This is a genomic window from Candidatus Methanoperedens sp. (assembly GCA_027460525.1).
In the GTDB taxonomy this organism is placed as follows: domain Archaea; phylum Halobacteriota; class Methanosarcinia; order Methanosarcinales; family Methanoperedenaceae; genus Methanoperedens.
On record JAPZAS010000024.1, the window covers coordinates 55919 to 112113 of the forward strand.

The window sequence follows — 56195 nt, forward strand, 5'->3', positions numbered from 1 at the left end:
ACGTTCAGTTCGCTTACATTTAACCCTTGTTGTTCCGTCTTCTCGTTTGTTTCTTCTTCCACGATGAGATCAACGACTCTCAACTGGAATTCCTGCAGGGCTTTAACCGCAGGGCTTTCTGTGTTGATTTTATAAAGCCAGGTATTGCCTATGCGTCTTGTTTTCTTTACGATGTCGTAACGTTCAAGGGTGTCCCAGAAGGTGTAGAGGGTGGAACGCCCAACGTCTGCGCATTCGGCAATTTCTTTCTTGGTGTATTCCAGTTCGTCCTGCGTTATCAGCAGGTCTAATACTTTTACCTGCGGGCTGTCCCCGAAGATTTCAGTGAACATGGTCACAACCTATGCGTTGGTTGTATTTATATCTAACTTTGGATGTCCATTATACTGGAAAATCCTGTATCTCATAAGACTCCCCTGAAATAATGCCCTGTGGTATATTCTCCTTCGCAAGGTTTTCCCCTATTCTTATCCATCGCCTCCCTGTACGCCCTCGTAATCTTTCCGGTCTTATCCTTATCATACATCCCCGCCTCAATCCTCAGGCAGCTCACTCCCGCTTCCATTATCTCAGGCACATACTCAAGCATGCACATCTCGCGGGAGTTCATCAAATAAGTTCTTCCCTGCAGGTCTGTTTTCACAGGGAAAGCAAAGCCCTTCTCATCCTTCAGCAGGGCATCCTTGATGCTTCCCAAAAAAAGGCTGTCCACAAGACCGTGCTCCGAGACCATCAGGGGGAAATTGCCGTGCACTATGCATTCAGCGGCGCCGTAAGATGTAATGTTTCTGATTTCATCAAGCGTAAGCTCAGGCGAAAGCGTAACTCTCTGGCTGTAATTTAAAAGATAACCCATCGTCAATCTGTTGAAAACATTGAGGGGATAATCTATGATTATTGGCTTTGCAGTGTCTAAACTACGAAGATGATATAAAACCCCGAGATTGGAAACAAGGAAACCATCTGCGTCCAAATCCGTATTCAACCCACTCATTTCTTTGACTATCCTTGGCGTATTGATAAATACACCAGCGCCCTTTTTGCGCCCGTATTCAAAGGCGCTATGGAAATCCTCCTTGTCAACAAATCTGCGTTCATCGGCGTCATGCCCGCCGTTATGCATAGACACGTATGCCTGCGGGCATACGTGGATGCGCCCTCCCGAGGCGCGACTCGGGGCGTTCATCTGCGGTTCGTTATTTTCGGATATGTCACCACAAATATAAACAACATCGGCGCCGCCATCAACCGCAGCCTCAAAACCTTCGATAGTATTAGTGTTCACAGCCAGCATTGGCTTGACTTCAGCGTTTCTCTTCCCAGAAGGAATTTCAGGCTTTTTACACTTTCGTTTCAATTTTTGCGCTCGCTCTGCCTCCAGCCGAGCAACCGCCTTGCGGCGAAGTTCATTCAGTTCGGAAACCGGAATGAAAATATTCTTATCTATTTCAAATGAAATTTCTTGCGCCTCAAAAACAGTATTTCCAAGCTTTTTCAACTGGGTTGCTATCGAGTTTTTGGACATCGGCTTACTTTCTGCTCTGCTGACGATTCCACCATAAATTATGATTTCATTCTCGTCATCATTTATACAGAGTTCAACAGGCTCGCCGATTCTGGCTTTAACTGATAATTTTACTTGAATCTTCCTGATGCTTTTTGCTTCTAAAGAAGCCATGAGCCTGCTATCGTAAGTCTTGAAAACGGCGCTGCCTCTGTCAATTTCGACATCAAAAGGTATCTTAACCAGACCTGAGCCTGCTGCGCTCACTCTTTGATTGTTGACATACATGCTCCTGACAATAACCCCATCCCCTCCTCCTGTCCCGATGCCGTCTCCCGCTCTCAGCGGCGCTTTCAGGTATAATGAAAGTAATTTTTTCCTGTTATCATAACCAGCAACAGCGCCGATCTCCGTACCGATATTGTAAGGGTATTTTCTACTCATCAATTCGCTTCCCGGATTCCCAAAAAAGTATCCTGTGGTAAATCCGCGGTTGAAAAGCGCCAGCAGCATGTGCTTCTCGTCATCCATAACCCGAAAGTTTTCCGGCGCCTCAAAATATCTCTCGATGAGCTTTCTGTATATGCGAACCACTCCAGCTACGTATTCGTGGCGCTTCATCCTGCCCTCGATTTTGAAAGAGTCAATCCCAGCCTTCACCAAAGCGGGAATGTGCTCGCTCATGTTGAGGTCTTTGGGGCTGAGGAGATACCCTTCAACATCGTTGATGCAATATTTTTTTCGACAAGGCTGGGCACAGTACCCGCGATTCCCGCTCCTGCCCCCGATCATGCTGCTCAATAAGCATTGCCCTGAATATGAAAAACACAGGGCGCCGTGGATAAAAGTCTCGATCTCAATCGATGTTCCAGATTTTATCCACTTTATTTCATCCAGCGATAACTCACGGGCGAGCACCACGCGCTTCACGCCCATTTCCTGCAGGAATCTCACTCCTTCAACGTTATGGACGGTCATCTGGGTGCTGGCATGGACAGGAAGCTCAGGAAGCTGCTCGCGCAATAAGTGAAGGATGCCGAGGTCCTGCACTATGACCGCATCCGCGCCTGCATTGCAGAGGAACCGGAGATAATCGCAGGCTTCTTCAAGCTCGGAATCCTTGACGAGGGTGTTCACGGTTACATAGGCTTTAACGCCTCTGGTATGCGCATAATCGATAGCCCATTCAAGCTTTTCGTTTGTAAAGTTGGAAGCATACTGCCTTGCGCTGAAGAGCTTTCCCCCGAAGTACACGGCATCTGCTCCGTTCTCGATGGCTGCTATCAGGGCTTCTTTGCTGCCAACGGGTGCGAGAAGTTCGGGTTTGTGCATGCTATTTTATGACTTCACTTCTTCCCTTCTCCCCGTTCAACCTGAACAACTCAGCCACCGTGTCCAGGAACCGTTCATCGTCATGCTCCGCCGCATTCCTGAGTATCTTCGTGGGCTCGGCAAGAATCTGATTGGCAAAAGAATGCGTCATGTCATCCAGCACCTGGCGCTCGATGTCGCCGATGGTATGCCTTGCTTTCAGCTTATTTACAGCTTCTTCGCGCTCCATTTCCCGTATTTCCTCAACCTTTGAATAAAGAGCAGAGATAATATTGTCCGCCTGCTGGCGCTTGTACTGCCGCTTCAAGAGCACAAGTTCCTCTTCGATGATAAGCTCAGCCTTCTTGGCTTCCTCCCGCCGTCTCTCAAGGTTTGCTTCGCTTATGCTTCTTAAGCTGTCGATATTATGCAGGCTGACGCCATGAAGATCCTCCACGCTGCTTTCGATGTTCCTCGGATTCCCTATGTCAATAAGCATGAGTTCGTTTTTTTCTCTTTTGTCCATTGCACGGGATATAATCTCATGGGTCAATACATAATGCGGCGCTTTGGTTGCGCTTATCACCACATCCGACATCGGGATGTATTTCTCTAAGGACTCGTACCTCACAGCCCTTCCTCTCAATTCGCAGGCAAGAGCCTCAGCCTTGTCAAAAGTCCTGTTAGCCACGTAAATGACTTTTATGTTCTTATTCGCAAGCGCCCTTGCCACAAGCGTCCCCATCTCGCCAGCGCCTATCACCATCACAGTCTTTCCTTCAAGTCCGCCGAGGTTACTCTCAGCCAGTTCCACCGCAGCAGAACCGATGGAGACAGAGCCTTTGTTGATCCCTGTCTCGCTCCGGATGCGCTTTCCGACCTGTATCGCTTTACCAAAAGCAGTATCAAGCGTCTTTCCTACCGCGCCCGCTTTCTTTGCCATCAGGAACAATTCCTTTACCTGACCGAGAATCTGGTCTTCCCCAACTATCATGGACTCAAGGCCGGAGGTCAGGCGCAGAAGGTGGCGCAGCGACTCCTCATGGTCAAGAAAATCGATGATCCTCGATGAGACCTTCATGTGTTTTGCGAATTCAAAAAGTACCTTGCTCCCTTTTGGCGAGACAACGTAAACCTCGACACGGTTGCAGGTTTTAAGCACCGCGCATTCCTCAACGAGTTCATGCGATTTAAGCCGCAGCAGCAATTGGTCAATACCGCCATGCCATGCGCTTTCCATCTCCTCGATTGTCGCCTTGGTATGCGTGATAAGCATGCTTGATATTTCAGTCATTCTCGTTCTCTATATGTTTTAAAGCTATCATATATGCTTTGTCATAGGATTCTCGGAGTGCCGCCCAGACCTTCTCGTCGTTGAGGATATTCCACAGGATCTCCTTGCGTTTTTTCTGGTCTTCCACACGGATTTTAAGTTTTTCACGGAGCTCGTTTTGAAGCCTGGACATGAGTGCAAACTCAGGAGTTATTACTCCCTCTATCCTTTCACGGATAAATTTTGAAAGCGCAGGGCTTTTCCCGAGTGTTGATATCCCGATTACAATATCTCCCCGCTCTATGACCGATGGCACAATGATATCCCCCAGGTCATCCACGCGGTTTACAAGTTTCCCGCTCTGGCTTGCGATCTCTGCTATCTTTTCATTCAACAAAGCGTCGTTTGTAGCCGGGATTGCAATAAATGCATCTTTCAGATACCGGGATATCTCCTTTTCAGAAATGTCTTTTACTTTGATAAGTTTTATTTTATCTTTCAGGGAGTTTAATAGAGGCGTGAATTCCCGGCTTACGGCAGTTACACTTGCATGCTCGCAAAATAGCTTTGCTTTGCGCTCACCCACCTCTCCCCCGCCGAAAATCACAACTTCTTTTCCCTTAAGGTTGAGCAGCAGTGGTAAAAAATCCCTCATAGCCTCACACCGGTTTTCTTAAATTCCTTCTCACTGAAAAGTATGCTGTAATCCTTGATGCCCGTGGCAAGAGAAATCTCCTTTGCTATTTTTTCACATTCCTTGCGCGAATAGGCATGTATCATGGTATAAAGGTTGTATTTCCAGTCAGGGAAACGGGGGCGTTCGTAGCAGTGTGTGACCTCTGGAAAACCAGCCATGATGGCTCCAACTTCTTCTACTTTTTCTTCCGGTACATTCCATGTGCACATGGCGTTTGCGGTAATCCCGATGACCCTGTGCCCTATCGATGCGCCAAAGCGCCTTATAACTCCCTCTTTTATCAGGTTATCCAGCCTCTTCAATACCTCGTCTTCCGAAAGTGCAAGTTCCTTTGCTATATTTTTGAACGGCTCGGAGACTATCGGTATGCCGTCCTGTATAAATTTCAATAGCTGTATATCAATCTCGTCCATAATTTTCAGAAATATTTATTTAATGGATACGCATAAGTATAAATTAGGATGATAATTTTACAAAACGTTTTAGAAGTCATAAATGAAATAATAGTTTTACCTGTTGCTGTAATAACTTTCTTTTTATTGGTATATATAGTTGCATATCTCTGGCAAAAAGACCCTGATGTAATAAGATCTAAGATTTTTTATAGGGATCGAGTTCAGGAAGTTGGCACAATCGAGGATGCGGCGAGGTATGCTTGTCCATCGCCGTAATATTCTTATCTAAAATGACAACCAAAATGACAACCAAAATGACAACCAAAATGACAACCAAAATGACAACCAAAATGACAACCAGAACGACAACCGCTATTACGTAAAAACATAGTTTGCTCCTCTACCTTTGCCTTCCAATTTGATAACTTCCAGTTTAACAAGCTTGGTTAGTTCTTTAAGAGAAGCCTGTCTTGTGATTTTAAACATCTTTGCCACATCTCCTGCTGTAATCTTCCCGTTTTTTTGAAGAATTTCGATGATCTTCATCTGTCTTTCCGTAAGAGCGACCTGACCCCTCGATTCCTTCTTGTGTTTTTCAAGAGAAAGTCTCAAGACCTTTTCTTTGACTTTTGTTATGGACATAAGAACCCCGTCTGTAAAGTATTCAAGCCATTGTGTAAGGTCAAGGGTTCTCTGGTCAACCGATTTTAAAGCATTGTAATATGCAGTCCTATCGCTGTCGTAATAATCATCCAGAGCAAAAAATTTTTTTATGTCAAAATCCCGCTGATTAAGAATAAGTGTTGCAAGTGCCCGTGCAGTCCTGCCGTTGCCGTCAACAAAAGGATGGATTCTTACAAATTCATAATGAGACAGACCGGCAACAATAACGGGGTCGAGGTTATAAGAATCATTTGAATTTATCCATTCAATAAATTCCCTCATCAACTCCGGCACTTCCTCAGGCGGCGGCGGCATAAAAATGACTTTACCAGTGATTCTATTGCCGACATATACCTGAAGTTCCCTGTATCTTCCTTCATGCTCAGGCTTTTCCAGAGTTTCCTTTGTTACATCCTTATGTAATTTCAAAATAATTTTTTCAGTTATTTTACCCTGTTCCTGATATTTTTCTATATTTTCTAAAACCTTCAGATAGTTCAACACTTCCTGCTTTGCTTTTCTTGCAGCCGTGACTTTTCTTCCCTGAGCGAGCTGGCTGACCTCTTCCAGAGTTAGCGGATTTCCTTCTATTGCCGTGGAGGCGTGTGCTGCCCTTATCAGTGCGTCTATCCTTAGCGATATTTCCCATTTCGGCACGAGATATGAATTAAGAACTGCTTCTCTGGCTGAGGCTATCTCAACGAGGTTATTGACTATTTTGTGGGTGTATTTGAAGTTTGGGTTAAACAAATTTCTTTCCCCATTTATGGTTTTAATCCGTGGTTAGAATCATTATATCCTCTCTATCCCCATCCTCATCTTAACCCCCTCAACATCCCAATCCTTCACAAGCGCGCCCCATACCTCAACGCCAGAGCCCATATCCAGCGATTTCGCCCTTACCTCGCCAGCAATAAAATCCTTTAATTCCAGAACAAGCTCAACCACGCTTGCATCCCTGATTTCCACAACAGCTTTTATTTCCTCCTCAACAGCAAGATCAAGCTCCTTTCTCATATCCTGTATCCTCCGGATAACCTCGCGTGCATACCCTTCTGATTCAATCTCCCGCGTAAGTTCAGTGTCAACATACACGTCCCCTGCTGAAAATTCAGCATGCGCAATTGCTGGCGGGATCAAGTTCCTGAAACTTACCATCTCCTGCGTGATCACACCGGCTTTAAGTTCAAAACTGCCAGTTTCCAGAATTGCTTTCTTTATTTCTCTGGCGTCTCCTTTTTTTAACCCGGCTATTACCTTGCCTGCATCTTTTTTAAACACAGGACCAAGCGCCGCATGATTAGGCATTACCTCCACGCCGAGTTCTTCCCATACTTCGCCGACCTTGAGCAGGACAATCTCCTTGGCATTGGTCTGCTCTTTTAATACGGATTCAAGGCTTTCCACTGCTTTTCTGACTTCATCTTCCTTTGGAGCCACAACAATTCTTTTCACAGGCCACCGCAGCTTCCGCTTCAGTTTCTGCCTTGCGTTGGAGGAAGCCTCAACGATTTCCCTTATAATATCCATATTTTTTTCAAGTTCTACATCCACGAATTCTTCGATAGGCGAAACCCAATCGCACATGTGAACGCTTGCGGGCGCATCAGTATTCACGTTTCGCACAAGGTTCTGGTACATTTCCTCGGAGACATGGGGCACAAAAGGCGCTATGAGCTTTGTCACTGTAACAAGTACCTCGTATAATGCATAATATGCTGCCAGCTTGTCAGGGTCGTTTGCTTCGCGCCATGTTCTCGGTCTTATGAGCTGGACATACCAGCGCGAGAGGTCCTCAAGTATGAACTCTGAAATGGGACGGGTGGCTTTGTGAAGGTTGTACTCAGACATGGCAGTATCCACCTGTTTTATGAGCGACTGCACTTTTGAGAGAATCCACCTGTCTTCAGGGCGCAGGGGCAGCGATGCAAGATTATCTTCAATATCAACCGGATTGAAGTTATCAAGAACCATGTAAGGCAGCGGGAAACGATATACATTCCAGAGGATATTCAGCATCCTGTGCATATTCCCTATCTCATCCCAGCTGAATTTCAGGTCATCCCATGGTGCATTCTGTGAAAGCACATAAAAGCGCAGCGACTCTGCTCCATATTTCGCAACAATTTCCTCAGGCGAGACCACGTTACCAAGACTCTTTGACATCTTCTTGCCTTCGAGGTCAAGGGTAAAACCGTGCATCAGAACACTCCTGTACGGCGCTTTCCCAAAGGACACCATACTGGCGCCAAGCTGCGAATAGAACCATCCTCTTGTCTGGTCATGACCTTCCGTGATAAAATCGGCAGGCCACCATTCTTTAAACGTTTTTTCATCGCGCGGGTAATTCAGCGTCGCCCATGAAGCCACTGCGGAATCAAACCATACGTCAAAGACATCAGGAACCCTGCTCATCCGGCTGCCGCACTTACTGCATTTGATATGGATATTATCGACATGAGGTCTGTGAAGGTCAGAAAGCTTTTTCACTCCCGATCTTGATTTAAGCTCGTCCATCGTGCCCATTACCTCGACCTCGCCGCAGAAATCGCATACCCATACAGGAATGGGGATTCCCCAGTACCTCTGGCGCGATATGCACCAGTCACGTGACCCTGTTACCCAGTCAGCAAAGCGGGCAGAACCTGCCCATTCAGGGTACCATTTTACCTTCTTGATTTCTTCCAGCATTTTTTCCTTGAGATCGGTAACACGCAGGAACCACTGCTCTGTGGCTAAATATATGATCGGGGTCTTGCATCTCCAGCAGTGACCATAGCGGTGCGAAATCTTCCCGCTTGCAAGCAGCAGGTTTTTTTCCGCAAGGTCGCTAAGTATGACTTTATTCGCATCCCTGACATGCATACCTTTGTATTCCCCTGCCTCTTCTGTGTACCTGCCATCGGTACCAACGGGACAGAATATCGGAAGGTTGTGTTTTATCCCCAGTTCAAAGTCGTCAATGCCATGGCCAGGGGCAATATGAACGCATCCTGTGTTCTCAGCCGTGACAAAGTCAGCCATATAAACGTTATGCCTGAATTCCTTCTGTTTGGGTACTTTGTCGCCAAGAGGAGGCTTGTATTCGATATCCAGTTCCTCGCCAAGGATGGTCTCAAGGACTTCGTAATCTTTATACTTCCCCTGTTTCAGGACTTTTTCCTTGAGCTCTAAAGCCATTATGAGTATCTCTTCTTTGCCATCCTTTACTGCCCTGACTTTTGCATACTCAAATGAGGGATGCACAGCAACTGCGATATTGGCAGGAATTGTCCAGGGCGTGGTTGTCCAGATTACGATGTAGGTATTTTCCTCGTTCGCAAGTGGGAACTTGATGTATACCGAGGGGTCGGTCACATCAGCATATTCTACCTCGGAATCCGCTATGGCAGTCTCGCATCTGGGGCACCAGTTCACTACACGCAAGCCCCGCTCAAGGAGCTTCTTTTCATGCGCCTGCTTCAGTGTCCACCAGGCTGCCTCGATATATTCATCGCGCAAGGTCATATACGGGTCTCTCCAGTTAAGCCAGACTCCCAGGTTCTTGAACTGGAGCGTCATTTCATCCCTGTGCGTCAATGCAAACTCCTTGCATTTATCTATGAAATTGCCAACGCCGTATTTCTCGATGTCCTTTTTAGATTTGAACCCAAGCACTCCTTCCACTTTTACCTCGATGGGCAGACCGTGCATATCCCAGCCCGCGCGGTCAAGGATGTGGAAGCCCTTCATGGATTTGTAGCGCAGTATGGAATCCTTGATAATCTTATTCCAGGCAGTGCCGAGATGTATCCTGCCCGTAGTATAAGGGGGACCGTCCACGAAAAAGAACTTCTTTCCGTTTTTCCGCAGTTCCCTTACTTTTGAGTAAGCGTCTATTTCATCCCAGAATGCGCGGATATTCTGTTCTATGGTTGTTGCATCGTACTGCGCTGCCTCTTTTAACATGAAAATAATCTCCAGGGATTGTGGGGTAGTAAGGCGATAATGCAATTAAAACTTATTGTTTAAAAAATCCCTTCCGAGCCTCCAAAAGTATCTATAAATCAATAGACAAATTAGACATGAATTATATGCAGCGCCTCCCACCCAACCAGCGTCAGACTACAAAGTTCCCAGTCCAGCATTTCGGAAAAGTGCCGGAATTCGATAAAAATACATGGGATTTTCGCGTCGAAGGTCTTGTGGAAAATCCTGTAAGGCTGACATACGACGAATTCCTGGCGCTTGAAAAAACAGTCGATGTGAGCGACTTCCACTGTGTGATGGGATGGAGCGGGTTTGACAATAAATGGGAGGGAGTGCGTTTCAGCGATATCGCAAAGCTCGTAAAACCCAAAAGTGGCGCCCGATTTGCAACCATTGAAGCTGACGGCGGATATACCACCAGTTTGCCCATAGCAGAGCTGATGGAGCTCGATGTTCTTTTTGCGTATAACTTCGATGACAAGCCGCTTGAGCCCATACACGGCGGACCTCTTCGGCTCGTGGTTCCCAAAAAATATGCATACAAGAGTGCAAAGTGGGTGAGAATTGTAAAGTTCACCGAGGAGCAGGAATCAGGTTTCTGGGAGCAGCATGGGTACAGCAACAGCGCAGACCCGTGGAAAGAGGAGAGGTATTCGGATTAAATTGTCAGTTTTACTCATCCGAAATGATTTTAACCTAAAAATGAGATAGTACATCTGTAATAATCTAATGGAGGGTTTATGAACAGATTAATAAAAATAACGGCAGTTCTGCTTGTAACCGCATTGCTGGCTCTGCCTGTTCTTGGAGAGACGGACAGCATGATGCGTGGAAAAGCAGGGGACATGATGAAAAGAGGACAGGAGATTCGAGGCGCGGGCGGCATGATGGGAATGGGATTCATGCACAGCGCAGGCAATAGCTACGGCAGATACGTGACCTTTACTGTGGACAACAAAACAGGAGAGATCACGGACTACGGCATTGCCGGCATCACTGTTTTTGATAACATAACGGTTGCCAACTTTGATTTCAAAGAATCGCAGACGCTGGGCGCATTGACAAGAATCACCAACAAGGACGGCTCCGTAGTATTACAACTGCATGATAATCCTGTGGCTGTGATTAACATCAGGACAAAAATAGCAACGAGTATCACTTTTAAACTTGCGGTGGGTGTGAAGGCTTCAAAACAAAATAATGTAATAAAAATTGATGCTGATAACCTGACTGCATTTATCACGGGGACCAACGCAACATCCATAAACATCGCAGGAGATGAGATTAAAATCGAATCCGGCGCGGGGAATGCTATTTTCAGGGCAGTGCCTGTGAATATGCCTTTTAGCGAGGGACATGAAAAGTTCATGGAAGAAGTGATGAAAAAAAGGGCAGGGGCAGAGATTGATGTCGGAGATTATGACAAATCTTCGATTGCAAACTATTCGGACGATATGAACGTGATGATAAGGTCGATGGAAAAAAATCGCATGAGAATGACCGTTAGCTCCACAAACCCGTCCGGGAGATTCTTTATGATGAACATCGACAACAGCTCTCTGAGCTGGACTGGAGGACAGAAGATTAACCTCTACATCGACAACAAACCCATGAGGCAGGTCATGAGCGCGGACGATCTGTATAATGCCACCGAATCATCGTTCTGGCTGACCATGCAGGGTGGAAACCGCATGCAGGCGTTGATGTATATCGCAAACTTCTCTGAGCACACCGTGGACGTGGTGGTGGAAGAAGGAACGCCTGTACCAACAGCAACGCTTACGCCTGCAGCGACACCACCAGGAACGCCAACCCCAAAGATGCCGGGATTCGAGCTGACGGTGGGATTACTGGGCGCAGGACTTGCGTATCTCTGGCGGAAACGATGAAAAGGGCAGGTCGGTGGTTAACCACCCTGCCTATTTTTAGTAAGACAACTATTTCAGCAATTCACTTATCCTCACAAGCGGAATGAGTTCAACATTAGCATCAGCAAGGCTCTTGCTTGCTCCTTCCTCGCGGTCAACCACCACTATGACATAACGGATAACCAGCCCCTCGTCCCTTAATGTTTTTATGGCTTTCAGGACAGAACCGCCTGTCGTGGCAACATCCTCAACCATCAGGACAAGCTTTCCGCGAATAAAATCGCCTATGATTTGCTCCTTGATGCCATAATCTTTTACTTCTTTCCTCAATATTATCAGAGGCAAAACCGTTTCAAGCGAGACGGCAGCAGCAATAGGCACCCCGCCGAGCGCTACGCAGCCGATATAATCCGCATGGATGGAACGGGACTTTAATGTCTCTGCTATGCGCTGCGCTATTAATTTTAATATCTGTGGATTCGTGCTTGCTTTCTTGATATCAACGTAATACCTGCTTTTCTTTCCCGAGGCGAGGGTGAATTCGCCAAACTTAATAGCTCCACATCCCTTAAGGGCATCCGCAAGTGATTTCATTACCAGGGCTCCTTTTTTAATTTAATATGAAAACCGATAATATTGGTTAATCTGTGAAGTATCGGTGTCAGGATGAGAACTATAATAATTATCCAGTACGTAAAGTTTTCAGTAAACCATTGCGGATCAACAATATAGGCAAGAATCCATGCACCTGCCACAAAATCCAGCTGGTCGATCAGCAGCAGTTTTTCCCCGCGCTCGAATCCAAGCCTTCGTTTAAAAAAACTTTTTACTATATCCCCGAGCAGAGCACCAAATGAAAGAGCTATCACAGCAGTTATTGACGGGATTACAAAGATTTCACCTGCTGGCGAGACCTGTCTTTGAATAAGACCAATGATAATCCCGCATGCTCCACCTCCTACCAGCCCGCGGAAGGTCTTGCCCTCACCCAGAATTCTTCGCCCGTCCCGCCATTTCTTCCCAAGGTCAATGGGAGTCCCGCCTCCAAAGATTACAGCCGTGGGGTTCGCGATATACGCGGGCAGCATCAGCCACACCGCTTTTATAATAATTGCAATTATCGGGAGCATATAATTCAGGGGTTCAAACTTATATTCAGTTGTTCAATCTTAACCCCGGCTTTATCAAAAAAATCCAGTGCTTCTGTATCAGGATAGACTACCCCGAAAACTACTTTCTCAATCCTGGCATTGATTAACATCTTTGCACATAATATGCATGGCTGGTGGGTGCAGTAAACAGTGGCGTTCTCGATGCTTACGCCGTGCAGTGCCGCCTGTATGATGGCGTTCTGTTCTGCATGCACAGCGCGGCATAATTCGTGCCGGGTTCCTGACGCGATGTTATTCTGCTGCCTTATGCACCCTATATCGAGGCAGTGCGCAAGATTTCGGGGCGCGCCGTTATATCCGGTGGATAGTATCCTTTTATCCCTCACTATCACCGCACCCACCTGGTTCCGGAGGCAGGTGGAGCGTTTCGCCACGATGCTCGCTATCTCCATGAAGTATTCGTCTATTGTGGGCCGCATCAGCGATGAATACGCATCAAACGATAAATATTTACTGCTTAAAAATAAGTTCGATATATGAAATCCGTCGTTTTACTTTCATCAGGTCTTGACTCCACGGTTGCGTTCAAGGAAGCATATAACAGGTGCGATGAAGTGCTGTGTGTGACCTTCGATTACGGACAGCTAGCATCCGAAAAAGAAATAACATTTGCAAAAAAAATATGTGAGCTTTTCAATGTTTGTCACATCATAATATCCCTTCCATGGTACAGCACCTTTCGCGGCGCGCTCACAGGCGGAGGAGCGCTTCCGAAAATACTGGAAAGCGAACTTGATGACAGGGAGATCACGCGGGAAACCGCAGAAAAGGTATGGGTGCCTGCACGCAATGTGGTTTTTCTTTCAATAGGAGCTGCACTTGCTGAGAACTATAAATATGACCTTATTGTAACCGGGTTCGATGCCGAGGAAGCCGCAACGTTTCCTGATAACACGCCTGAATTCGTAGAGAGCTTCAATGGGATGCTAAAATTCGGCACACTTACGCATCCTTCAGTCTATACCCCGCTGATTTCCATGAGTAAAGTCGAAATCGTAAAGCGGGGGCTTGAGATAGATGCTCCGCTTGAATGGTCGTGGTCGTGTTATGAGGGCTGGGAAAGACCCTGTGGAGTGTGCGAGTCATGTCTTCGGCGAAAGCGTGCTTTTAATTCTTCGGGAGCGACGGATCCCTTGCTGGAACGCCTCGGGATTTGAGACCTTTACTCAAGTTCAAACCTGATGGTGCATTCGCCAACAATGCCGGGCTTTTCCACTCCCTTCGTGATGACGTTTCTCCCGATTTTCCTGACGGCTGCATATTTGGCAGCCTGCACAATAGGGCAAGCCGTCGGAATGCCTTGCTTTCTCAGTATCTCGTTGCCGTGGCAGATGGCACATCCTTTGATGTCGAGCGTATAGTTCTTTTCGTCGCAGTTAATTTCCACTTGCTTTGCAAACTCAAGCTGGTTCTTGAGATAATTCTCAAAGCTCTGTGCAAACTCCGTATTATTATTGAAATTCCCTGCGTTATCCGCCCAGTTATCAGCCATTATCGAACCCACTTTGGCATTTACTTTCTTGGCATCCTCGCCCAGCGCTTTTATCACGGTGCTGTGATATTGTTTAAAGAAATTCAGGCTCATTGTCATAATTACTCCTATTTTTAGTTTTGTCAAAATCATACATAACCGTTATCGGATATAAAGGTTATGGTCATAGTCTGTTAAAAAGAGGATGATATGTTATTGTAACAGGCGGGCAAAATCGAAAGGTTCAACCCTTCTTATCAGGTTGGCTCTTAGTATGGGTTTGTAATTAGGGTCCTTACCCCTGCCTAATGTCTGAAATATTTTTTCTTCCGTAATATCAAGTATGCTCATAGCTTCCCCGTTCTAGAATCCATCCTTTGAATAAAACCGCATCCCGAAGTGTTCGCACAGCCCGCTTTCACAGTCATCATCGTGTCGCTTTCCACAATGCGAAAGCGTCAGAAGCCTTATCGCCATATCATGTTTCTCGCAATACGGTGAGACTATCATTTTATCCTCCCATGTAACAACAAATATATCTTAATTAATCGTTAAAAAACCTATAACCCCCATTGTATATAATATTAACCCGCATATATACAATTATAATTATCATCATAACCATAGATTATGTGATCAACACAGACCGCCTACCAAGTTGCCCCGAACCTTTCACGGAAAACAAGCTCATTAAGGTTTTTCCTTTCAGAAGCCCTTTCTTTTTTAACAGGATGCCCGAGAGCAACTACTGCCATCAATTCATAAGAATCCGGCGCTTCAAGGACTTTATTCACCATCTCTTTATTCTTCAGTATCTCGCCAAGCCACACCCCGCCAAGTCCCATGGAGTGAATGACAAGCAGCATGTTCTGAATGCACGCGCCTATGGATTGCACATCTTTTGTATAATGATACATATGTTCTTTGTCAAGAAAAACCACTATCAGCACAGGGGCATTATTTATAGTCGGACCGTAGTTTGTAAGTTTAGAAAGGTTCACTTTCGTTTCCTTATTTCGCACCACTATAAACCGCCATGCCTGGTTATTTAAACCTGAGGGCGCCCACCTTCCCGCATCGAGGATTTGCACTATCACCTCATCACTCACGCTTTCATACGTAAATCCCCGGACGCTTCGTCGTGATTTTATCGCCTCTATCGTTTCCATAATATCACCCGTACATCTGAGGGTCAGGCGGCTTGGACTGTAAAATCGGGATAAGATTTTCCATGGATAAAGGAAAAACGGCGGCCATTTCTTCCCCGCAGGCAGGACATTTCTTTGATAACTCAAGCGGGGTTGCGTTGATGGTTTCATCGTAAATGGCTTCGGATATAAAAGGACTGAGAATAGGAGTGGGCTGACCAATGTTGAACTCACCGCGTGCTAAAAAATCATAATACGTGAGCTTTTCAGAATAACCGCATTTGCATCGAAGTTCAATTTTATTTTTTAAGAACTTATTGTTCCTGTTTTTCTGCGATAATGCGATGATTGTATCTTTCATCGCTCCAAGATTGGTTTCCCTGTACTAAATTCCTTCGGCATTTAATTTGAGAAAACAGCTTTTCTCACAGCTTCTATCGTGGCATCAATTTCTATGGGCTTGGGACATACCGCAAGCACATGCTCGGAATCCTTAAGCAAATGTCCCGTAGTGACGCACACAACATTTTCATCAATATCTATTACCCCTAAACCCACGAGCTTCCGTAATCCTGCAATCGAAGACGCACTGGCTGGTTCAACCCCTATCCCTTCAAGACTTGCAAGTTCATGCTGTGCTCTGATTATCTCTTCATCTGATACAGTCTCAGCAGTTCCTCCGGATTCCCTTATTGCAGTCAATGCCTTTACTGCATTTACAGGGTTGCCGATGCGGATCGCGGTAGCTACGGTTTCTGGCTTGGCTTCAGGTGTTATTGTAGATTTATTATTCTTGATGGCCGCAACTATGGGACATGCTCCTTCTGCCTGTATGCCTGTCATTTTCGGGACGCTATCTGTGAGTCCAAGATGCTTTAGCTCCTTGAAACCCTTGTAAATAGCCGTGATGTTCCCCGCATTTCCAACAGGCAGGATAATTCGATCCGGAGCCTGCCATCCCAGCTGGTCTGCAATCTCAAAAGCGATGGTCTTTTGTCCTTCAAGGCGATAAGGGTTTACCGAATTTAAGAGATAGAACCCTTCCCTGTCGCAGAGGTCACGCACCAGTTTTAACGCATCATCAAAATTTCCACGGATGCTCAAAACCTTTGCTCCGTGCATGAGAGCCTGCGCCAATTTCCCCAGTGCTACCTTTCCCGAAGGCAGGAGAACAACAGCAGGAACCCCTGCCCTTGCCCCGTACACTGCCAGCGAAGCTGATGTGTTCCCGGTGGAGGCGCAGGCGACAGTTTTCATGTTAAGTTCAAGGGCTTTTGTAACTCCGACTGTCATCCCTCTGTCCTTGAATGAACCTGTTGGGTTCATGCCTTCGTGCTTGACATAAACCTCTTTCATTCCAACATCTTTTGAGAGCCTTCCGACGCGATAGAGCGGTGTCCCGCCTTCCTTCAGGGACACAGGCTCCCTGCCCACAGGCAGGAGTGCGCGGTATTTCCAGACCGACAGCGGTCCTTTCAAGTCCTTTTTTGTAATCTTGATATCCGAGTAATCATAGACAACATCAAGGAGACCACCGCATGGACAGGTGTAGATAACCTCGGTTTCTGGATACTTCCTGTGACATTCAATGCACTCAAGGTGGTACATAAGATACTCAATAGAATTTTAAAGCTTATAGATTGCTCTGGTATTTCGATTGTAATACTATCGTGTTATACTTTCATCTATACGAAGAGACAATCAAAACTTGAAATAAAAAATGACCGAATTTATTGATATTATTTTTGCAAAACCGATTGAATGTTATGTTGAAATAGATTATAAGAAGAAATTACGCTCGATCAGATTTTTAAAAAGTAAAGAAAATTTAAAAGAGAGAAAAACACTCGACATCAGTTTTGAACTGGAACGCTATTTTAATGGTGAAGAAATTGATTTTTCGTGCGAGTTAGACATATCGCACCTTTCTCCTTTTGCGCAAAAAGTGCTTGAGGAAACAACAAAAATCGGATACGGTGAAACAATTACATACTCGGAACTTGCACGAAACATAGGCAGCAAAGGAGCGCGAGCAGCAGGAAGGGCGCTTGCAATCAATCCTCTTCCGATTGTTATCCCCTGTCACAGGGTGGTTGCAAAGAACGGTATCGGCGGGTACTCAGCAGGTGTGGATATAAAAACCAGATTGCTTGAGCTTGAAAAAATCCAATAACCTTTAATAGGTAAAAATGAATGTTTGCTCGTGCCCCGATGGGGTAGTCCGGATATCCTTTGAGATTGCGGATCTTAAGACCTGGGTTCAAATCCCAGTCGGGGCGCTCAAATTTTTGTTAAACGCCTTACTTGGAGATTGTCGGATTGACTCCATAATTTCATCAATCCTCACCAAATTATGGGATTTTTTCTTAACACATTGTGCAGGGAGTTGAACAAAAAAAAGGACGTCCGGACCGGGATTTGAACCCGGGTCGGAGACTCGACAGGCCTCCATGATAGGCCGCTACACTATCCGGACTTTGAGGGATTCGCATAAACGGTTTTGTTGCATTTAAGTCTTTTGTTAACGGATTCTTTTTAATCACAATCCAGTATCACTTATAAATAGTTGCGTCTTCAATTAGCATGTTCGATGAAGCTGGTTATCCGCAAATCCGACATTAAAGGAACCATCAGCGCCCCTCCCTCAAAAAGCTACACACACAGGGCTATTGCAATTGCTGCCCTCTCGAAGAAAGCCACAGTTTACAACCCGCTCATATCGGAGGACACGAAAGCTACAATAAGAGCCGTGGAAGCTTTTGGTGCTGAGGTAGAATCAAAGAAAGACTCACTCATAATCAAAGGATTCGATGGGGAATTAAAAACCCCAGATAATGTTATCGATGTTGCAAATTCAGGCACAACACTTCGCATAATGACAGCAGTGGCTTCGCTTGCAAACGGCGGCACCGTCCTTACAGGCGATGCCAGTATCAGGACAAGACCGAATACCCCTTTGCTCAATGCACTGAATGACCTCGGGGCTGAGGCATTCTCTACGCGCAATAACGGAATGGCACCGCTCGTGGTAAGGGGAAAAATGCGGGGAGGGCGCGTGCATATAGACGGCTCGATAAGCTCCCAGTTCGTATCAGCGCTGCTTATCGCCTGTCCCTTTGCACAGAACACGACCACCGTATTAATTAAAGGAGAGTTGAAATCACGACCCTACGTGGATATCACCATCGCCATGCTAAAAGATGCAGGCGTGAAAATAACATGCGATGCCCCTAATTCTTTTGCCATCCCGCCGAACCAGGAGTATAACATGAAGTCGTACAGCGTTCCTGGGGATTTTTCTTCCGCTTCATATATGATGGCTGCAGCAGCATTGTGTGGAGAAATTACTATCAAGAACCTTTTCCCTTCGGAGCAGGGCGATTCGGTTTTGATCGAGATGCTTGAAAAAATGGGGGCGCAAATCTCATGGGACAAGAAAAAAGGGGAGATTAAGGTAAGCAAAGGCAGTCTAAAAGGCATAATTGTGGATGTGGGCAAGACCCCTGACCTTGTTCCAACTCTGGCGGTGCTCGGAGCGGCAGCAGAAGGGACTATGGTCATCGAGAATGCGGAGCATGTAAGATACAAGGAAACCGACCGGCTTCATGCGATGACAGTTGAACTTAAAAAAATGGGCGTGGACATCGTGGAAGAAAAGGACAGGCTGGTTATCAAAGGCGGGACGATACGCGGGGCAGAGGTACACGGCTGGGATGACCACAGGATTGTTATGGCTCTGGCTGTGGCAGGGATGGTAGCCGGCGATACGACAATCGATACGATAGAGTCGGTCAGCATCTCGTATCCTGGTTTCTTTGATGATTTGAAAAAGATCGGTGCTGTTGTTGATAATTTGAACTGATAGAACAAACAACAGACTAACGCAAACCGATTCCATCATCAGAAATACGATATATTTTAATACCGCTTTGCATGTATGGAAGGGTTGTGCCCAGGTGGCCTAGTTGGTTAGGGCGCCAGACTCATAGGGTAATACACAAGGCGCTTAAGCTTCCTGAGAAATCTGGAGGTCACGGGTTCGGATCCCGTCCTGGGCATCTAACGGTTCCGTCCAATTCCCGTCCTGAAAACAGACAAAGATTGGTGAGAGAGATTGCTCTTCGGTCAAAGAGCATATTAAGAGAACAGCAACCTGTGAGAGAATAAAGAACTGCTTGCTCGACTTCGCGAGGACTGCCTGGTGGGTTTCAATGTACCGAGGATAAGTAAAACACATATTACCACTTTATTGAGGCGCGAATTTTGAGATCGTCCACTTGGAGGGGAGGTTTATTATTCTCCTTCTATCGGCGAACCTGATTTTTTACTTTTTTTGGATTTAAGTTCTTCCCATTGCAATAGCCATTTCCATAAGGGTATAAACATAATCTGATTTCCATTCACTCTCACTTCCTCTTCGTCGTCTTTTGTGACAACATAACCCCGGTCAAGAGAGAACTCTTTAAGGAACTTTAATAGACCCTTCAGATCCTTTCTCTGTATGTTGTTCTTATATTTGGACTCAAGCGGAATAATTGCTCCATCTTCGGTCAGGACACAATCCACCTCAGCAGTCCCCTTTCTCCAGAAAAACTGCGCTTTTGAAGAGTTTACTACAAGATTTTCAACGACCCTGCCCGGCTCAGGAGCTTCACATAGATGGAATAACAGCGTGGTGCTGGAAAGATAAAGCCTTTTCATCTTCTTTTCGCTTGTTAACCGGTTCCTTGAGAAGTTGTAGCATTTCTGTAGAATGAAACCTCTCTCCAGATAGAAGATATATTTGGAGAGCGTCTTTCTGCTGATGCCCAAGTCCGTCGCCAACGCAGAATAATCGGTCATAATTCCCGGGTTTGAGGCTACGACTTTGAGTATCTGCTTGAGCGCGTCTTCATATTCTATGGGGAATATCCGCGGCAGGTCTTCATAGATGAGCTTGTTGATTATTGATTCAACGTACATATTAACAAAAGGTTCGTCAGCTGTAACAAGCTCCGGGAACTGCCTTTTAGCATAAAGGAGCGTCTCTTTTATTAGTGCCTCTTTGAACATTTCTGGTCTGTTAATCAGTTCATCCTCACCTTTAAAGTGGAGGAATTCAATAAAACTCAATACAGGAAGATGAAAAAGGAATATCCTGCCAGCAAGGGATTCTTCTGCCTTCTTTCTTAAGAAAAGCGAGGACGAACCTGAAACAAAAAACTTGAGATTGGGGTAGGTATCATAGTAGTATTTTATCTGGTTCTGCCAGCCTTCAAGCTTCTGGATTTCATCGAGAAACAGATAAAGCCTGCCTGCGCTCTGGATGTCCATGCCTATCCTTGACTGAAAATCGCCTACGACATCGTCAAGGGATACCGCTTCCTCGTCAAAGGAAAAGTAGAGTATCCTGTCCCTTTTTGTACCCTGTTTTATGAGATGGTCTATGAACTGCTTTAAGAGCACCGTCTTACCCGTACGGCGCAGACCGATTATCCCAAGAACCTGCCTTGAGTCCAGATGCCTGGCAAGCTCATCGAAAAGCTCCCTTTTCTTCTCATATCCATAGTTGAAACCTTCTCTCCAGTGGAGGTTGTATTTCAGGAGGTTTACCATATTTTTCACTTATATGGGTATCTTGATTCCCATATTATTTAATTTTATGGGTAATATGATTCTCATGTTGCCATTTCAATAGTACCCATGCAGCAACCCGCCCGAAGGGCGGTGCCGTCCAAGAATAGAATCAACAACGAACTAATACTAACTCGTACGAACTCTGTCTACTCCTGACAGGATAACAGGATTGACAGGATTAAAAGTAAGAGCCTGATATAACGCCTACCACCACTTCATGCTCTCCCTGAACCTCGCCGTCTTCTCCCCCGACTCCGGCTTCCTGAACACGTACAGGTGCTCATGCCCTATCAGGTAAAAATCGTACTTCTTCCCGAACCACTTCTCCCTTGTGCTCTTCATCTTCCACTGCAGCTTGATGATATCCTCCCTCAGAATGAACCCTGCCTCAAGGAAGCTCATCAGCACCCGCGGCGTGATGGGCACGAAATGCTTGCTGCGCCTTGTATCACCTATCAGGACGGTGCAGTGCTTTCCGGGCTTGAGCACGCGCATGCACTCACTAGCCACACGCCGCATCTCCTGCTCGAACTCGGCGATGTTGTGCACGCTCGACAGGTCGCCCTCGCGGTTGTGCGAGTACGGGATGATGCTGGCATAGGGAGGATGGGTAGCGATAAGGTCAATGGATTCGCTCTCAATCAGGTCAAGCGACCGCGCATCCCCGACATACGTCTTAATCTCCGGCGCTCGATAATCAGCATCCAGAGGCGCATAAGCGAAATCCAGCCTGTTGCGCGCCACCATGACAGCGTCGGGATTGATGTCCACACCCGCGGCGCGCCTGCCCAGAAGCTTGCATTCCACAAGCGTTGTGCCTGAGCCCACCATCCCGAGTCGCGCCTCGGGAGGGCGCAGACACGTATGCCCCGCAGGCATACGTGGATTCCCGCTCCCGAAGGGTAATCGGGCTGGTCAAGCACAAGTTCTCCCGGCGCCGTATAACGGAGAATGAGGTTGCGCGGGATGTAGGGCGACCAGTTGCCCCTGTAGTTTCCGATGTGCGTAGCCCAGTCGCCGCGGTCGGGGAAGCTCCAGTTTGATGAACCCCTCTAAAATTTTTGAATATCTTTGGGTTCATCAAAGACCGTGGTGGTTTCCGGGGTGAAGGTGGAGGGGGCGAAGCGAACGGTATTCTACCTTAACAAGGTTATTATGCCTCTACCTTTAAAGCTTTAGAAACGAACTCCGATACCCTTATATCATGTTTTGGAAGTAAGATCTCAATGCCTATTGCTTCTCCCTTTTTATCAACATCGACAATAACATTGTCTGCTAAAGGCTCAGATCTATCTACTTTTCCTTTTTTTAAATGGATATACATCGCATTAACTTCTGAATCAAATTCTACTGAAACCATGTGTCTATTCGATCATAGCTTTAAGCCTCTATAAGCGGTCTTTCTCGGCAGAATATCGTATATAATAATTAGTTTGTTCTTTTTATCAACATTATAGATGATTCGCCAATCTCCAAGGCGTATTCTGTAAGTACCCGTATGACCTTTGAGTTTTATAACGTCCATTCTGATGGGTGCAAAAGAATATTGAAGTTCGCCAAAGACACCTCCACATCTGCTTTGAACATCCTCAGGAAGTGCAGTAAGGCTTTTCTCGGCTCTTTTTGTTAAAACTATTCTATACATTGGAGCTTTTTCTCGCTTTTAATGCTTTCCAATCTACATATTTACCCGCTTTGTATTCTTTTTCGCCTTCCCTGATAGCTTCAAGCTCATCTTCTTCCGGCTCAACTTCGGGAACCAGCAGGCTCTTCAAATCTCTTATTTCGGTTCTTAAAAGCTTGAGTTCTCTGTAAATGCTTTCATTTGTTGCTGCCATTTTCTTTAACCTCTGAATATCATGCGTTTGGAATATTTAAACCTGACTTAGTTACCACCACCTCATACTCTCCCTGAACCTCGCCGTCTTCTCCCCCGCATCCGGCTTCCTGAACACATACAGGTGCTCATGCCCGATGAGATAGAAGTCATACTTTTTCCCGAACCACTTTTCCCTTGTGCTCTTCATCTTCCACTGCAGCTTGATGATATCCTCGCGCAGGATGAACCCGGCTTCGAGGAAGCTCATCAGCACCCGCGGCGTGATGGGCACGAAATGCTTGCTGCGCCGTGTATCGCCAATGAGGACGGCGCAGTGCTTTCCGGGCCTGAGGACGCGCATGCACTCACTGGCCACACCGCCGCATCTCCTGCTCGAACTCGGCGATGCTGTGCACGCTTGAGAGGTCGCCCTGGCGGTCGTGGGAATAAGGGATGATGCTGGCGTAGGGCGGATGGGTAGCGATGAGGTCAATGGATTCATTCTCTATCAGGTCAAGTGAGCGCGCATCTCCCGCGTATGTCCTGATTTCCGGTACTTTATACTCGGCATCCAGCGGTGTATAGGCGAAATCCAGCCTGTTGCGCGCCACCATGACAGCATCGGGATTGATGTCCACGCCCACGGCGCGCCGTCCCAGGAGCTTGCATTCCACAAGCGTGGTGCCAGACCCCGCCATCTGGTCGAGCACAAGTTCTCCCGGCGCCGTGTAGCGAAGAATGAGGTTGCGCGGGATGTATGGCGACCAATTGCCCCTGTAATTCCCTACGTGCGTTGCCCAGTCGCCGCGGTCGGGGAAGCTCCAGACCGTGGTGGTTTCTGGGGTGAAGGTGGAGGGGGCGAATTTTGAGAGCTTCCACTTCTGCTGGAGTTTTATTGTTGTTTCTCCGATTTCGACTTCCGAATGGGATTGGAGGAATTGTTTGTAGTCGGTCCTTGTGATTTCGCGCAAGGATCGAGATTGATCTTATGAGTAATATATAAATATAGATGTAATTAAATTGTAATCAAGTTGTAACTATGTTGTAATAGACTATGATTCGCAGAATTATTTACATCCGAATAAGAAAAACTTATTACAAACATAGTAACTGAAGTCGATGAATTCATAAGGAAACACAATAGTTGAACTTAGAGATTACGGGTGTTATGCAAAAAGGAGTATCAGTAGAAGATTAGTTGAACTAAAAGGGAGAAGAAATGATGATACACTTTTATTTTAAAATATTCAATAATATAAAAAGTGAACATGAATCTAAGGATTTTGCTAAATTAGAGATTATTGGATTGTTTGGGGAAGTAACAGAGATTAATAATTTTTCGGATAAACTTTTAGAGGAGCCGCTAAAGACTTTCACTTCCGAACCGGTAAGAATCCAAGACATTATAACTGCTGAATTACCTTATGGAAAAATACAGGGATATTATGGAAAAAAATCAAAAGGTACAGATGTTACACATTTAGTTAAACGGCTAGCTTATACACGAGAATTCTTTTTAATAATAGAAAGTAAAGAAGAACCAGAAAAAATATTAGAACTAATTTTCCCTGAAGGAACTATAAACAAAAATGTTCAATTTTTTGAAAAAGATGGAAAAAAACTCTTTAGATTTATTACGAATCAATATTTTTTAGAGAAATCAGAGTATATTTCAAAGTTAAGCAGGAATGAAAGTGAAATTGATAGAAATGTAGAGATTTTATTTTCTCATTTAATAAAAAATATTTATAGAATTCCTGCGTCTTCAACACTGGCTATAGGGAAAAGATTAGAAGATTATTTTGCGATCCGAGAGGAGACTTCTTTGTACTTAAATCACTATATGCACCCTTACAAAGGAAAATTTCATCCTAAGATGGTTAGGGTTTTATTGAATTATATTTGTCCTAAAAATGAGGGTATTGTTTTAGATAATTTTGCAGGAAGTGGCACATTATTGGTTGAGGCAGGTTATTTAGGTCTCGATAGTCTTGGAGTAGAAATTAACCCACTCTCTGTATTAATGAGTAACGTAAAATGCCATTCTATAACTATACCGTTAGAAAAATTAAGGAGAGCAGCAGATGACTATTTGAAGATGGTAGATACTGAAATAAATCACTTTATCAGGGTGAACAATAGACAAAAGCTTCTTATTGAAAATAGGTTAACGTCAGAGAAAATTAAGGAAGAAGCACAAATTGCTATAAAAGAAATTGAAAGAATGGATGGGTTTAGGAATAAAGAACTTGTTGTTCAAAAAATAATAATTGCTAGAGAATTATTAAAATTCTGTGAAGATGATAAAATTAGAGAATTTTTGCTTTTATCCTTAAGTGGGTCAATAAGTGATATAGCAAGAAGAACACAAAATGAATTTGTGGAAGTTTTAAGAGAGAGAATGAATGACTTGTATTTGAGGATTTATTTATTTCACAAATTAAATGAAGTGCTTAAAATTAAAGTTGGTAAAGCTCATGCCTATGTGGCAGATACAAGGGACATGAAAGTTATTAAAGATAATTCTGCTGATGGGATTGTGAATTCGCCACCATATTCCACCGCTTTAGATTATATTAAGAATGATTATCCACAGTTAGTTTTGTTGAAACTTGTCGAATCAATGGAACAATTAGGAAAAAACATGATGGGAAATCCAAGAATCAACTATGATAAAAAAGAATTATTAAAACTCGTGGAAGATAAAGAAAAAGACCCATTAAGCATGTCTGTTCTTGCTCATAAGTATGTTTCTATGTTGTTAGATAATGGAAGGCAAGATGCCGGGTTAAGAGTATATAAATTTTTTATAGATATGTTGTTCACTTTACGGGAAATGTACAGAGTGATGAGAATAGGATCAAAGTGTGCAATAATAATTGGTAACAATCATTTCATGATCCATAATGAATATGTAGAGATACCTAACGGTGAGGTTATTTTAGAACTTGGTAAAAAAATAGGATTTAAAGAAGACATGATCATAAAAAGAGAATTACAAAAAACAAGTGTAGGGAATATTAGAGAAGAGATGGTTATTATTCTTAAGAAGTAATCTTTCTTTTCGACTTAATTATGGATATATGGTGTTAACCAGTCCATCAATTGTTCATTAGTCGGTGTACATGTCCCTCTAGATTTCGCAAATTGTTGCATAATCTCATAACCCAATCGAAAATTTATTTCATTCGGATTATTGGTGTTATCTATTATGTTCTTAATAAAAATGGACATCTGAAAAGGTACCCGTATGCAGGTGAGCAATGTGTTAATTCTACCAGTCTTGAATTCATGTTTCCCTGAGAATGTGGGTAGATTATTCTCCGTATGATATTTTACATCTTCATTCCAACCTAATATGTCTAAAAAATTCAGAAGTCCCAACAGTCCTCCATCTGGCAATGCGTTATTAATCTCTTCTTGGATTTGTTCAATACAAACCATTACATTCTCGTTGGGTCTGTACCTTATTTTACCTAATTCCTCTTTATGATCTATGTGATGAGCATTTCGATAAATCAAAACCATGACCATCTTGAACAAATCAAAATCTATAGCTGATATTTTCGAAAGATACACCCATATATCATCAAATCTTGCATTTTCATAAAAATGGCTAACCTTTGGAGTCATATCGTGTATGTTAGGTATGTCTCTAAACGCTTCTTTCCCTGGCTTAAGAAAATAAACCTCTATATCATTGGATAATACGTTAACAACATATCTTCTGGGTTCCTCTAAAGATTGACCAGTTTCCCATCGTATGGCTTCTCTGATACGCATCTCCCTAGTTTCCTTTAGTCGCTGCCGAGCCTGCCGATCTCTATTAAAAAGTCTTGTAGACAGGATATCTTTCATATCATCGCGTGAAATAGGCACAGCCTGACATCATCAGGAGATCTAAATTGCTTTATTACCAGAAAGATGTCGTAATAATGTAATTTGATTACCAAATGGTAACAATAAATATCCTTCAGAAAATTATATCATGTGCTCAATGTGGGAACTTCTCTCTTTCATCCAAGGACGAACAAGATGCCTTTGTCTGAAAGAACTTGCGACAGGACCAAAGACTCCAGGAATGATAGCGAAGTCATCCCAAGTACACTTATCTCACATAAGCCGAGCTTTGCGAGAGCTATCCGAGAAAGGAATAGCAGAATGTGTCACACCGGACACAACAAAAAATCGCTTCTATAGAATCACAGATCTGGGAAAAAAATTGCTACAAGAGCTCGATAAAATTGATAAATGTAGCTAACATCAAAATGGTTGTGTTAATAAATTGGATTGAGAAGTAGTAGTCTTATAAACAGTATATGTAGTTATCTATTTTAAGAATATATTTTAATTTAATTTTTTTATTCTTCATTAAGTGTAAGTTGTGTGGGTTGTGTATGAAAGTTTTTGATTTCATCTCCATTTAGTTTTAACCTGTATCTTTCTTCTATTCTGCCTTTACTCAACCTGTCCAGAATCATCTCGTAATACTTTTCATCAATCTCAGCCGAGATATATTGTCTATTAAGTGCCTTACAGACTTCTATCTCAGAACCGCTCCCACCAAAAAGAATTAAAACAATATCGCTTGGAGGCATTGTGCATGATTTAATTAACATTTCAGAAAGTTTCTGAGGAATTTGGCAAGCATGAAATGTTTTTTCTTTGCTGACGTTCTTAACTAAATCAAAATAAAACCAATCATATGGCATCCTCCCTTTTGAACCATTCGCTAAATTACTTAAAATTCTCCTGTCGTTAGGATTCTTATAGGGTACGGCTACACTATCCTTGAAAAACTTATTATCTTTCGTTTTTCTACAGTGCAAAATACTTCTATGAGCTGTGGTAAACCGATTAGGACTATGACCAACATTAGTATTGTATACCCAAACATAATCGGAGACTTCATAGCATATCGTATCTAGATATTTTACTCGCAAGTGGGCATTTTGTTTAGGGTAATTTATCAAAAACATGTTGCCATCATCTTTTAAAACCCTTAAAGATTCCCTCGCTAATTCGATATACCACTCAATATATTCGTCAAAAGATTTCGTATATGATTTATCTCCGTACTCTATACCTACATTATAATCAGGGTCACCATAAACCATATCAACACACTTATCCGGGAGTTCTTTCAAAATATCCATGATATCTTTTAAGAACACTTTATTTAGGTAAGTTTCAATATTATTCTTAGTCATATCTATGCCTCCCTTATAGCATTGTATAACATTGCTCGTCCTTTGTAATTCCAATAAACGATATCTTCCATAATGAACATCCATTTTACTACTTTTAAAAGAACGTCTACTTTCGCACCTGTTTGAAATATCATTTGTAAATCAGGATATTTTTCTAGCAATCGGTCAACATCATTCTCTGAACAATTGTAGAGGGTAGTGAGAGCTTCTAATAAATCGTTAAATTTTTGTGGATTTTCTTGTTTCTTATTCTTAAAGTCTGATTTGATTTCATCATGCGTTCCTCTCCCTAATCCAAATTCTTCCAAGACTTCTACTTTAAAATCAAAGTTCCATTTGTTTAAACCTGCTGGTCTGAAAATAAAAAGTTTCTTGCCAATTGATAAATTCTCCACAGGGTAACGAAATTTTACACCGTGTCCTCTCTGATGACTTTCAGAGTCAATAAATATGTTTACAACTTTTTTCACAATTTCATGCCGAGCCACAGAACCTTTAATTTCGATGGCTTTTTCTTCAATTGTGGTTGTTTCTTTCTTTTTCATGTTTTCATCTCCTCTTAAAGCGACCAATTGCGTATAACGTTTGCGTATATCTGATGTTTTGCGGAGTGTAGTGGAGCAAAATATGGGTCAGGCGACAGCAGGAGCGGCGCTGTACACCTCGAAGGGCGCAAAGACCGCAAAGCTGAGGCAGCAGAAGGCATTAGGAGAGCATCTGCGTTTATCTGCGTTCATCTGCGGTTTGCGATTTTCAGAACAAACCAAAAATGGTGCAACCGAGCGGTATCTGGTATATCGACCCCCCCTATCATCCGCTTTCCCCAACTTCCAGCTTCACAAGCTATACAAGCAATTCCTTTGCCGAAAAAGACCAGATACGATTGGCAGAAGTTTATCGTGAGCTTGACAAAAAAGGATGCATAGTCATGCTGAGTAATAGCTATTCTAAATTTATTTTAGAGATGTACAGCGGTTACAGGATTGAGCAGGTGAGCGCAAAAAGGATGATCAACTGCAATGGGAAGAAGAGAGGAGCGATACCCGAGGCTGTGGTTTTGAATTATTAGAGTTCATACCGAGTTCGTATTAGTTCGCTGTTTATACTGCACGGTTTTTAATGCTGGGAGGTCGCATCGGCAACATATCGGCGCCGAGGATTAAATTTTTAAAAAGTGATAAATGTGCGGCGCTTTACACCGCGAAGGGCGCAAAGAACGCAAATCAAAGGCATCAAAAGGCATTAGGAAAAAATCTGCGTTTATCTGCGTTCATCTGCGGTTTTTAATTTTCAAAAAGCAGAGCCTTCAAAGTGCAACCATCTGATTTCTTGAATTTCGACCCTCCCTATCATCCGCTTTCCCCAACTTCCAGCTTTACAAGCTATACAAGCGCCTCATTCTCAGAAAAAGACCAGCGCCGATTGGCAGAAGTTTATCGCCGACTCGATAAAAAAGGATGCCTCCTCATGCTGAGCAACAGCTATTCCGACTTTATTTTAGAGCTGTATGGCGGTTACAGGATTGAGCAGGTGAGCGCCAAGAGGATGATTAACTGCAATGGGAAGAAAAGAGGGGCAATACCGGAAGCGGTTGTGATGAATTATTAGAGTTCGTACGAGTTCGGTGTTAATTTTGTGCCGTTTTTAATCTGAAATGGTTGCCTCGGGAACATATCGGCGCCGGAGGTTTAATATTTACACGGTCGTAAATACCATGTTTTGCATAGCATTTATAAAAACCGTCATCAATCAAAAACTCAAATATTTACATTACCTCAGGTTTTTGAGGTTATCTTTATAAATAAATAAATCAACTACATAACTATGAGAACCATGAAACAGGATGAGGAGATTTCAAATCTTCATGAGATTGCAGCGGTACAATTAAAGAATAAGGATTTGATAAAACTCTCAGCGAAAGCAAAAGAAAAAAGCATGCTACTATTAGAAGAGCAGGGCATATCTGCAATAGCGCTTGCTTTATCCAGGACTTTAGTTGATTTTGTCCAGCACCCGGAGAAAATAAAGGCGTGATTAAGTGCGTGCGTATCTGGATACTTCGGCACTTGTAGTTTACTGTTTTGGCAGGAAGTTAGAGCCAGAGAGATACAAATCTGTAAAGGCTTTATTTGATAAAATAAATTCGCAGGAGATTACAGGAGTAGTATCTTTTTATTCACTTCACGAACTGTTCATTTTTGCAATAGAAAATTTTTCACAAGATATCTCAAGAAGTATCGGTAAAAAAGCGCTTGAAGAGATATTGAAAAATCGGGTTGAGATTATACCTCTTCTTAATAGGGAGCAAAGGATTCGATATTCCAGTAGTATAAAGCTAAATGATGCTTCGGATATACCGCATGCGATATTAGCCCTTATGGAAAAATGTGACTGCATTGTGACTTATGATGCGCATTTTGACGATATAAATACTGTAATTAAAATAAATCAGCCTGAAGAGTTGATTTGAAACTATCTTCCTTTCCATCCTTTCTCCGGCTTCAAGCAGGATGCCCCTGATAATCGCTGAATTGCTGGAGCGTCTGCCTTACTGTAGCCCGCGATGAGTAATAAATATGCGGCGCTTTACACCGCGAAGGGCGCAAAAGAACGCAAAGCGAAGGCAGCAGAAGGCATTTGGAAAACATCTGCGTTTATCTGCGTTAAGCCGTCTTGACACGTATGGCGGAGCCATACGTGAATGCGCCCTCCAGAGGCGCGACTCTGGGCGCCTTCATCTGCGGTTTGTGATTTTCAGAGCAGACCACAAACGGTGCATCCGACGGTATCTGGTATTTCGACCCTCCCTATCATCTGCTTTCCCCAACTTCCAGCTTCACAGGCTACATGAAATATTATCCACGTATGGCGCAGCCATACGTGTGTGCGACGCCAACTGGCGCAACGGTTGACAAGCGCCTCATTCTCAGAAAAAGACCAGCGCCGATTGGCAGAAGTTTATCGCCGACTCGATAAAAAAGGATGCCTCCTCATGCTGAGCAACAGCTATTCCGACTTTATTTTAGAGCTTTATGATGGTTACAGGATTGAGCAGGTGAGAGCCAAGAGGATGATTAACTGCAAGGTCAGAAAAGAGGAGCAATACCTGAGGCTGTAGTTTTGAATTATTAGAGTTCATCCCGAGTTCGTATTGAGTTCGCTGTTTATGCTGCACGGTTTTCAGTGCGAAGTGGCCGCATCGGTAACATATCGGCGCGTGGTTTAATATTTGGAGAGTGATAAATATGCGGCGCTATACACCGCAGAGGGCGCGAAGAACGCAAAGGTAAGTCATCATTTCTTGCGTCAGCGCCTCATTTATCATAAAATGATCAACGCCTCCTTACTGCGGGTGAGTCAAAGAAAGATTATCAACCACCGAGGACACAGAGGGCACAGAGAGTTGTTGTTTTTCTCTGTGTACTCTGTGATCTCTGTGGTTTTATCGTGCGCGGCTTTTGATTTGATGCGGGGAGGTTGCATCGGGAACACATCGGCGCCGGGATTTAATATTTCAAGAGTTATAAATCTGCGACGCCTGCTACCGAAAAACAGCTATGGACTTTGTGATAGACCACGGAGCGCGCGGATGACGCGGATACGCACGGATTAAGCATCCGTGAAGCTCCGTCTAATCCGTGTCATCAGTGTTCGATGTCGGGCGCCGTACACTGCAAAAAGCTCCAGCGCCTCATTTTCAGAGAAAGACCAGCCGCCGGCTCGCCGAGGGTGAGTCAAAGAAAAGATGAACCACAGAGCACACAGAGATCACAGAGGGTTGTTGTTTTTCTCTGTGTCCTCTGTGCTCTCTGTGGTTTTTTATTTTTCGCGGTTTTTGATTTGATGCTGTTGCCGCGGGTATATCGGCATCGTACACCGCGAAGGACGCAAAAAGGCTCTTGCACTTATTGATGCGCCGGAAGCTCGAAAACTAACGAACCGATACCTACATACTAATCGTCTTTATCAACTCTTTTGTTGTATGTACCTCAACTTTATTTTGTTGTTTAAAGTGCCCATCATTGCTCCATATCGGGCAATTCAAATCCAATGCCAGAGCCAAAAAAGGCGAATCTGTTACATCAATACCCTTTAAAATATCCTCAGCCAGAGCCATCTTCTCATTGTATTTTTCTTTCGGCACTAACCGGATATGCTTCTGTAAAAGCAAAAGAAGAGCATCAAGTCCTTCCTCATTCATTTTGGATTTCCTCAACAGGAGTTCCTTATGCTTCGTTATCTCGCTAAAAATATATTCAGGCGCATGCAGTTCAAATACATCGCTGAGAATTATGTTTCTTGTAGTTGACTTTTTAATCAGAGCCGAAAAAATGATGTTCGAATCCAGTACTAATTTCATTCCTCAGCCTTTATTCTTTTGTATAGAGCACGCTTTATGACATGATCGAGTTCATCGATATCTTTTTCTTTTAACTTGCTCTTTTCTGCAAGCAGGTTTCCAATTTTTATCTCAGTAAGCCTGTTTATGATAGCAGACTCTACCCATTTCAAACCTTCTTTATTCTTCGCTATCCAATTGAAATCGTTGGGGAGTTTTAAAACAACCTCTGCCATTTTTCACCTTGCAAACTTTTATTTTAATAATCATATTCGCTCAGAAGTTTTTAAGCCTTTTCTTTTTCCTTTGTAACTAATTTTACTGTCAACTAGTTTCAAATGTTACTCGCCAAAGAATTCAGTTTTTAATAAATCATGCTCCAGCGCCTGATTGTAGAGCATTATGAGAGGCTCGTACGTTCTTACTTTACAGATTTCTCGGATGTCGCTAAACAAACTGCGCCCGATTTCCCTGTCGAACTTGCTCTTTTTCTCATTCGGTAACACATCAAATAATCTCGTCCGCAGACCCGACTTATAAAGGTCATGAAGCCTTCCAAGTCCTTTTGTAACATCCGTGGTATGCTCAACCTCAAAAGCAAATTCACGGACAAGCGCATCAGTATCGCCTCCAAACCAGAGTACATCGATCAGACCTGCCATATTTACAATCTTCGGATATGAAAAATTGCCAGGATATTCTTTCAGGGTAGCAACTTCTTCAAGAGGTCGGTATGCGAAGTGGCTGCATCGGTGACATATCGGCGCCGAGGGTTTAATATCTGGAGAGTGATAAATCTGTGGCGCTTTACACCGCTAAGGACGCAAAGAACGCAAAGCTGAGGGCTTTCTATGCTCATCGGTATGGATTTTCATACAAAACTATAATAACCTTAATGCCAACTACTATATTGATGGAAGAAAGAATAGTTGTAAACCCAAAAATAATGGTTGGGAAACCTATTATTAAAGGCACAAGAATTCCCGTGGATGCCATACTAAGAAGGTTGGCTGACGGGATGAGCATAAGCGAAATCCTCGAAGAATATCCGAATATCACGGAAGAGGATATCAGGGCAGCACTCAGGTATGTTTCAGAGGTTGTAGCCGGAGAAGAAATAATCCCGATGGTGGAAACTGCTTGAAACTCAAATTTCTAATAGATGAGTGCACAGGTAAAAGACTCTCGCTCCTTTTGAAGAATGCGGGATACGATGTTATTTTTGTTGGAGACTGGAAACCTTCGGCATCCGATGAAAAAGTTCTCCAAAAAGCAAATGACGATGCGAGAATTTTAATAACAGACGATAAAGATTTTGGCGAACTTGTTTTCAGACTGGAAAAACCATCCAGCGGCGTCATACTGATACGAACTTCAACTACCAATCCTTATACAAGGTTTCATCTGCTTGAGAACCTTTTAAAATCAACCGATGTTAATGAAAAATTTGTTGTTCTGAAAGATACTGTCATAAAAATAAGGGATACTTACAGAAATACATAGGCTGAATCTTTTCCATTTGTAGATAGTTTAGCTATAGTGCCAGCCGTTTTACTTATGCTCCAGCGCCAGAGCGTAGAGCATTATGAGAGGCACGTACGTTCTTACTTTACAGATTTCCCTTATGTCGCTAAATAGACTGCGCCCAATTTCCATTCGATAGTAATTGCTTCGGTAGCATATCGGCGCCGAGGTTTAATATTTAAAGAGTGATAAATATGTGGCGCTATACACCGCGAAGGGCGCAAAGGACGCAAAGCGAAGGCAGGAGAAGGCATTTGGAAAAAATCTGCGTTCATCGTTCGGTTTCTTACTTCCTGACCGCTACTCTCTTCTTAATACCATCGAAGCAGACGATATACTTCCCAAGTATCTCCATGCCTATTAGAATCTCCAGGTCATCCGACATAACAGCTGGAACTTCATGCATGTCACCAAATATTTCAATCTTAACAGTATCAATAAACGACCACGAAAGTCCTGTAACACTCTGAATTCTAACGGGGTATTGCTGCGATAATCTGAGCTTCTCCCATAGTTCTCTTGGAATCGCTATGCCATCAGAACCAGTATCAAGAAAAGAAAGGTATTTTTTTGAAACGTTAGAAGCTACGATTTTTATCGGAACAACTGGATCAGAGTCCACATAATCATAAGAGATTTCAGGGCTCAAGTGTCACCTGAAACGGTACACAGCTTCCTTGGAGCCTATTTTTCTAAAAGCGACAGTATTTTTACCATTTTTGAGTTTTTTAAGCCATTCAGGAATATTTTCCTGTTTTAAAATTCCAACAACTGTCTCTTTTGTAAAGTCAATGGCAACAATGTCCCCCGTATGTTCTTTCTCCAACTCTGTAGCATGCCTCATATAGATTTCATTAACCTTTGAGTCTATGTTGTTCAAATACTCCATATTGTTCTTATTTTATTCTAACTATTATTAAACCCTTTCTTGTGTTTTTTGTAGTTCCTTTGCGTAACACCACTCTCCCGACCTCCTCCTTCGCAGGTTTCGTGAAATATCCACGTATAGCGCCAGCTATACGTCATGGGTTGCGCCCCTTGAGAACGCGTCCACGTATGCCAGCGGCATACGTGTGCACGGCGTCAACTGACGTGACGGTTGTGCGACGCCAACTGGCGCAACGGTTGACATGCGCCTCATTTTCAGAAAAAGACCAGCGCCGATTGTCAGAATTTTATCGCCGACTCGATAAAAAAGGATGCCTCCTCATGCTGAGCAACAGCTATTCCGACTTTATTTTAGAGCTTTATGATGGTTACAGGATTGAGCAGGTGAGAGCCAAGAGGATGATTAACTGCAAGGTCAGAAAAGAGGAGCAATACCGGAAGCGGTTGTGATGAATTATTAGAGTTCGAACCGAGTTCGCTGTTAAATTTGTGCCGTTTTTAATGCGAAGTGGTTGCTTCGGTAACATATCGGCGCCAAGATATAATATTTAAACAGTGATAAATATAAGGAGCGTTTGCAATGTTCCTGTAAAAAGTTATATTAATGGTAAGCATGATTATAAATAAGACACGGCATGATACTCGAATACATAAATGCGGCGCTAGAAAAAGCGAAATATGAAATAATCGAAGACGAAGAACCTTATTACGGGGAAGTCCCGGGACTGAAGGGAATCTGGGCAACCGGCAAAACCCTTGAAGAGTGCAGAAGAAATCTTGCTGAGACAATCGAAGGATGGATAATCCTGAGATTGAAAAAAGGGCTTCTTATACCCTCTATTGGACATAAGAAATTTAAAGAACCAAAGGTGATTGGCACTCTTGGCGAAATTAATGCCGCTCTCATGGAAACAGCTTGTTAAAAAACTCAGGAACTTCGTATTCGAAGGACCTTTCTCAGGCGGGGAGGCATCCTTATATGATAAAGGGCGACCTTGTTTTAACGATACCCAATCCGCACAGAAATGAAATCAGTATCGATTTGCTTTCCCGTATACTAAAGCAAGCCGATATAAAAAGGGAGGAATGGCTGAAAAAAGGATGAAGCCGTTTTAACAGCAAAGTAGCTGTATCGGTAACACATCGGGGCCGAGAATTTAATATTTAAAAATGATGAATCTGCGCTTTACATTGCGATAGGCATGAAGTTATTCCATGAAAATCCGCCTTTCGAGATGGAATATTTGAGTAATAAAAAAAACACTTATACAAATATGGCAAAAGCAAAGGTACTCACTGTGTATTGCATAAAGAAGACGATATGTATGTAGCAGAGTGCCCCGAAGTGGGACATTCAGTCAGGGGACTACGATAGGAGAAGCTGTAGATAATCTCAAAGAAGCCACCAAATTGTATTTAGAAGAGTTTCCACTGGAGACGAAGATAAAGCCCATCATAACCACTTTTGAGGCGCCTCCAGTTGCCGAAGCTTAGGGAAGTATCAGGTAAAAGTGCTGTTAAGATTCTCTGCAACAAGTTTGGATTCCAAATAAGCGGGCACTCTGGAAGCCATGTTAGACTTTCAAAAATGACGCCTACTCGTACCCGTTTTTCAAAATAGAAAGACTGTCTACATATCATCCTTTTCTCTTTTCCGTCTGCCTCTCTATCGCCCCCGGAATAGAGGCTATATGAAAGCGCTAATTCGCCAGCCGATTCACCAACCGCAAATTCAACACATGAAAAATCAAGCCTGAGATTTTAAAGAAAAATGAGGCAAGTATATATTACATCATAAAAACAATTGCTCTCACCTAAGGTCACACTATGAATCTCGCATGGGGCATCACAGGCGCAGGACACTTCCTGCATGAAAGCTTTGAGGTCATAAAAGAGCTAAAGCAAAAAAACCAGGAGCACAAAGTCACCACTTTCTTATCGCGCGCAGCCGAAGAGGTGGTCAGGATGTACGGGCTGGCAGGCGAGCTTTCAAATATCTCAGGCGGTGGCTACCTTGAGGAGTGCTTTTACGAACGCGAGCAGGGAACAAGCTTCCCCAAAGCAGGCAGGTTCCTGCTGCAAAGATACGATGCCCTGGTAGTAACCCCAGCCACTTCCAACACCACAGCCAAGCTTGTTTACGGCATAGCGGATACCCTTGTGACGAATGCTGTGGCGCAGGCGGTGAAAGGAGGCGTGCCGGTCTTTATCGTGCCCGTGGATATCGCCGGGAAGATTGAATCACAAATGCCGTATTTTATAGACAGGGAGATCTGCATGAGATGCGAACTCTGCCCTCCTGCGTTGCAATGCGAAAGACATGCGATTACAGACCAGATTGACCTGCTTTTGTGCGATGGGTGCGGTTTATGTGTCAGGCTGTGCAGCTACGGGGCGATAAGGGGTGGAATGGCAAAGCTCAAAGTCCGCGATGTGGATTCAAAGAATGTCAGAAAATTGCAGAAGCTCAAAGGAATCACGGTACTCAATCATCCCCGCAAAATTCTAAACGTTATAGGGCGGAATAATAATTACCAGTGATAGATAAACATCAATAACACAACCCTTAATATCCTTAAAGGATAACATTCAAAAAGAGGAAATTATGGCTTACACCAAAATACAGATTTCGGCAGATTCGGGCGCAGAAGAAATTGCCCCGTTCGCCATGGCAGTGCATGAACTCCTGGGGCTTCCCGTGACCATGAGGAGCCTGAATAAAAAAGGCGTCAGGATAGAAAAAGGGAAAATCCTTGATAATAATTACACCGGTCCTGTTCTAGAGCAGGTTTTAAAGGAGAATAAGACCATACGTCTCATACCCACAAGCGGTAAGTATACCGGTATTCCTGTGATTGTGGTGCCTATTAGGAACGGGGAAGGATACGGCATCGCTGCCATAGGCGTTGTTGATGTGGTAGGCACCGTGGATCTGGGGCTTGTCTTTGGCGATTTTCCAGACGTGGTAAAGCAGGTGCATGAGTGCGTAAAGGCGCGCGTGACGGCTCCTTGAAAAACTTTAAGAAAGTTTTATCAAAACGAAGGGGACGAACTTTAAGAAAGTTTTATCAAAACAAGAAGGACTGAACTTTAAGAAAGTTTTATCAAAACAAGAAGAACTGAACTTTAAGAAAGTTTTATCAAAACAAGAAGAACTGAACTTTAAGAAAGTTTTATCAAAACAAGAAGGACTGAACTTTAAGAAAGTTTTATCAAAACAAGAAGGACTGAACTTTAAGAAAGTTTTATCAAAACAAGAAGGACTGAACTTTAAGAGAGTTTTATCAAAACGAGGGGGACTGAACTTTAAGAAAGTTTTATCAAAAAGAGGGGAACCGCAGATCTGCCTTGCAAAGAAGGAGGATTTTGACGAGATTTGGAGTCTTGAGGAGATATGTTTTAAAGAGGAAACATTCAACAAAAAGCAGTTAAGATATCTTTTCTTTAAAGCCAAGTCCACTGTTCTTGTTGCTTTGATGGAAGGCAAGCTCATCGGGTCAGTCATTATTTTATTGAGAAATCATATCGCCAATGCCAGGATATATTCATTGAACGTGCATCCTGCGTACAGGCGCGCTGGTGTTGGAAGCTTGCTTATGGATACAGCCCTGAAAATTTTAGAAGAAAAGGGGTTTAAGAAGATAACCCTTGAGGTGGGGATTAATAACAACGCAGCTCAGAACCTGTACAGGTCGAAAGGCTTTATCATGGATAAAATTCTCTATAATTATTATAAAAGCGGCGATGATGCGTTCCATCTTGTCAGAAAATTATGACACCAATGCATTGATTATTTTCTCGTAAATGTCCTTATCCACCGCATCCTCATAGCCCTCGTAAATGCTGGGGTTATCGTTTATCTCGATAACTTTATACCCACCCTCGGTTTCTTTTACATCCAGACCATACAGCCCGTCGCCAACGCATTTGGATAGTTTTATGCAAATCTCTTTTAATTCAGGAGAAATCGAATCCCTGGATATTGCAATAGTATCTCCCCATACGTTTTTCCCATTTATCTTTGATTTTACTTTCCATCCTCCTTTCGGGATGCAATACTTGCATGAATAAAGTACTTCGTTCCGGAGAATTCCCACACGCCAGTCGAAACTGGAGCGGATGTATTCCTGGAGCACAAGAACCCTGGTTTTCCGCAGCAGACGCTTAGAAATCTTGATAAACTCTTCTTTATTGTCTGCCTTCTCAACATGGGATGAGAAGCGCGTATAGGGTGTTTTAATTACCACAGGTAATCCCAGGGTCTTCTTTATATCATCAAAAGTTTCATCTGAATAATCACCTGTAAATAGGAAGGACTTTGGAGCAGGCATATTATTTTTCAGGAACATATCATGAAGGATTGCCTTGTTTGAGCATGTCCTAATGGAATGGGGGTCGTCAATCACCTTAAGTCCGTATTGTTCTGCAAGTCTTGAAACTATGTAGGCAGAATTGCTGGGGTCTGTTATAGCTCTTATGAACAGGGCATCGTAATTCGGGATTTTTGAAATATCATCTTTAAAGATAAATTCAAATGTATGCCCCATCAATTCCGCAGTTGATTTAAATTTTGAAAGAGCACTAATCTCGGATTTATCCTTAAAATTATAGGCTTCGACAAAACAGGCTATTTTCATAACTGCATGCTTTGTTTTATCTGATGCATTTTATCATGAACAATATCCCAGTCCACTTCTTTTTTCACCGCAGGTTCACAATGATTCAGGATAATACCATAATCATCCATCTGAACCACCAATTTACATATCGGGATGTTAAATATTTCAAAGAATCCCTTTGTGAACTCTGATGTCTCTTCGTTTGTGGATTCCCCGAACATCTGTGTTATTTCCAGCACTTCACCAGTGAGAGGATGCAATGAGACTGGAAACCGAGCATCGTAGCTCATTTTCTTTATCATTCCCGGAAGTTTTTCACTTGAATCAACCACTTTCATTGAGTTGTTGGTGAAAGGATTTACCGCAAATAACATGACCGGCGCGCGCAGACCTCCTTGCGGTGATGTCACCAGCCTGTAATCCCCGGTAAGCATGCCGTTTCTTTTTGCCTTCTCCATTAAAAGCGGGTTCCTGTATGCATCCATTATTTCTGTACAACTTGGTGTGACTTCTACTCCAAAGGTTTCAGCATGCGCAGATACATAATATCCCATCCTTAAATACCTGTAGTCGTGATTGATATTAAGTACGCTGTCATGCACTGGTTGCCTTAAAAAAAGGAACGGATTAGAGTCGCTATCGTCTTCGTCTTCACTGACTATAATCATTTTAGATATCAGTCCGTTGCTTATTCATTATAAGCTGAGTATAAATAAGTAACGAGTGCAAAGGTAGGTTTCCTGTGAACCATTTCAGCGTTCAGGGAAGCCAATAAGCTCTAGCGGAGGGCTACAATATCAAATTTTTTGCGCTATAACTGCTGCGTGGTCAGAATGGAAGGGTTCTAAATTTATTAACTCCTTGACTTTGAAAGTATTCTCTAACTTACTTACCTCGCTGTTTATTACTTCGCTTGTTTTTTTTGTGGAGTCTATACTTCTGGGTTTTATTATCAATACTAAAATACCATCCTTTTTGAGGAACAGCTCTGCATTCCTTATGGCTATCCTTGCCTGTTCACGCTGGGCTATATCCTGATACAGGAAATCCACCTCTCCTACCATGTTCTTGTATGAGTTAGGATGCAATGCATCCGCAAGTATGGGGATGAGGTTCAATCGTGGGATGCTGACGCGGATAAGGTCGTGCATAGCGCGGGGAGAGAATTCCACTGCAAAAACCTCGCCGAGAGAAACAATATCAGAAACATGGCTTGCAGTGGTTCCATTGGCAGCGCCGAGATAAAGAACGCTATAATCCTTTTTTAACGATACTGAAGAACATTTCATTATCATGGCGGCAAGCTTGCTGCGATACGGGTCCCAGAGGCGATACTCAACATTCGCCACACATGTGAGCTTTTCACCGTAAACCTGTATTCCCGGGGTGAGGTTTTTTGTGACAAGCCATTTTGAACCTTCTTCGATTAAAATAAAGGCATTGTCCAACCCTGTTTCGATTATCTTGATATCTTCCATTCTATTGACTTTATTGCCAGCAACCTTTTAGAGTTTTTGTCCTTGAATCAAGTTATTTTAAACACCGGAAAGTCGCTATGAACGAAGTTCATGGATAACAATGAAAAACAACAAAATGAACATTAACAGCGAACTAATACGAACTCGTACGAACTCCGAGGGCGTGAGTTCGTAAAGCGACACCTCGCTTTATGAGATATAGGGTATGCAAAGCATACCCCGCGTTTGATGGAACTTTTCCAAAGTTCCTTGATAAACCTTTTTCAAAGGTTTTTGATAAAACTTTCCTAAAGTTTTCAGTTCGTACGAGTTAGTTGTTGATTTTTTCATACCAGACGCAAAGAACACAAAGTGAAGCATCAACAATCTTTGCGACCTCTGCGCCTCTGCGGTGAGATTAACTCATTTTGATTAATCGTGCAATGTCATCCCCGACCTCGGAGGTGGTATTTCCGCCGCCCATGTCGTAGGTTTTCACTTCTCCATTGACGATATTCTGCTCAATAGCTTTGACGATTGCATCCGCAGCCTCTTTTTCGCCTATCTGGGAAAGCAAAAGCGCCCCGGCCCATATCGTTGCAACAGGGTTCACCTTGTTCTGACCCTTGTACTTGGGCGCGCTTCCGTGTATGGGTTCAAACATGCTCGTTCCTTGCGGGTTTATGTTTCCCCCAGGAGCAAGACCAAGCCCTCCCTGGATCATCGCCCCGAGGTCTGTAATGATGTCGCCGAACATATTCGGCGTAACCACCACGTCAAACCATTCGGGATTCTTGACAAACCACATTGTTATGGCATCCACAAAATTAAAATCCGTTTTAATTTGCGGGTACTCAGAAGCAATTGAACTGAACTCCTCCCGCCAGAACCCATAGATATCAGACAACACATTTGCCTTATCAACAGATGAGAGATGTTTTTTCCTTTCCTCTGCAAGCTCGAAGGCATAGCGGATAACCCTGCGTGTGCCCTCTTTGCTTATAAGACCGAGCTGGTAGCCGATTTCATCGCTGTCTGTTTCGATGTCGAGTCCGAATTTTACGTTATACAGATTCCGTACCACTTCAAGCGTATTTTTGCTCTTGCCCTTTTTCGCCCGACCTCCTATGCCTATATAGAAGTCCTCGGTATTCTCCCGCACAACCACAAAATCTATGTCCTGAGCTGTTTTATCCTTGAGAGGAGTCCAGACTCCTTCAAGCAATTTTACCGGTCGAAGGTTGACATATTCATCGAAATAAAACCGGATAGCCAGGAGAATGCCCTTTTCAAGTATCCCTGGTTTAATCCTTTCATCGCCTATAGCTCCGAAATAAATCGCCCTGTATCCGGAAAGCTCTTTTAGCGTATCTTCTGATATCAATTCCCCGGTTTTGAGATAATGGTCTGCGCCATGCGGGTATTCAAGCCATTCGATATCAAAACCGAATCTTTCTCCTGCGGCGTCGAGCGCCTTTCGTCCTTCCCTGATTATCTCAGGACCGATTCCATCGCCCGGGATAACCGGTATCGTGTATTGCGTCATTATTTTCCTCGCTGTAACAGCCCCAGAATTCCCTTTGAGGTTATTAAATTAACGAAATCCCTTCACTTGTGCGTAAAATACGCCACAACCTCATCTTCGCCAACACTGTCAATCCTCACGAACCCGAACCTCTCAAACTGCACAACCTTATCCAGTTCCTTCTCAATCCCGCTCTCTCCTATGCCAGTATATTCACCCTGAGGCGAAAGCACCCTCACCTTTTGCCCATCAGGCGGAACCCAGTGGATAATGCGCGCCTTTTCCTTCTTGACAAGTTCCATATCCGTGCCTATGAACTTTGCTTTTAGCGGCGAGATACTTTTTATCTCGATATTGTAAAGATCCTTTAAACGTAATCTCTCCCCCACCCTGAGGGTATCCACATCGTCCCTGCAAACCAATACCTTCGTGCCCACAGGTATCTCCCGCATTTCCTTTTTTGCCGGATGAAGCGGAGCCTTTGCAGTTCTGGGTTCGCCGCCTTCGATTTCCATTTCCACAGGATTCCACACAAAAAAATACCTGTTAGCAACGGGGTCGATGAGCTTGCGATTCTCCGCATACAATGTATCCAGACTAAGGCTGATGTCAGTTTCACCAAGACCAAGGTCTAACATGAATTTTCGCAGAGCTTCTGGCATAATGCCTCACTCTCAAAATCAAGTAATGGCCAGACGATATACCTGTCCCCTACGCGGGGATGTGGCGTCCTGATGACCCGAAAGGCTACCCAGTCCCTGATTGCTGGGTCCTTGTGCTGTATGTCTGTCTTGATGCGCAGCACAGCCTCCTGTTCCTTATACTCGCCTGAAATCATCCTGTGCCAATATTCAAGGTTTTTTTCAACTCCCTGCTCCCTGTGAGGGCATGCTCTCTTTACATCCTTTAGCGCCTTGAAAACCTCCTGCTCGCAGAAGCAGACGTAGGCGCCGTCCTTCTGGATAAGCTCTTCTGCAACCTCGTAATATCTGGGGATTCTGTCGGATGCTATTATTACTTCATCGGGCTTCGCCCCCAACCATTCGCAGTCCTCAAGGTACCACGTATATGCCTCGAGCATGGGGCGCTTCGTTGCCGGGTCTGTGTCATCGAAGCGGATAATCAGCTTGCCGTGATATCTTTTGGTGTACTCCGAGTTCACCACGATTCCACGGGCGCTTCCAATCGTGGGAGGACCGTTGGGATTTGGCGCAAACCTCATCACAAGAGCACCGTTTATTTCAAGCGGGGGCAATCCTTTCTCAGGCTCCTTTTTTTCTTTCAGTTCTGCAATGAGTTCAGGTGCAAGTTTCTTCAATTCTTCTTCCCATGAACCGGGAGACATCTGGTTTATTTCGCCAAGCGCTTCTTCCATAAGCGTTGTTATTTCTTTAGCCTGTGAGCGAAGCTCAGGATTTGCCATGACCTTGCCCATCACTGCGCCTGCCTGAGGCATTTTGTTATATTTAACCGCGTTTTGCAGGGCATATTTCTTGATAAGGAGCTTTATCTCTTCGGTTTGCATTGGAGCCTAAATCATCATTTGATGATATTAAACTTCGCAAAACCAATCAATAAAGTATATATTAACATCATTCATATTCAGGTAAGGTGATACCATGCAGGCTGAGGTTTCAACATTATTTGGTTTAAACATTTACACCGACAGAGGAGTTTATATCGGAAAAGTAGATGACGTGATGCTCGAAGTGAACGAGAAAAAAGTACATGGTCTTGCGGTTAAAAAATTAAATCCCGACATGTTTGATACATCTGGCAAGGGAACGATAATTCCTTACAGATTGGTCACAGCAGTAGCGGATATTGTTCTTATCAGGCATGTCAAAGACACTTTCAAGAAACCTGAAGAAATCCCGGAGGATTATAATATATCCGATGAGGATGAACAGTAGATTGTGAGTGATTTTTCAGATAAGGAGATGAAGGAGAGAGAGATCTATTCAGACCTCAAGATATTCCCTCCTTTTGCTGTCAGGATAGACGGGCGCAGCTTTCGGCGTGCGCTGAAGTTATTAGAGCTAAAAAAACCTTATGATGAAAGATTTGCGCATGCTATGGCGGATTCTGTGGAGTTGTTCTTTAAGGAAAGCGGTTTAAACCCTTTGTTTGCCTTCACATTTTCAGATGAGATTAACCTCTTTTTCTACGAAATCCCTTATAACAATCGAATTGAGAAAATCAACTCCATCGTACCGAGTTTTTTTTCTTCGGCACTTACAATCCAGCTAAACCTGAAAAAACCAGTATCCTTTGACTCAAGGATAGTGCTTCTGGGAAAAGAGGACATCTATAGATATCTATTATGGAGGCAGGCTGAAACCTGGAGGAACCATGTCAGCTCCTATGGATATTATACCCTCTTGGGGACTGGACTGACCGAAAACGAAGCCGCACAGCGCCTGAAGAACATGAGAGCCAGCGCAATCCACGAGCTTGTATTCCAGCACGGCATCAACCTTGCAGAAACCCCAGCATGGCAGAGATGCGGTATATTGATCTACAGGGAATCGCATGAAAAAACAGGATACGACCCCCTTAAAAAAATCGAAGTCGAAACGCAGAGGAAAAAAATAGTACAGCTATGGGACACGCCGATATTTAAAACTGAGGAAGGGCGGAAGCTTGTAACAAGGCTCATTTCATGATTTTGTGTCAATTTTTGCCTGTATCATTACGTTATATTATCTATAATACTTAGTCAGTCAAATTCGGGATATTGATATGATTATCACATTAACACTAATCGCGGCGCTTGCAGTGGCTCTCTTTATGGGACTGAACATCGGCGGCAATAATGCGGCTGCTGCAATGGGTGCGGCTTATGGTGCTAAAGTGCGTACCAAGTACCAGGCAGTTCTGTTAATCGGCGTTTTCGCTGTCATCGGTGCCGTGGTCAGCGGCGGCGAAGTGATAAAAACGCTTGGAAGCGGAATCCTCCCCTCCGGGACAATATTGATCAAAGGAGCCATTATCGCTGTCGGAGCATCTGCTGTTACTATTTTTCTGGCAAATATTCTGCGCGTACCGATATCCACCAGCCAGGTTGCGGTCGGGTCTGTGGTGGGAATCGGATTTTTCTACGGTGCATCCAAATTAAATACGCTGCTTCTTGGCGAGATTGTAATCTGGTGGGTGGTTACCCCTGTTATTGCATGGCTGCTTGCATATCTTATGGGGAAATACATCTACACACGAGTTCTCATCTGGCTTGCCGACCACCACGACTCTGAAGCCTCGATACGGAAATCCTTGAATGTACTTCTGACTTTATCGGGTTGTTATGTGGCATTTTCTGCCGGAGCCAACCATGCAGGCATCATAGTGGGACCGTTTGTGGGAGCAGGCGTATTTCCATCATCCTACGGCGCTGTTTTTGCAGGTGTTGCGATCAGCATCGGCGCTCTTCTTATGGGCGGGAGGATTCTTGATACCGTAGGAAATGAGATATGTGAACTCTGTGTAATCCGGGCGGTGTTCGTGGAGTTCACTGCCGCCATAATTGTGCATATAGCTTCGATTCTTGGGATTCCGGTATCGCTTGGCGAGATTGTGGCTTCCGGGATCATCGGTATAGGATGCGCCAACAGCGGAATGCATATCGTGAGAAGCAATACCGTGAAGAAAATAGCGATAGCGTGGGTCGTCTCGCCTCTGCTTGCAGGAACAGTGGCATTTGTTTTAATAAATATTTTCTAGATCGGGCTCATTCGATGCTCTGATTTTGGGATATCGACAACGAAAATTGTTCGCCTTCCGGATTTATCTTCAATCCATATCCTGCCATTATACAGTCCCACAATTTTTTTGGCAATTGCAAGACCCAGACCCGAATCTTTGGCGCCCCTCCCATCCTGCGGAATCTCTCAAAAATCCGCCCTTATCTTCATCACTCTTCTCGCCGTATTCTATGTTTATGTTGTGGATACTGCCACCGACTGTGCTCCGAGTACCTTCCCGCTGCCATCTTTCAATTGAAGCGTAATCCTGTTATTTGCAGGGTCGTTGGCGATTGCCACGGTTGGTGTTAGGAACACTGCAAAGGTTGGCTGGTCGCCATGGTTAATGGTCAAACCTGTTGCTTGACCGATGATGGCTCCGGTTGCTGGATTGGTCAGGTTCACCTGAACTGCCAGTCCTGTTATGTGATCCGGTACGCTCACATTAAGGCTTACACCGGTTGCGTTGGCGCCAACATTCGATGTAGCTACTGCGAAGGCTGTTGGTGTGTTAACCGCCGTATTTACATTAAGGGTTGTGGATATCATAATGACATCCGCCAAGGCTGCACTTGGTGTTGTTGCTGCCATGGTCAGCGTGTCATCACCAAACGAAGCTGATGCTATATTTGTGCCTGACACGTTGAATGTCAGCGATGAAGTACTATACGCTGATGTTGCATTGATGGTAAGTACAAAGTTAGCCGTACCGCCTGCAGGTATGTCTACTGGTGTGTTTGGCGAACCTGTGAACGCTGTCCCATTCCATGGAGTATAGCTTACCGTTACGGGCAGGCTGGATGCCTGTGCTATACTCACATTGGTTGTTGTAAACGGCGCGGTGTTCATCACTGACATGAATATCGTCACCGGTGTACCTACCACTGCATTCCTGTAGGTCGGCGTTATTGAAAAAACTAGTATCTCAGGAGGCGTTGGGTAAGTTGGAGTTGGTATGGCGGTTTCCGCGACGCATAGAGCGACTACCCCACCCATCAGCATCAACGCCGTTATTGCAAAAGCAATCCCGAGGGCACGCCCTCTGCACGTTTTATTCCCGAACATTCAGTATCACCACAACTATGGAATGCCCCCACCGTTTCTGGACAATTCCCGTTAAACCGTTAGAAGAATATCACGGAGGTGATTAAATCTTTCCATGACGACAATTCAAATTAGTTGGAATTGTCTGGCTGATATATCATTCCCTATCCGTGCTTCTGGCGGTGGGAATAGAGACACAGCTTGAAGCATTGAAAAATGTACCTCGAGGATATCCACGCCAAATCCGTTAGAGATGATACGAACAAATACATCGAGGAATTGAAGCCTCGGACAAAGTCCGAGAAGTGGTCACGTGTGCCTCGAAACATAGGAGAGAAAGAATAACAACAAGGACAAAAAAAATATGTAACGGCACTTGTCCGCAGGCTTAAATCCCGCCATGCGGAGCTGCCCCTGCATGAAGAGGGAAGTGCGGTACTGGGCAGACCGAATGTACTGTTGAACACACCTAAGTCACTTTCAACGTTCGGATCATCAACGGCATCAATAATTGCAATTGTCCCGCTGTCTCCTGATGGAGGAAGCCTTATAAAGTCAAAACTTTCAGGACTATACATTGGAGAAAAGCTTAGGAAAAAATTAAATACAAAGAATCTTCATCTTTAAATGAGGAAGTTAAATGGACTCGTTAAACCACATTTAAAAAATCCGAGATGCATCAGGATTTGCCTGAAAAGGTAGCGTGGTGAGTGCATCAATTGAGCGCTAGGGAGGGCGCAGTGATACAAGGCAGCCATAGGTGAGCCTTGCGAAGTAAATATTCAGAAAAAGGAGGTAAAATATGAATAAAATAAATAAAATACCTATATTTCTAATATTGATATTAGGAATAGGAATAGTTGGATTAGTTATTCCATCTAAAGCTGCAATCCAGACACAAAACGATCCTATTGGCACTATAAATATGGGGAGTGTAGGATCAAAGCTCACGCCAAAAGAAGTACTTGGAAAACAATTGTTTTTTGATAAAGACCTTTCAACGCCACCTGGTCAATCGTGTGCCTTCTGTCATTCGTCTGAGGTAGGATGGACCGGTCCAGATGAAAAGATTAATGCCCACGGAGCGGTATATCCTGGTGCTGTACATAATCTCTTCGGAAACCGTAAGCCACCTTCTGCCGCATATGGCGGCGACAGCCCTGTTTTGTACTTTGACATTAATAATCAAACGTGGGTTGGTGGCATGTTCTGGGATAGCAGGGCAACTGGTAAGATTCTGGGGGATCCTCTCGCTGAACAGGCGCAGGGACCTTTCCTAAACCCTCTGGAACAGAACAATGCGAACGCCACGGATGTTTGCATCAAGGTAAGCGAATCTGAATACGCCGGACTCTTTGAAAAGGTTTGGGGAAAGGGTTCTCTGAATTGCGTAAACAATGTGAGCGGGACATACGAGAGAATTGCCAGATCCATCGCAGCATACGAGAGATCAATCGAAGTGAGCCAGTTTGGTTCCACATACGATGAATACCTGAAAACATGCGTTGATAAGCTGGGAATGAGTAAAAAAGATGCCTGCTTAATAGGAACTGGTGATAAAAAAACTTTAGATCCAGAAAATAAATTTACACATAAGGAATGGAAGGGGCTTCAACTTTTTATGGCGCCAACCAGTAATAATGGCATTAAAGAGCCAGGCGAAGGAGGTAATTGCGTTGCATGTCATCCACCACCGTTATTCACAGACTTCACACACGATAACCTGGGAGTGCCAAAGAACCCGCAGAACCCATTCTATAACATGCCAAGTAAATATAATCCTGATGGCAAGAACTTCATAGACTACGGATTGGGAGGATTCCTCAAGACTTACGACCCGACAATGTTTGGACCTGAGTTGGGCAGGCAGAAAGTTCCCACCCTGCGCAATGTGGACAAAAGACCCTATCCGGCTTTCGTGAAGGCTTACTCGCACAATGGCTACTTCAAGTCTCTTGAAGAAATTGTACATTTCTATAATGCAAGAGATGTACCGGGGGCTGGCTGGAAAGGAGTACCATGGCCTGCACCTGAAGTACCCGCTACTGTCAATAAACACGAGCTTGGAAATCTTGGACTAACCTCTAAAGATGAGGCGGCCATTGTTGCCTTCATGAAGACGCTCACGGACAGAACCAAACACGGAAGTGATGAGGACACATAACCGACGATATCTCGAGAAGAATTAAATCAAGAAAGAGTGTGAGCGGTTTTTCCGCATACACTTTTTTAACTTTTTTATTTTTAAGCTTCTGTTTAGACAAAAATAGAAACTTCAATTTAGGATACAACCTAACCCAATTGCACCTCATATAAAGTCAAAACTTTCAGGACTCTACAAACCCAGAAAAAAACCGATACCTATATCTTCGAATAGGTGGTTGAAACCGATGGAGGTTAGAATGGTACAATTTAAATCTATCATTCTCATAACGGTCATCGGGCTGGCAATTTTATTTTCGGGATGTGTAGGGAAACAGGTAGGTACACCGACATCCACACCAACAATAACACCAACAGCCACATATACGGAAACAGCCACCCCAACAACAACAGCCACACCAATTGTAATGGTAACAACACCTCAACCAATAGCGACGACCCCAAGCGTACCGTTATACGGCTATCTCTCTGTGGATGTACGAATGAGGATTTCGAATTTGCTAAATGGCACATCTGAGCTTAGTGTAGTACAAGCCACAATAACAGATTTAACAAACAGTCCTATCTCACTAAAAGCACAAATCGTGAGTGAGGGGCAAATTCTTGAAGAACAATCGTTCACAGTCCAGAGTGGAAGTAGTTATAACTATGTAAATAAAGGAAAATATCCAATCAAAAGTACCAATGTAAGTTTGTGGCTATTTGCGGAAGGTTACCAGCCAACTGAATATAAAATCAATACAATATTTGATTAATTGCTTGTCGGTCGAGATACTTTTTAGCCATAAAAATTACCGCTTCCCATTAAAGCGTATGATGGAAGTTAATAATAAGATTTTCATTTCTGATTGTGTATTTTAACAGCCTCAAGGCTATCTAATGATTATTACGTTGTGGATACTGCCACCGACTGGGCTCCGAGTACTTTGCCGCTGCCATCCACTAATTGAAGTGTGATCCTGTTCTTTACAAGATCCAGCGATATGGGATGCGTTGGTGTCACGAACACTACAAAGGTGGGCTGAGCGCCCGAGTTGATGGTCAATCCAGTAGCTGGACCTATGATGGCTCCTGTTGCTGGATTGGTCTGGTTTACCTGAACTACCAGCCCACTTATCGAAGACGGTACGATCACATTGAAGCTTACACCAGTTGCATTGGCTCCGCCGACATTCGTAGTTGCTACTGCAAATACAGTAGGTGTATTAACTGCTGTACTTACATCCAGCGAGGTTGACATCATGATAATATCAGCAGAGGGCACTGTGCTTGCTGATATGGTCAATGTGTTTACTCCACTTATCGGAGCAGTTGCTCCATTGGTGCTGGACACATTAAACGTCAATGGCGAGGTATCAAACGCTGATGTTGCATTGATGCCAACCACAAAGTTGGCTGTGCCGCCTGCTGATATGTTCACCGGTGCATTTAGTGCCTCTATGAACGCAGTGCCGTTCCATTGCCGAAATTGTGTGTTTACAGGCAAGCTGGATGCCTGTGTTATACTCACGCCAGTCGCAGTTCCTGTTCCGCCGTTGATCACTGACATGAATATCGTCACTGGCGTGCCTACCTGTGCATTCCTGCTGTTCGGGGTTATGGAAGATACCAGTAATGGCGTCGGTGTTGGTGTTGGAGTCGGTGCCGGAGTGGGTGTGATAGCTGCTTTGTATGCAAGCGGAAAGTAGTCAGTATTGTTCGCATCAAGGACATAAGGAGAGTCGCATATTCCATCGCCATTGTTATCTGCGCAGGTCTGGCTGAAGCCTGTGCCGCCTGGGTTTGCCCAGACGTTGCCGCCAAGGTATGCCCCTCCTATGATGTTGGTGCCTATTATTTTGGTGGCGTTCCAGTAGTTAGGAGAATCTGGAAATGCGTTGCCATAAAAGTATGCGCTGATATAACTGTTATTGGTATTGTAAAAAAAGTTGTTATAAATACTATTGTTGGTGGAACCGCTGAGGTATATTCCATAGTTGCTGTTCCAGTTTGCGGTGTTGCTAATTAGGGTGTTGTTATTACTGGTAAATGGAGTGCCGATAGCGAAAGCTAAGTCAATGCGGATTCCAACGCCGTTCGAGTTTGCGGTGTTATTAGTTAGGGTATTGCTGCTGGAACCGCCGATAGAGATTCCACCGCTATTCGAGTTTGCAGTGTTGCTAGTTAGGACGTTGTTGCTGCTAAGATAGAGGTCTATTCCACCGTTATTCGAATTTGCGGTGTTGTTAGTTAAGGTATTGTTGCTGGAGGCGAGGAGGTATATTCCAGAGTTGCTATTCGAATTTATGGTGTTGTTAGTTAAGGTGTTGTTGCTGGAACTGCGGATGTATATTCCATAGTAGTCCGAGTTTGTGGTGTTGTTAATTATACTTCCATTTAGTGCGTTAGTGTAAAATATGCCAGTATCCCATTCAGTTACTATCAAATTTTTAACAGTTACATTTGTGAGGTTATAAACAAAGACGCCGGCGGTGTCTGCAGCATCCACTCCATCAATAGTATAGCCAGCGCCGTCAAAAATAACGTTACTTGAAGTGATATTAATGCAAGTATTGGTCGTGCTGTTTACTATGTCCTGGGTGAGCACATAAGTACCCTGCGAGGAAATCGTAGTGCATGCGTCTATTGGCGTTGCCGCCCCCGCTCCACCCGCCAGCAATAATACCAGCGCCGTTATCCCAACCGCAATCCTGGGGGCACGCCCTCCGTGTATGCTATTCAATACCATTTTCCACCTACGTCGTTGATACCGCCACCGATTGTGCTCCGATTATCTTCCCGCTGCCATCTTTCAATTGAAGCGTAATCCTGTTGTTTGCAGGGTCGTTGGCTATCGGCTGCATTGGCGTTACGAACACTGCAAAGGTCGGAGTAGCGCCCACGTTAATGGTCAAACCTGCTGCTGGACCCTTGATCGTTCCGTTTGCTGGATAGGTTTCATTTACATGATAAGATAATCCGCTTATCGAAGTCGGCACGCTCAAGACCAAGCTTACACCAGTTGCATTGGCTCCGCCGACATTCGTAGTTGCTACTGCAAATACAGTAGGTGTATTAACTGCTGTACTTACATCCAGCGAGGTTGACATCATGATAATATCAGCAGAGGGCACCGTACTTGCTGAGAGGGTCAGCGTATTTACTCCACTTATCGGAGCAGTTGCCTCGTTGGTGCTGGACACGTTGAATGTCAGTGAAGAACTATTAAACGCTGATGTTGCATTGATGCCAACCACAAAGTTGGCTGTGCCGCCTGCTGATATGTTCACCGGTGCATTTAGTGCCTCTATGAACGCAGTGCCGTTCCATTGCCGAACTTGTGTTTTTACAGGCAAGCTGGATGCCTGTGTTATGCTCACGTTAGTAGCTGTTGCCGATCCGCCGTTAATCACTGACATGAATATCGTCACTGGTGTGCCTACCTGTGCATTCCTGCAGTTTGGCGTTATGGAAGTTACCAGTAATGGCATAGGTGTGATATTTGAAGGGTATGCAAGCGGCAGGTAGTCGATGTTATTTGCGTCAAGCGTGTATGTTGAATCGCAAATCCCATCGCTATTGCTATCAGCGCATGTCTGACTGAAGCCTGTACCGTTCGGATAAGCCCAGATGTTGCCGCCTATGTAGGAGCCACCGATGATGTTTATGCCTGGAGTTTTGGTCGTGTTCCAGTTGTTGCTGCCGCCGCCGACACCAAAATTGTTGGTATTGTTGAAAAAGTTGTTATAAATGATGTTGTTGTTGCTGGAATCGTCCAGCAAGATACCGTGGCCGTTGTTCGAGGCACTGTTCCCAATAAATGTGTTGCTGTTGGAATTTAACAACCAGAAGCCACTACCAACATAAAAGAAGAATCGCCAGAGGAAGTTTGAGTTAGCAATGTTTCCGTTTAGCGTGTTATTAATGGAATCATAGAGAGCGATACCGTTGACGTTGTTCGAGGCATCGTTATCACTCAGCCTGTTGTTAGTGGAAGAGGAAAGAGAGATTCCATCACCATTCGAACTTGCAGTGTTATTGGTTAAAGTGTTGTTGCTGGAAGTAGAAAGATAGATTCCATAGCTGTTCGGACTTGCAGTGTTATTGGTTAAAGTGTTGTTGCTGGAATATTTGAGATGGATTCCATAGTAGTTCGAGCTTGCAGTGTTGTTTATAACATTGTTGTTTTCAGAATATCCCAGCAATAAACCATCCCTATTGTTATTTAAGGTCACATTTTGTATATTTGAGTTGCTGGTATTCCAGAAAAGAACTCCTGGATAATTATTCATAAATGTGCTGTCTTTCAGAGTGATGTCATTACAGTTAATGCAGCCAAACCAGCCTGCATTTGTGCTCAGGTCATATGTTACCCCAGAAGCCCCTATTATATAGTAAACAGGTTTTCCATTCACAGTATTCGAAGTATCAATGCTCTGAATGAAATGAGAATCTGTTGATCCATCTATATTGAAATTCAATGGGTTTCCCTTCATGTTGTTTCCTGAAAGGCTGCTATTGCTGGAAGAGTCAAGCTTGATGCCGTAGTTTCCGTTGTTTGAGGCATTGTTTCCAATCAGTGTGTTATTGCTGGAAGATGAAAGAATGATACCGGTACCATCATTATCGATGTTGCCTCCTTGGTTTCCGTTGTTCGAGGCATTGTTTCCAATCAGTGTGTTATTGCTGGAAGATGAAAGAGTAATGCCAGTACCATCATCAGGATGGAATTGGTGGAGGTTGTTCGAGGCAATGTTGCCGTTTAGCATGTTATTATTGGAATTGTAGAGACCGATGCCGAAGGGGTTGTTTGAGACATTGTTTCCAATCAATGTGTTGTTGCTGGAAGAGTTAAGATAGATGCCATAAGAGAGATAGATATAATAGCTATTGCTCGAAGCAGTGTTGTTGCTCAGCATGTTGCTGCTGGAAAAGTCCAGATAGATGCCATAGCTATTGTTTGAAGCAGTGTTGTTGCTCAGCGTGTTGTTGCTGGAAGAATACAGCCAGAAGCCGATCAGGTTGTTAGATGCAATGTTGCTTTTGATTATATTATTGTTCGATATTAATTTAATTCCATTATATAAATGGCTGCCTGTTTTTGCATTAAATCCATCAATTATAACTCCATTAGCAGTTACAGTTATTGCATCCCCAAGTCCTGCAGTATTAATCACAGGCAATCCGCCTCCGCTATCCTGCCCCTTCAACTCCAATTGTTTGTTTACAGTCACCGTTTCATAATACGTTCCGCTGTAAACAAGAATGGTATCCCCGGCACTCGCCGCATTTATTGCCTTTTGTATGCTCGTATAATTTGCACCACCGCTGGCATTGACTGTCAGCGTCGCAGCACCAGCGCCACCCGGCAGGAGTAAGACCAGCGCCGTTATTCCCACCGCAATCCCGAGAGCACGCCCTCCGTGTATGCTATTCAATACCATTTTTCCACCTATGTCGTTGATACCGCCACTGACTGCGCTCCGATTATCTTCCCGCTGCCATCCATGAGTTCTAGTATTATCCTGTTGTTTGCTGGATCGAAGGCTATCGGGTGCGTTGGTGTCAGGAACACGGCAAAAGTCGGCTGATCGCCAGCGTTGATGGTCAACTCAATTGCCGGACCGATGATTGCTCCGGTTGTTGGATTGGTTTGGTTCACCTGAATTGCCAATCCTGTCATCGAATCCGGTACGACCACATTAAAGCTTACATTGGTTGCATTTACTGCCCCCACATTTGTAGTAGCCACTGCAAAGGCTGTAGGTGTCTTAACTGGTGTACTCACGTTCAGTGATGTGGATTCCATCACGACATCGGCATAAGGTGTGACAGTTCCTGAGATTGTCAATGCGTTAACTCCGTTTATAGGCGCAGTTGCCCCGTTGGTGCTGGAAACGTTGAATGTCATTGGCGAACTTGGAAACAATGCCGTTACATCGATAGTTAATACAAAGTGAACTGTTTCTCCTCCAATTATATTCACTGGCGTGTCAGGCACACCTGTGAATGTTTTGCTTCCATCCCATGGCTGGTAGTGTATTATTGCAGGCAGATTGGAGGCTTGTGAGATACTCACGTTGGTTGCAGTTGCTGTTCCGCCATTGATAATTGACAGGTATAAAGTAATAGGCACGCCTATCTGCGCAATTCTACTATTTGGGCTTGTGGCGAAGACTAAGTCCAGGGCAGGTGCTAGCGGCAGGTAATCAATATTGCTACTATAGAGCGTATATGGCAAATCGCATATCCCATCTCCATCCGCATCGGTGCAGGTCTGGCTAAAGCCTGTGCCGCTTGGGTTCGCCCAGAAATTGCCGCCGAGGTAGGGGCCACCGACGATGTTTGTACCTGATGTTTTAGTTGTGTTCCATTTGTTTGGAGCGTCGGTATAAGCATTATTGTAGTTGTTGAAGATGTTGTTTGAAATGGCATTGTTGGAACCACCCAGATAGATGCCAGCGCGGAAGTTCTGGTTTGCAGTGTTATTGGTTAGGATGTTGTTGCTGGAATACGCCAGATCAATGCCGTATACGTTCCCGTTAGCAGTGTTGCCGCTCAGAGTGTTGTTGCTGGAATACTCTATACCAATGCCATCGCCCCACCACCTCGAGGACTCTACAACGCCGTTTGAGTTTGCAGTGTTATTAATTAGGATATTGTTGCTGGAAGAACTTAGATAGATGCCGGTGCTGCCGCTCAGGGTATTGTTATTAAAGTAGAAGCTGATGCCATACCTGTTCGAGTTAGCAGTGTTGCCGCTCAGAGTGTTGTTGCTGGAAGAACCCAGATAGATGCCGTAAT

General features: G+C 44.0%; 65 protein-coding genes, 3 tRNA genes and 1 pseudogene (2 of these 69 running past the window's edge). 29 read left to right on the plus strand and 40 right to left on the minus strand.

Features of this window, described 5'->3' with window-relative positions; translation table 11 throughout:
* From O8C68_08645 to ahbB, 5 genes are all read right to left on the minus strand, one after another.
* Positions 1–332: the 5' portion of a hypothetical protein gene (locus O8C68_08645; GenBank protein MCZ7395871.1), read on the minus strand. The gene continues 25 nt to the left of window position 1, outside the view; 332 of the gene's 357 nt are visible here — the first part of the coding sequence; its start codon is at positions 330–332; its stop codon lies off the left edge, out of view.
* A gap of 71 nt (positions 333–403) precedes the next feature.
* Positions 404–2836 carry a U32 family peptidase gene (locus tag O8C68_08650; protein ID MCZ7395872.1) on the minus strand — a complete coding sequence of 811 codons (2433 nt, stop codon included), beginning with the start codon at positions 2834–2836 and terminating at the stop codon, positions 404–406.
* Position 2837: 1 nt separating this feature from the next.
* Positions 2838–4109, minus strand: coding sequence for a glutamyl-tRNA reductase (gene hemA, locus O8C68_08655; GenBank protein ID MCZ7395873.1), 1272 nt, complete (start codon positions 4107–4109; stop codon positions 2838–2840).
* Entirely contained in the window at positions 4102–4743 is a 642-nt protein-coding gene (locus O8C68_08660; protein ID MCZ7395874.1) for a bifunctional precorrin-2 dehydrogenase/sirohydrochlorin ferrochelatase, read from the minus strand. The genes hemA and O8C68_08660 overlap by 8 nt, the downstream gene beginning before the upstream one ends.
* Entirely contained in the window at positions 4740–5198 is a 459-nt protein-coding gene (gene ahbB, locus O8C68_08665; protein MCZ7395875.1) for a siroheme decarboxylase subunit beta, read from the minus strand. Before ahbB ends, O8C68_08660 begins: the two co-directional genes overlap by 4 nt.
* A 48-nt stretch (positions 5199–5246) precedes the next feature.
* On the opposite strand from ahbB, the gene O8C68_08670 reads away from it, so the two are divergent.
* The gene (locus O8C68_08670) at positions 5247–5456 is read left to right on the plus strand and encodes a hypothetical protein (GenBank protein ID MCZ7395876.1); all 210 of its coding nucleotides are present in this window, start codon (positions 5247–5249) and stop codon (positions 5454–5456) included.
* A 99-nt stretch (positions 5457–5555) separates the two neighbouring features.
* Here O8C68_08670 and O8C68_08675 read toward each other — a convergent pair whose 3' ends face one another.
* Both O8C68_08675 and ileS read right to left on the minus strand, forming a co-directional pair.
* On the minus strand, positions 5556–6593 hold the full coding sequence (locus O8C68_08675) for a Fic family protein (protein MCZ7395877.1): 1038 nt from the start codon (positions 6591–6593) through the stop codon (positions 5556–5558).
* Positions 6594–6635: 42 nt separating this feature from the next.
* Positions 6636–9791, minus strand: a complete 3156-nt coding sequence (gene ileS, locus O8C68_08680; protein ID MCZ7395878.1) for an isoleucine--tRNA ligase — start codon at positions 9789–9791, stop codon at positions 6636–6638.
* Positions 9792–9916: 125 nt separating this feature from the next.
* Here ileS and O8C68_08685 point away from each other — a divergent pair, with 125 nt between their 5' ends.
* Positions 9917–10474, plus strand: coding sequence for a sulfite oxidase-like oxidoreductase (locus O8C68_08685; protein ID MCZ7395879.1), 558 nt, complete (start codon positions 9917–9919; stop codon positions 10472–10474).
* A 78-nt stretch (positions 10475–10552) separates the two neighbouring features.
* Entirely contained in the window at positions 10553–11701 is a 1149-nt protein-coding gene (locus O8C68_08690) for a hypothetical protein (protein ID MCZ7395880.1), read from the plus strand.
* Between the two features lie 48 nt (positions 11702–11749).
* Here O8C68_08690 and pyrE read toward each other — a convergent pair whose 3' ends face one another.
* The 3 genes from pyrE to O8C68_08705 are packed head-to-tail and all read right to left on the minus strand — an operon-like array spanning position 11750 to position 13271.
* Positions 11750–12274 (minus strand): orotate phosphoribosyltransferase, encoded by a 525-nt coding sequence (gene pyrE, locus O8C68_08695; GenBank protein MCZ7395881.1) that lies wholly within the window; start codon positions 12272–12274, stop codon positions 11750–11752.
* Complete coding sequence (locus O8C68_08700) at positions 12274–12810, minus strand: CDP-2,3-bis-(O-geranylgeranyl)-sn-glycerol synthase (protein ID MCZ7395882.1); 537 nt, start codon at positions 12808–12810, stop codon at positions 12274–12276. Before O8C68_08700 ends, pyrE begins: the two co-directional genes overlap by 1 nt.
* A gap of 5 nt (positions 12811–12815) precedes the next feature.
* Entirely contained in the window at positions 12816–13271 is a 456-nt protein-coding gene (locus tag O8C68_08705) for a cytidine/deoxycytidylate deaminase family protein (protein ID MCZ7395883.1), read from the minus strand.
* Positions 13272–13328: 57 nt separating this feature from the next.
* Between O8C68_08705 and queC the strand changes: the two genes are divergently transcribed.
* The gene (gene queC, locus O8C68_08710) at positions 13329–14009 is read left to right on the plus strand and encodes a 7-cyano-7-deazaguanine synthase QueC (GenBank protein ID MCZ7395884.1); all 681 of its coding nucleotides are present in this window, start codon (positions 13329–13331) and stop codon (positions 14007–14009) included.
* 5 nt (positions 14010–14014) lie between these two features.
* On the opposite strand, the gene O8C68_08715 is transcribed toward queC, so the two are convergent.
* The 5 genes from O8C68_08715 to thrC form a co-directional block, all read right to left on the minus strand.
* Positions 14015–14470 carry a hypothetical protein gene (locus O8C68_08715; protein ID MCZ7395885.1) on the minus strand — a complete coding sequence of 152 codons (456 nt, stop codon included), beginning with the start codon at positions 14468–14470 and terminating at the stop codon, positions 14015–14017.
* A 216-nt stretch (positions 14471–14686) separates the two neighbouring features.
* A complete protein-coding gene (locus O8C68_08720) occupies positions 14687–14833 on the minus strand; it encodes a hypothetical protein (protein MCZ7395886.1) in 147 nt (48 codons plus the stop codon).
* A 140-nt stretch (positions 14834–14973) separates the two neighbouring features.
* Complete coding sequence (locus tag O8C68_08725) at positions 14974–15492, minus strand: nitroreductase (GenBank protein MCZ7395887.1); 519 nt, start codon at positions 15490–15492, stop codon at positions 14974–14976.
* 4 nt (positions 15493–15496) lie between these two features.
* Entirely contained in the window at positions 15497–15832 is a 336-nt protein-coding gene (locus O8C68_08730; GenBank protein MCZ7395888.1) for a hypothetical protein, read from the minus strand.
* A gap of 41 nt (positions 15833–15873) precedes the next feature.
* Positions 15874–17079 (minus strand): threonine synthase, encoded by a 1206-nt coding sequence (thrC, locus tag O8C68_08735; protein MCZ7395889.1) that lies wholly within the window; start codon positions 17077–17079, stop codon positions 15874–15876.
* Between the two features lie 112 nt (positions 17080–17191).
* Here thrC and O8C68_08740 point away from each other — a divergent pair, with 112 nt between their 5' ends.
* Entirely contained in the window at positions 17192–17644 is a 453-nt protein-coding gene (locus O8C68_08740; GenBank protein ID MCZ7395890.1) for a methylated-DNA--[protein]-cysteine S-methyltransferase, read from the plus strand.
* A gap of 32 nt (positions 17645–17676) precedes the next feature.
* Positions 17677–17750, plus strand: a tRNA-Arg gene (locus O8C68_08745).
* Positions 17751–17874: 124 nt separating this feature from the next.
* On the opposite strand, the gene O8C68_08750 is transcribed toward O8C68_08745, so the two are convergent.
* Positions 17875–17947 (minus strand) — tRNA-Asp (locus O8C68_08750).
* A gap of 114 nt (positions 17948–18061) precedes the next feature.
* Between O8C68_08750 and aroA the strand changes: the two genes are divergently transcribed.
* Both aroA and O8C68_08760 read left to right on the plus strand, forming a co-directional pair.
* Positions 18062–19333, plus strand: coding sequence for a 3-phosphoshikimate 1-carboxyvinyltransferase (gene aroA / locus O8C68_08755; GenBank protein MCZ7395891.1), 1272 nt, complete (start codon positions 18062–18064; stop codon positions 19331–19333).
* Between the two features lie 88 nt (positions 19334–19421).
* Positions 19422–19529 (plus strand) — tRNA-Met (locus O8C68_08760).
* A gap of 235 nt (positions 19530–19764) precedes the next feature.
* On the opposite strand, the gene O8C68_08765 is transcribed toward O8C68_08760, so the two are convergent.
* From O8C68_08765 to O8C68_08795, 7 genes are all read right to left on the minus strand, one after another.
* On the minus strand, positions 19765–21066 hold the full coding sequence (locus tag O8C68_08765) for an ATP-binding protein (protein ID MCZ7395892.1): 1302 nt from the start codon (positions 21064–21066) through the stop codon (positions 19765–19767).
* Between the two features lie 225 nt (positions 21067–21291).
* A complete protein-coding gene (locus O8C68_08770; GenBank protein MCZ7395893.1) occupies positions 21292–21966 on the minus strand; it encodes a class I SAM-dependent methyltransferase in 675 nt (224 codons plus the stop codon).
* Between the two features lie 274 nt (positions 21967–22240).
* The gene (locus O8C68_08775; protein MCZ7395894.1) at positions 22241–22447 is read right to left on the minus strand and encodes a DUF2283 domain-containing protein; all 207 of its coding nucleotides are present in this window, start codon (positions 22445–22447) and stop codon (positions 22241–22243) included.
* Between the two features lie 12 nt (positions 22448–22459).
* Complete coding sequence (locus O8C68_08780; protein MCZ7395895.1) at positions 22460–22732, minus strand: type II toxin-antitoxin system RelE/ParE family toxin; 273 nt, start codon at positions 22730–22732, stop codon at positions 22460–22462.
* Complete coding sequence (locus O8C68_08785; GenBank protein ID MCZ7395896.1) at positions 22725–22925, minus strand: hypothetical protein; 201 nt, start codon at positions 22923–22925, stop codon at positions 22725–22727. The genes O8C68_08780 and O8C68_08785 overlap by 8 nt, the downstream gene beginning before the upstream one ends.
* Positions 22926–22976: 51 nt before the next feature.
* A complete protein-coding gene (locus O8C68_08790) occupies positions 22977–23267 on the minus strand; it encodes a hypothetical protein (GenBank protein MCZ7395897.1) in 291 nt (96 codons plus the stop codon).
* 4 nt (positions 23268–23271) lie between these two features.
* Complete coding sequence (locus O8C68_08795; GenBank protein ID MCZ7395898.1) at positions 23272–23877, minus strand: DNA methyltransferase; 606 nt, start codon at positions 23875–23877, stop codon at positions 23272–23274.
* Positions 23878–24125: 248 nt separating this feature from the next.
* On the opposite strand from O8C68_08795, the gene O8C68_08800 reads away from it, so the two are divergent.
* Positions 24126–25961: a DNA methyltransferase gene (locus O8C68_08800; protein MCZ7395899.1), complete on the plus strand. Its 1836-nt coding sequence runs from the start codon at positions 24126–24128 to the stop codon at positions 25959–25961.
* 14 nt (positions 25962–25975) lie between these two features.
* On the opposite strand, the gene O8C68_08805 is transcribed toward O8C68_08800, so the two are convergent.
* From O8C68_08805 to O8C68_08815, 3 genes are all read right to left on the minus strand, one after another.
* Complete coding sequence (locus O8C68_08805) at positions 25976–26764, minus strand: hypothetical protein (protein MCZ7395900.1); 789 nt, start codon at positions 26762–26764, stop codon at positions 25976–25978.
* 503 nt (positions 26765–27267) lie between these two features.
* Positions 27268–28116, minus strand: a complete 849-nt coding sequence (locus O8C68_08810) for a site-specific DNA-methyltransferase (GenBank protein MCZ7395901.1) — start codon at positions 28114–28116, stop codon at positions 27268–27270.
* Between the two features lie 2 nt (positions 28117–28118).
* Positions 28119–28661 carry a hypothetical protein gene (locus O8C68_08815; GenBank protein ID MCZ7395902.1) on the minus strand — a complete coding sequence of 181 codons (543 nt, stop codon included), beginning with the start codon at positions 28659–28661 and terminating at the stop codon, positions 28119–28121.
* Between the two features lie 182 nt (positions 28662–28843).
* Here O8C68_08815 and O8C68_08820 point away from each other — a divergent pair, with 182 nt between their 5' ends.
* The 6 genes from O8C68_08820 (at position 28844) to O8C68_08845 (ending at position 31234) form a co-directional block, all read left to right on the plus strand.
* Positions 28844–29185, plus strand: coding sequence for a DNA adenine methylase (locus tag O8C68_08820; GenBank protein ID MCZ7395903.1), 342 nt, complete (start codon positions 28844–28846; stop codon positions 29183–29185).
* 242 nt (positions 29186–29427) lie between these two features.
* A complete protein-coding gene (locus O8C68_08825; GenBank protein ID MCZ7395904.1) occupies positions 29428–29724 on the plus strand; it encodes a DNA adenine methylase in 297 nt (98 codons plus the stop codon).
* A gap of 216 nt (positions 29725–29940) precedes the next feature.
* Entirely contained in the window at positions 29941–30150 is a 210-nt protein-coding gene (locus O8C68_08830; GenBank protein ID MCZ7395905.1) for a hypothetical protein, read from the plus strand.
* A 4-nt stretch (positions 30151–30154) separates the two neighbouring features.
* Complete coding sequence (locus O8C68_08835; GenBank protein MCZ7395906.1) at positions 30155–30586, plus strand: PIN domain-containing protein; 432 nt, start codon at positions 30155–30157, stop codon at positions 30584–30586.
* 106 nt (positions 30587–30692) lie between these two features.
* Positions 30693–31028 carry a hypothetical protein gene (locus O8C68_08840; GenBank protein ID MCZ7395907.1) on the plus strand — a complete coding sequence of 112 codons (336 nt, stop codon included), beginning with the start codon at positions 30693–30695 and terminating at the stop codon, positions 31026–31028.
* Positions 31025–31234 carry a hypothetical protein gene (locus O8C68_08845; protein ID MCZ7395908.1) on the plus strand — a complete coding sequence of 70 codons (210 nt, stop codon included), beginning with the start codon at positions 31025–31027 and terminating at the stop codon, positions 31232–31234. Before O8C68_08840 ends, O8C68_08845 begins: the two co-directional genes overlap by 4 nt.
* Positions 31235–32062: 828 nt before the next feature.
* Here O8C68_08845 and O8C68_08850 read toward each other — a convergent pair.
* The 3 genes from O8C68_08850 to O8C68_08860 form a co-directional block, all read right to left on the minus strand.
* Positions 32063–32476, minus strand: a complete 414-nt coding sequence (locus tag O8C68_08850; GenBank protein MCZ7395909.1) for a PIN domain-containing protein — start codon at positions 32474–32476, stop codon at positions 32063–32065.
* Positions 32473–32691, minus strand: a complete 219-nt coding sequence (locus tag O8C68_08855; protein MCZ7395910.1) for a hypothetical protein — start codon at positions 32689–32691, stop codon at positions 32473–32475. The genes O8C68_08850 and O8C68_08855 overlap by 4 nt, the downstream gene beginning before the upstream one ends.
* 105 nt (positions 32692–32796) lie before the next feature.
* The gene (locus tag O8C68_08860) at positions 32797–33117 is read right to left on the minus strand and encodes a hypothetical protein (GenBank protein MCZ7395911.1); all 321 of its coding nucleotides are present in this window, start codon (positions 33115–33117) and stop codon (positions 32797–32799) included.
* Positions 33118–33368: 251 nt separating this feature from the next.
* Between O8C68_08860 and O8C68_08865 the strand changes: the two genes are divergently transcribed.
* The gene (locus tag O8C68_08865; GenBank protein MCZ7395912.1) at positions 33369–33599 is read left to right on the plus strand and encodes a DUF433 domain-containing protein; all 231 of its coding nucleotides are present in this window, start codon (positions 33369–33371) and stop codon (positions 33597–33599) included.
* The gene (locus O8C68_08870) at positions 33596–33958 is read left to right on the plus strand and encodes a DUF5615 family PIN-like protein (protein MCZ7395913.1); all 363 of its coding nucleotides are present in this window, start codon (positions 33596–33598) and stop codon (positions 33956–33958) included. The genes O8C68_08865 and O8C68_08870 overlap by 4 nt, the downstream gene beginning before the upstream one ends.
* Before the next feature lie 307 nt (positions 33959–34265).
* On the opposite strand, the gene O8C68_08875 is transcribed toward O8C68_08870, so the two are convergent.
* The gene (locus O8C68_08875) at positions 34266–34628 is read right to left on the minus strand and encodes a hypothetical protein (GenBank protein ID MCZ7395914.1); all 363 of its coding nucleotides are present in this window, start codon (positions 34626–34628) and stop codon (positions 34266–34268) included.
* A gap of 3 nt (positions 34629–34631) precedes the next feature.
* The gene (locus O8C68_08880) at positions 34632–34868 is read right to left on the minus strand and encodes a hypothetical protein (GenBank protein MCZ7395915.1); all 237 of its coding nucleotides are present in this window, start codon (positions 34866–34868) and stop codon (positions 34632–34634) included.
* A gap of 167 nt (positions 34869–35035) precedes the next feature.
* On the opposite strand from O8C68_08880, the gene O8C68_08885 reads away from it, so the two are divergent.
* From O8C68_08885 to O8C68_08915, 7 genes are all read left to right on the plus strand, one after another.
* The gene (locus tag O8C68_08885; protein MCZ7395916.1) at positions 35036–35317 is read left to right on the plus strand and encodes a hypothetical protein; all 282 of its coding nucleotides are present in this window, start codon (positions 35036–35038) and stop codon (positions 35315–35317) included.
* A 185-nt stretch (positions 35318–35502) separates the two neighbouring features.
* Entirely contained in the window at positions 35503–35790 is a 288-nt protein-coding gene (locus tag O8C68_08890; GenBank protein MCZ7395917.1) for a type II toxin-antitoxin system HicB family antitoxin, read from the plus strand.
* 56 nt (positions 35791–35846) lie between these two features.
* Complete coding sequence (locus O8C68_08895) at positions 35847–35972, plus strand: hypothetical protein (GenBank protein MCZ7395918.1); 126 nt, start codon at positions 35847–35849, stop codon at positions 35970–35972.
* Positions 35973–36202: 230 nt separating this feature from the next.
* Entirely contained in the window at positions 36203–36361 is a 159-nt protein-coding gene (locus tag O8C68_08900; GenBank protein MCZ7395919.1) for a hypothetical protein, read from the plus strand.
* Between the two features lie 333 nt (positions 36362–36694).
* Entirely contained in the window at positions 36695–37408 is a 714-nt protein-coding gene (locus O8C68_08905) for a dihydromethanopterin reductase (acceptor) (protein ID MCZ7395920.1), read from the plus strand.
* 64 nt (positions 37409–37472) lie between these two features.
* Entirely contained in the window at positions 37473–37880 is a 408-nt protein-coding gene (locus O8C68_08910) for a DUF2111 domain-containing protein (protein ID MCZ7395921.1), read from the plus strand.
* Between the two features lie 379 nt (positions 37881–38259).
* Positions 38260–38643 carry a GNAT family N-acetyltransferase gene (locus O8C68_08915; protein ID MCZ7395922.1) on the plus strand — a complete coding sequence of 128 codons (384 nt, stop codon included), beginning with the start codon at positions 38260–38262 and terminating at the stop codon, positions 38641–38643.
* Here O8C68_08915 and O8C68_08920 read toward each other — a convergent pair.
* From O8C68_08920 to O8C68_08940, 5 genes and pseudogenes are all read right to left on the minus strand, one after another.
* Positions 38638–39504 carry a RimK family alpha-L-glutamate ligase gene (locus O8C68_08920; GenBank protein MCZ7395923.1) on the minus strand — a complete coding sequence of 289 codons (867 nt, stop codon included), beginning with the start codon at positions 39502–39504 and terminating at the stop codon, positions 38638–38640. The two genes, O8C68_08915 and O8C68_08920, sit on opposite strands and share 6 nt — an antisense overlap.
* Positions 39501–40154 (minus strand): RimK-like ATPgrasp N-terminal domain-containing protein, encoded by a 654-nt coding sequence (locus tag O8C68_08925; protein MCZ7395924.1) that lies wholly within the window; start codon positions 40152–40154, stop codon positions 39501–39503. The genes O8C68_08920 and O8C68_08925 overlap by 4 nt, the downstream gene beginning before the upstream one ends.
* Before the next feature lie 129 nt (positions 40155–40283).
* Positions 40284–40964, minus strand: coding sequence for a fibrillarin-like rRNA/tRNA 2'-O-methyltransferase (locus O8C68_08930; protein ID MCZ7395925.1), 681 nt, complete (start codon positions 40962–40964; stop codon positions 40284–40286).
* A gap of 397 nt (positions 40965–41361) precedes the next feature.
* Positions 41362–42489: an isocitrate/isopropylmalate dehydrogenase family protein gene (locus tag O8C68_08935; protein MCZ7395926.1), complete on the minus strand. Its 1128-nt coding sequence runs from the start codon at positions 42487–42489 to the stop codon at positions 41362–41364.
* Between the two features lie 62 nt (positions 42490–42551).
* A pseudogene (locus O8C68_08940) lies at positions 42552–43993 on the minus strand (glutamate--tRNA ligase).
* 94 nt (positions 43994–44087) lie between these two features.
* Here O8C68_08940 and O8C68_08945 point away from each other — a divergent pair.
* The 3 genes from O8C68_08945 (at position 44088) to O8C68_08955 (ending at position 46185) form a co-directional block, all read left to right on the plus strand.
* Positions 44088–44381 carry a PRC-barrel domain-containing protein gene (locus tag O8C68_08945; GenBank protein ID MCZ7395927.1) on the plus strand — a complete coding sequence of 98 codons (294 nt, stop codon included), beginning with the start codon at positions 44088–44090 and terminating at the stop codon, positions 44379–44381.
* 27 nt (positions 44382–44408) lie between these two features.
* Positions 44409–45134, plus strand: a complete 726-nt coding sequence (locus O8C68_08950) for a tRNA 5'-guanylyltransferase (protein MCZ7395928.1) — start codon at positions 44409–44411, stop codon at positions 45132–45134.
* Positions 45135–45210: 76 nt separating this feature from the next.
* A complete protein-coding gene (locus O8C68_08955) occupies positions 45211–46185 on the plus strand; it encodes an inorganic phosphate transporter (protein ID MCZ7395929.1) in 975 nt (324 codons plus the stop codon).
* A gap of 215 nt (positions 46186–46400) precedes the next feature.
* On the opposite strand, the gene O8C68_08960 is transcribed toward O8C68_08955, so the two are convergent.
* Positions 46401–47270, minus strand: coding sequence for a hypothetical protein (locus O8C68_08960; protein ID MCZ7395930.1), 870 nt, complete (start codon positions 47268–47270; stop codon positions 46401–46403).
* Positions 47271–48051: 781 nt separating this feature from the next.
* Between O8C68_08960 and O8C68_08965 the strand changes: the two genes are divergently transcribed.
* Positions 48052–49413, plus strand: coding sequence for a cytochrome C (locus O8C68_08965; GenBank protein ID MCZ7395931.1), 1362 nt, complete (start codon positions 48052–48054; stop codon positions 49411–49413).
* Positions 49414–49651: 238 nt separating this feature from the next.
* Positions 49652–50167: a hypothetical protein gene (locus tag O8C68_08970; GenBank protein ID MCZ7395932.1), complete on the plus strand. Its 516-nt coding sequence runs from the start codon at positions 49652–49654 to the stop codon at positions 50165–50167.
* 131 nt (positions 50168–50298) lie between these two features.
* Here the strand turns inward: O8C68_08970 and O8C68_08975 are convergent, their stop codons facing one another.
* The 3 genes in view from O8C68_08975 to O8C68_08985 are tightly spaced (at most 8 nt apart) and all read right to left on the minus strand, a layout consistent with a single transcriptional unit that may run on beyond the window.
* Positions 50299–52140: a right-handed parallel beta-helix repeat-containing protein gene (locus tag O8C68_08975; protein MCZ7395933.1), complete on the minus strand. Its 1842-nt coding sequence runs from the start codon at positions 52138–52140 to the stop codon at positions 50299–50301.
* A 7-nt stretch (positions 52141–52147) separates the two neighbouring features.
* Positions 52148–54835 carry a right-handed parallel beta-helix repeat-containing protein gene (locus tag O8C68_08980; protein MCZ7395934.1) on the minus strand — a complete coding sequence of 896 codons (2688 nt, stop codon included), beginning with the start codon at positions 54833–54835 and terminating at the stop codon, positions 52148–52150.
* A gap of 8 nt (positions 54836–54843) precedes the next feature.
* A protein-coding gene (locus tag O8C68_08985; protein ID MCZ7395935.1) for a right-handed parallel beta-helix repeat-containing protein crosses the window boundary here: on the minus strand, positions 54844–56195 show its 3' portion. Its footprint extends 631 nt past the window's final position; the window shows 1352 of its 1983 coding nt (coding positions 632–1983); its start codon lies off the right edge, out of view; the stop codon is at positions 54844–54846.

Coding starts and splice junctions, on each gene's coding strand:
- O8C68_08650 (MCZ7395872.1), bottom strand. CDS start 2,836: ATGCACAAACCCGAACTTCTCGCACCCGTTGGCAGCAAAGAAGCCCTG.
- hemA (MCZ7395873.1), bottom strand. CDS start 4,109: ATGACTGAAATATCAAGCATGCTTATCACGCATACCAAGGCGACAATC.
- O8C68_08660 (MCZ7395874.1), bottom strand. CDS start 4,743: ATGAGGGATTTTTTACCACTGCTGCTCAACCTTAAGGGAAAAGAAGTT.
- ahbB (MCZ7395875.1), bottom strand. CDS start 5,198: ATGGACGAGATTGATATACAGCTATTGAAATTTATACAGGACGGCATA.
- O8C68_08670 (MCZ7395876.1), top strand. CDS start 5,247: ATGATAATTTTACAAAACGTTTTAGAAGTCATAAATGAAATAATAGTT.
- ileS (MCZ7395878.1), bottom strand. CDS start 9,791: ATGTTAAAAGAGGCAGCGCAGTACGATGCAACAACCATAGAACAGAAT.
- O8C68_08685 (MCZ7395879.1), top strand. CDS start 9,917: ATGCAGCGCCTCCCACCCAACCAGCGTCAGACTACAAAGTTCCCAGTC.
- O8C68_08690 (MCZ7395880.1), top strand. CDS start 10,553: ATGAACAGATTAATAAAAATAACGGCAGTTCTGCTTGTAACCGCATTG.
- pyrE (MCZ7395881.1), bottom strand. CDS start 12,274: ATGAAATCACTTGCGGATGCCCTTAAGGGATGTGGAGCTATTAAGTTT.
- O8C68_08700 (MCZ7395882.1), bottom strand. CDS start 12,810: ATGCTCCCGATAATTGCAATTATTATAAAAGCGGTGTGGCTGATGCTG.
- O8C68_08705 (MCZ7395883.1), bottom strand. CDS start 13,271: ATGCGGCCCACAATAGACGAATACTTCATGGAGATAGCGAGCATCGTG.
- queC (MCZ7395884.1), top strand. CDS start 13,329: ATGAAATCCGTCGTTTTACTTTCATCAGGTCTTGACTCCACGGTTGCG.
- O8C68_08720 (MCZ7395886.1), bottom strand. CDS start 14,833: ATGATAGTCTCACCGTATTGCGAGAAACATGATATGGCGATAAGGCTT.
- O8C68_08725 (MCZ7395887.1), bottom strand. CDS start 15,492: ATGGAAACGATAGAGGCGATAAAATCACGACGAAGCGTCCGGGGATTT.
- O8C68_08730 (MCZ7395888.1), bottom strand. CDS start 15,832: ATGAAAGATACAATCATCGCATTATCGCAGAAAAACAGGAACAATAAG.
- thrC (MCZ7395889.1), bottom strand. CDS start 17,079: ATGTACCACCTTGAGTGCATTGAATGTCACAGGAAGTATCCAGAAACC.
- O8C68_08740 (MCZ7395890.1), top strand. CDS start 17,192: ATGACCGAATTTATTGATATTATTTTTGCAAAACCGATTGAATGTTAT.
- aroA (MCZ7395891.1), top strand. CDS start 18,062: ATGAAGCTGGTTATCCGCAAATCCGACATTAAAGGAACCATCAGCGCC.
- O8C68_08765 (MCZ7395892.1), bottom strand. CDS start 21,066: ATGGTAAACCTCCTGAAATACAACCTCCACTGGAGAGAAGGTTTCAAC.
- O8C68_08770 (MCZ7395893.1), bottom strand. CDS start 21,966: ATGCCTGCGGGGCATACGTGTCTGCGCCCTCCCGAGGCGCGACTCGGG.
- O8C68_08775 (MCZ7395894.1), bottom strand. CDS start 22,447: ATGGTTTCAGTAGAATTTGATTCAGAAGTTAATGCGATGTATATCCAT.
- O8C68_08780 (MCZ7395895.1), bottom strand. CDS start 22,732: ATGTATAGAATAGTTTTAACAAAAAGAGCCGAGAAAAGCCTTACTGCA.
- O8C68_08785 (MCZ7395896.1), bottom strand. CDS start 22,925: ATGGCAGCAACAAATGAAAGCATTTACAGAGAACTCAAGCTTTTAAGA.
- O8C68_08790 (MCZ7395897.1), bottom strand. CDS start 23,267: ATGCGCGTCCTCAGGCCCGGAAAGCACTGCGCCGTCCTCATTGGCGAT.
- O8C68_08800 (MCZ7395899.1), top strand. CDS start 24,126: ATGATGATACACTTTTATTTTAAAATATTCAATAATATAAAAAGTGAA.
- O8C68_08805 (MCZ7395900.1), bottom strand. CDS start 26,764: ATGAAAGATATCCTGTCTACAAGACTTTTTAATAGAGATCGGCAGGCT.
- O8C68_08810 (MCZ7395901.1), bottom strand. CDS start 28,116: ATGACTAAGAATAATATTGAAACTTACCTAAATAAAGTGTTCTTAAAA.
- O8C68_08815 (MCZ7395902.1), bottom strand. CDS start 28,661: ATGAAAAAGAAAGAAACAACCACAATTGAAGAAAAAGCCATCGAAATT.
- O8C68_08830 (MCZ7395905.1), top strand. CDS start 29,941: ATGAGAACCATGAAACAGGATGAGGAGATTTCAAATCTTCATGAGATT.
- O8C68_08840 (MCZ7395907.1), top strand. CDS start 30,693: ATGCGGCGCTTTACACCGCGAAGGGCGCAAAAGAACGCAAAGCGAAGG.
- O8C68_08850 (MCZ7395909.1), bottom strand. CDS start 32,476: ATGAAATTAGTACTGGATTCGAACATCATTTTTTCGGCTCTGATTAAA.
- O8C68_08855 (MCZ7395910.1), bottom strand. CDS start 32,691: ATGGCAGAGGTTGTTTTAAAACTCCCCAACGATTTCAATTGGATAGCG.
- O8C68_08860 (MCZ7395911.1), bottom strand. CDS start 33,117: ATGGCAGGTCTGATCGATGTACTCTGGTTTGGAGGCGATACTGATGCG.
- O8C68_08865 (MCZ7395912.1), top strand. CDS start 33,369: ATGGAAGAAAGAATAGTTGTAAACCCAAAAATAATGGTTGGGAAACCT.
- O8C68_08880 (MCZ7395915.1), bottom strand. CDS start 34,868: ATGGAGTATTTGAACAACATAGACTCAAAGGTTAATGAAATCTATATG.
- O8C68_08885 (MCZ7395916.1), top strand. CDS start 35,036: ATGCCAGCGGCATACGTGTGCACGGCGTCAACTGACGTGACGGTTGTG.
- O8C68_08890 (MCZ7395917.1), top strand. CDS start 35,503: ATGATACTCGAATACATAAATGCGGCGCTAGAAAAAGCGAAATATGAA.
- O8C68_08895 (MCZ7395918.1), top strand. CDS start 35,847: ATGATAAAGGGCGACCTTGTTTTAACGATACCCAATCCGCACAGAAAT.
- O8C68_08905 (MCZ7395920.1), top strand. CDS start 36,695: ATGAATCTCGCATGGGGCATCACAGGCGCAGGACACTTCCTGCATGAA.
- O8C68_08910 (MCZ7395921.1), top strand. CDS start 37,473: ATGGCTTACACCAAAATACAGATTTCGGCAGATTCGGGCGCAGAAGAA.
- O8C68_08920 (MCZ7395923.1), bottom strand. CDS start 39,504: ATGAAAATAGCCTGTTTTGTCGAAGCCTATAATTTTAAGGATAAATCC.
- O8C68_08925 (MCZ7395924.1), bottom strand. CDS start 40,154: ATGATTATAGTCAGTGAAGACGAAGACGATAGCGACTCTAATCCGTTC.
- O8C68_08930 (MCZ7395925.1), bottom strand. CDS start 40,964: ATGGAAGATATCAAGATAATCGAAACAGGGTTGGACAATGCCTTTATT.
- O8C68_08935 (MCZ7395926.1), bottom strand. CDS start 42,489: ATGACGCAATACACGATACCGGTTATCCCGGGCGATGGAATCGGTCCT.
- O8C68_08945 (MCZ7395927.1), top strand. CDS start 44,088: ATGCAGGCTGAGGTTTCAACATTATTTGGTTTAAACATTTACACCGAC.
- O8C68_08950 (MCZ7395928.1), top strand. CDS start 44,409: ATGAAGGAGAGAGAGATCTATTCAGACCTCAAGATATTCCCTCCTTTT.
- O8C68_08955 (MCZ7395929.1), top strand. CDS start 45,211: ATGATTATCACATTAACACTAATCGCGGCGCTTGCAGTGGCTCTCTTT.
- O8C68_08960 (MCZ7395930.1), bottom strand. CDS start 47,270: ATGTTCGGGAATAAAACGTGCAGAGGGCGTGCCCTCGGGATTGCTTTT.
- O8C68_08965 (MCZ7395931.1), top strand. CDS start 48,052: ATGAATAAAATAAATAAAATACCTATATTTCTAATATTGATATTAGGA.
- O8C68_08970 (MCZ7395932.1), top strand. CDS start 49,652: ATGGTACAATTTAAATCTATCATTCTCATAACGGTCATCGGGCTGGCA.
- O8C68_08975 (MCZ7395933.1), bottom strand. CDS start 52,140: ATGGTATTGAATAGCATACACGGAGGGCGTGCCCCCAGGATTGCGGTT.
- O8C68_08980 (MCZ7395934.1), bottom strand. CDS start 54,835: ATGGTATTGAATAGCATACACGGAGGGCGTGCTCTCGGGATTGCGGTG.